This is a genomic window from Paenibacillus sp. oral taxon 786 str. D14 (assembly GCF_000159955.1).
In the GTDB taxonomy this organism is placed as follows: Bacteria; Bacillota; Bacilli; order Paenibacillales; family Paenibacillaceae; genus Fontibacillus; species Fontibacillus phoenicis.
On record NZ_GG695976.1, the window covers coordinates 107,386 to 165,056 of the forward strand.

Consider the following 57,671-nt stretch of genomic DNA (forward strand, 5'->3'; position numbering starts at 1 on the left):
CCTTTGGTCGGCACGATTTTTGAAAGAACCCATCTGCCCCTTGTGAAGTGGTTTCGAGCCATCGAGTTGTTCCTGCTTCCCGACGGCATCTCGGCGCTGCGGTTGAGTCAGGTGATTCAAGTTACCTACAAGACCGCTTGGCTCATGCTGCACAAAATCCGTCATGCCCTTGGCGAATGCGATGCTCGGGAACTGCTCTCTGGAGACGTGAAGGTAACTGCGATCAGTATGCGTATGATTCGTCGCGTTATCATCCGGCTGCTCAGCCTTATGCCACCGCGGTTGTAGCCGGCTGCACGGTCACGGAGTATGGCGAGCCGGAGCGGGTGAAGATCCAGCTGATTTCGCATAAAAGAGGACAACGGGCCGACCGGCATGATCTCGCCGCGTTCATCCATGATCATATCGATGTCCATACCTCCACCGTTCAGTCGTTCCATTTGGCTTATCGGCTGTATTTGCCTTTGCGGAAAGAAGTAAGAGCGGCATGGAATTCTCTAAAGCGTACATATGTCGCCTTAGGAATAAAGCATCTTCAGGCATATTTGAATGAGTGCACCGTCCGCCGCCATCTGCGTATGTCCGGTTCCGAGGAAGAAATGCACCAGAACATGCTGCAGATGTGCATATCCATTCCAGCTATCCCTTACCGCGAGTTGATCAACCATCACCAGAATCAGTCCATTGCGATTGCGGCTGCTGCTTAATCGAAGTGCTAGAACGGTCGGGAAATGGCAGGATGAGGTGCTATAGCTTGGGGTTATTGGAGTGTATGTAATCAGGTAGGTGGGTGGTTTGTTTCACAATGGGTGCCATTTGTACTCAATCAGCCTAAACAAGGCTCCCTTCTTTTCTCAAACAATTCGTTATCTCTGAACTCGTTCCAAGACGGCTTTTATCCATACCCTTCGGCTTGATCGTGATATCCTTACCAATCAATTTTTTGCAACTTTTCTTATAGGCCCGTATCGATTAGCCTTTTTCGCAGACAATTTTACTTCCCCACTGTGCTTGGGTTTCGGTTCCTGTTGCTATTTCTGCTTCTACTTCTGTTTCACTTTCTGTTTCTGTTGCCCTATTTCTGTTCACTTTTCTGTTTCTGATTCTGTTGCACTTTCACAACGACCTGATGCAACGGGATAATCCTCAAAAGAGGCGGGCGGAGATACTATGTTGCCGGAAGGAGACACTATGTTGCCGAGGAGAGGCCGCACCGAAATGCGTGTAAAAGCTAAAAAGCCCCCGTCTCCCCATAGGAGACGAGGGCTTGCCTGACAAATTTGATTTGCTTAGTCTAGTACGATGGCCACGATGATCGACAAGATGAAGAAGCCAACCGCCAAGCCAACCGTGACTCGTTCGAGAACGAGCTCCATGCCGCGAGCTTTCGTTTTTCCGAAAAGATGTTCAGCACCCCCGGAGATGGCTCCGGAAAGACCCGCGCTCTTCCCTTTCTGCAGCAACACAACTGCGATCAAGCCGATCGAGAAAATAACGAGCAATACCTTAAGCAAAATATCCATTCAATCCACCTCCTAAGTGAGAAACATCTTTCATCTATTCCATAACTTTGATGTTTACGATACAAAAACAGCATTATTATTGTACCACAGCGTTCCCGAAATAACAACCGTTTCGTGCGTACAACCCCGTCCAACCATACACAAAGTCCCCTGTTTCTTACGAGCAGGGGACTTGCGTTAGTTAAGCCGTGATCTGAACGGCCGCCCTTCTTAACGATGAGCTTTCAGGTTGTAGAAGGATTTCAAGCCGTTGTATTGAGCGAGATCGGCCAATTGATCTTCGATGCGAAGCAATTGGTTGTATTTCGCGATACGGTCCGTACGGGACGGAGCACCGGTTTTGATTTGGCCAGCGTTCGTTGCCACAGCGATATCGGCGATCGTGCTGTCTTCGGATTCGCCGGAACGGTGGGATACTACCGCAGTGTAGCCAGCACGTTTTGCCATTTCGATTGCGTCGAACGTTTCGGTCAACGTACCGATTTGGTTTACTTTGATCAGGATCGAGTTACCGATGCCTTCTTTGATGCCTTTATACAAACGTTCGGTGTTGGTTACGAACAGGTCGTCACCCACGAGTTGGATTTTGCTGCCCAGTTTCTCAGTCAGCAGTTTCCAACCTTCCCAATCGTCCTCAGCGCAACCGTCTTCGATCGTGATGATCGGATATTTTTCAACCCAAGAAGCGAGCAGGTCCACAAATTCAGCGGAAGTAAAGGATTTGCCTTCGCCTTCCAGATGGTATTTACCGTCTTTGTAAAACTCGGTGGAAGCAACGTCCATACCCAGGAATACGTCTTTACCTGGAGTATAGCCAGCTTTCGTAATAGCTTCCATGATCGAGGACAATGCGTCTTCGTTGGAAGAGAAGTTTGGAGCAAAGCCGCCTTCGTCGCCTACAGCCGTGTTCAAGCCTTTGGCTTTCAGAACGGATTTCAGGTTGTGGAAGATTTCAGCACCTGTACGGAGCGCTTCTCTGAAGGAAGGAGCACCTACCGGCAGGATCATGAATTCTTGTACGTCTACATTGTTGTCCGCATGCGCACCGCCGTTCACGATGTTCATCATCGGAACTGGAAGCTGCTTCGCGTTAAATCCGCCCAGGTAAGCGTACAGTGGCAGATCCAATGCATCAGCTGCTGCGCGAGCTACTGCCATGGAAACGGCCAAGATCGCGTTAGCGCCCAGTTTGCCTTTGTTTGGCGTGCCGTCCAGCTCGATCATCAATTTGTCGATGCCGACTTGGTCCAGCGCGTCCATGCCAATCACTTCAGGAGCGATGATTTCGTTAACGTTCTTCACGGCGTTCAGTACGCCTTTGCCTAGGTAACGAGTTTTGTCGTCATCGCGAAGCTCTACAGCTTCATGCGCACCCGTGGATGCGCCGGAAGGAACGATGGCGCGGCCCATAGCACCGGATTCAAGATAAACTTCAACTTCAACCGTTGGGTTCCCGCGGGAGTCCAGTACTTCGCGAGCGTATACGTCAGAAATAATCGTCATGGTTACAGTCTCCTTTTTAAGTAGTTATTCCTTTCAAATGGTAATCTATGTTCTTACGCCTTGCGGCTGGCAATCATCGATTGACCGGTCATTTCCGGCGGCTTCGGCAAGCCCATCAGGTCGAGCAGCGTCGGAGCTACGTCGGCGAGAATGCCTTTATCGCGAAGCACCACGTTCTCGTCGGTTACGATAAACGGTACCGGGTTCGTGGTATGCGCTGTATACGGACGACCTTCATCGTCGATTTCCATATCCGCGTTCCCGTGGTCGGCAATAATGACAACCACTCCGCCTTTGGCTTGAACGGCGTCTACGACTTTGCCTACGCACTCGTCCGTCACTTCAACCGCTTTGATCGTTGGCTCCATTTTACCGGAGTGGCCGACCATGTCCGGGTTTGCGAAGTTCAGAATGATCGCGTCGTGTTCATCGGATTCGATTTCCTTCACGCAAGCTTCAGCGACTTCGTAAGCGCTCATTTCCGGTTTCAAGTCGTAAGTTGCGACTTTCGGGGAGTTAATGAGCACGCGCTTTTCGCCTGGAAGCTCAACATCGCGTCCGCCGCTGAAGAAGAATGTCACGTGCGGGTATTTTTCCGTTTCGGCGATCCGCAGTTGTTTCTTCCCGTGTTGAGCTAACACTTCACCAAACGTATTGTCGAGATCCTTCGGCTTGTACGCAACGTACCCGTTCACCGTTTCTGCAAACAACGTCAAGCAGACGAAATGCAGATCTTTCGGGAATTTAGGGCCGCGATCGAAGCCTTGGAAGTCTTTATTCGTGAATACGTTGGACAGCTGAATCGCACGGTCTGGACGGAAGTTCAAGAACACGACGGAATCGCCGCTCTCAACTTGTGCGATTGGCTCGCCTTTGTCGTCCACGATTACGGTTGGCATCACGAATTCGTCATAGACCGATTTCTCGTACGATTCCGTGACTGCTTTAATCGGGTCGGTATATTTGGGACCTTCCGCATAAACCATGGCCCGGTACGATTTCTCGACGCGGTCCCAACGTTTGTCGCGGTCCATCGCATAGTAACGGCCTTGGACGGTGGCAATCTTGCCCACGCCAAGCTCGTTCATCTTAGCGATTAATTGCTCAAGGAAGCCTTTCGCGCTGTCCGGAGCTACATCGCGTCCGTCCAGGAATGCATGCACATAAATTTCATGCATATCTTCCTTCTTCGCCAGTTCGAGCATCGCAAACATATGATCGATGTGGCTGTGAACGCCGCCGTCGGACAGAAGGCCGTACAGATGCAGCTTTTTACCCTTCGATTTCGCGCTACGTACCGCATCCACCAGCGTCTCGTTCGTGAAGAATTCCCCTTCGCGAATCGATTTGGAGATCCGAGTCAAGTCTTGGTAAACGATCCGGCCGGCGCCGATATTCAAGTGGCCGACTTCGGAGTTCCCCATTTGCCCTTCTGGCAAACCAACGGCTTCCCCGCTGGCCGTCAGCGTAGTGTTCGGGTATTGTTTCAAATAACGGTCATAGTTCGGCTTCTTCGCTTGGGCAACCGCGTTGCCTTCCACTTTGTCGCGAAGCCCGAACCCGTCCATGATAATCAGAGCTACTGGTCTTGGAGCCGTCATTTATTTCGCCCCCTCAACGAGCTTGATGTACGATTCTGGCTGCAGGCTGGCACCGCCGACAAGCGCACCGTCGATGTCGCTTTGGCCCATATACTCCTTCACGTTTTCTGGTTTTACGCTGCCGCCATATTGAATGCGGATTTTCGCCGCTACGTCGTCACCGTAAAGCCCCTGAACCAGGCTGCGGATGTAGGAAATTACTTCGTTCGCATCTTGTGCGGTCGAGGATTTGCCCGTACCAATTGCCCAAATTGGTTCGTACGCAATCACCACTTGCGCTGCTTGCTCTGCAGTCAGACCTTTCAAAGCCGCTTCGGTTTGAACCTTCACGACTTCTTTCGTTTGGCCAGCTTCACGCTCTTCGAGCTTCTCGCCAACGCAAGGGATCGGGGTCAAGCCATGTTTGAAGGCAGCCAGGATCTTCTTGTTGACGATTTCGTCGGTTTCGCCGAAATACGCCCGGCGCTCGGAATGGCCGATGATCACATAGTCCACGCCAAGCTCTTTCAGCATGCGACCGCTGATTTCGCCAGTGAAAGCTCCTTCGTCTTCAAAATGCATGTTTTGTGCGCCGATTTTGAGCGACGTGCCTTTCGCAGCTTCTACCAAAGCCGGCAGGTTGGTGAACGGCGCGCAAATGACGCTCTCTACGCCGGCAACCTCCGCTTTCCCTTTCACGGCTTCGAAGAAGGCTTTGGCTTCGGAAACGGTTTTGAACATTTTCCAGTTTCCGGCGATAATAGGTGTTCTCACAGAGCCCACTCCTTTTATTTCATAGAGGTAGCTCAAAAAACGAACTTCATTACTTCATCCAACCTTCTGAGGTGCTGGAAGCCCGTTTTTTGAGCCTTGATCTAGCTACTTTTTCTTACTTGTCGTTCAATGCTACGACGCCAGGAAGCGCCTTGCCTTCCATGAATTCCAGGGAAGCGCCGCCGCCTGTGGAGATGTGGTCCATTTTGGAAGCCAGATTGAACTTCTCGGCTGCTGCTGCGGAATCCCCGCCGCCGATAATGGTGTAGCCTTCCGTCGTTGCGCAGGCTTCCGCCACTTCTCTTGTCCCGTTGGAGAAAATATCAATTTCGAACACGCCCATCGGTCCGTTCCATACAACCAGCTTGGAGTTCTTGATAATTTCAGCATACTTCGCGCGAGTCTTCGGCCCGATGTCCACGCCTTCCCAATCTGCAGGAATGCTGTCGATATCCACAGCTTTGTGGTTTGCGGTTGGGCTGAAGTCATCCGCTACGATGCAGTCGACAGGGAGAAGGAAGTTTTTACCCAGCTTCTTCGCTTTCTCGATGAAGCCAAGGGCAACATCGAGTTTGGTTTCATCCAGAAGCGATTTGCCGATTTCGTAACCTTGGGCTTTGAAGAAGGTATAAGCCAAACCGCCGCCAATCAACACGTTGTCCGCGATGTTCAACAGGTTGTCGATAACGTCGATTTTGTCTTTTACCTTCGAACCGCCGATAATTGCGGTGAAAGGACGGTCCGGGTTCGTCAAGGCCTTACCGAGAACGGACAATTCTTTCTCCATCAGCAAGCCGGATACGGCTGGCAGATAATGAGCGATCCCTTCGGTCGAAGCGTGCGCGCGGTGTGCAGCGCCAAATGCGTCGTTGACGAACAGGTCAGCCAGCTCAGCGAATTGTTTTGCGAGTTCTGGATCGTTCTTTTCTTCGCCTGGGTAGAAACGTACGTTTTCAAGTACCAGGACGTCGCCATTGTTCATCGCATTGACTTTCGCTTTAACTGCTTCCCCAACAGCTTCATCGACTTTTGCTACTTCTTTGCCAAGCAGCTCGCTCAAGCGTTTTGCCGGCAGCGTAAGCCGCATATCTTCATTGACTTGGCCTTTCGGACGGCCCAAGTGGCTCGCAAGAATCACCTTCGCGCCTTGTTCAACCAAGTATTTGATCGTTGGCAGCGTTTCGCGAATCCGGGTGTCGTCGGTAATTTGACCATCTTGCATTGGTACATTGAAATCTACGCGAACAAACACGCGTTTGCCGGTGACTTCCACATCACGTACACTTTTCTTGTTCATCTCCACGTTCCTCCTAAACGGTATGCGCGGGTCTCTCAGACCAAAAAATGCGCGTCTACGGCTTTGTCTTGGTTCCTCTCCTAAATAAAACGCAATGAAACGAATCTCTATCTATTTATTTGGGGTGTGTGTGAATGCCGTATTACATGCAAGAACCAAAGAGGAGTCCTGAACAGGTTGCTCCTCTTTGGGATGAATCTCTAATATGGGTAACTGGATTATTTTACTTTTTTCGCGAAGTATTCCAGCGTACGAACCAATTGAGCAGTGTAGGACATTTCGTTGTCATACCAAGCTACAGTTTTCACCAGTTGTTGGTCGCCGACAGTCAATACTTTCGTTTGCGTAGCGTCGAACAGGGAACCGAAAGTCATCCCTTTGATATCCGAAGATACGATTTCGTCTTCCGTGTAACCGAAAGTTTCTGGGTCAGCAGCAGCTTTCATTGCAGCGTTAACTTCGTCAGCAGTTACTTTCGTTTTCAGAACGGATACCAGCTCAGTCAAGGAACCAGTTGGAACAGGTACGCGTTGTGCAGCGCCGTCCAATTTGCCTTGCAGTTCAGGGATAACCAAGCCGATTGCTTTTGCAGCACCAGTGGTGTTAGGAACGATGTTTTCAGCAGCTGCGCGAGCACGACGGAAGTCACCTTTCGCATGCGGAGCATCCAGCGTGTTTTGGTCGCCAGTATAAGCGTGGATGGTTGTCATCAAGCCTTGAACGATACCGAATTTGTCATTCAGCGCTTTAGCCATTGGAGCCAAGCAGTTCGTCGTACAAGAAGCACCGGAGATTACCGTTTCAGTACCGTCGAGGATTTCATGGTTTACGTTGTAAACGATGGTTTTCATGTCGCCGGTAGCTGGAGCGGAGATAACAACTTTCTTCGCGCCGCCTTTCAGGTGAAGCTCAGCTTTTTCTTTCGTTGTGAAGAAGCCTGTGCACTCCAGAACGATGTCAACGCCAAGCTCGCCCCAAGGCAATTCTTCAGGGTTGCGGTTAGCCAGAACTTTAACTTCTTTGCCGTTTACTTTGAAGAATCCATCATGTACTTCGATGTCGCCTTCGAAGCGGCCTTGAGTTGTATCATATTTCAACAAATGAGCCAACATTTTTGCATCTGTCAGGTCATTGATTGCTACGACTTCGATCCCTTCAACGTTTTGAATGCGGCGGAAAGCCAGGCGTCCAATACGTCCAAAACCGTTAATCCCTACTTTTACACTCATTGATAGTTCCTCCCAGTGTTTGATTTTTTATTATTCAAGACAGGCCCGATAAAACCCGTCATGAGTAAACCTATTTATTCCCGGAGCCGTTGATCAACTCATTTACGATCTCTTGTGCCGCCGCTTCGTCGGTCACTAGGATATCCTCTTGGCCAAACCGCAATACGGCATGGATCGCTCTTGCTTTGCTCTTGCCGCCCGCGATGCCGATCACCGTCTCGGTTCGCATGATATCCTCGAGACGCAGGCCCAGGGTCAGCATTTTGTGCACGACGACGCCGTCTTCATTAAAGTAATATCCAAATGATTCCGCGAGCGCGCCTTCTCTTCGGATTTCTTCGACCATGCTTGGCTCCAGCTTGCGCCGGCGCGCCATCTCCATAGCGTCTCCGACCCCGTGCACTACGATACGCGCCTGACGGATCATGTCCACGATATCCTGGATATTCGGATCGTGTACCAACGACTCGTAAGCTTCCTTCCCCAACAGATCGGGGACATGCAGCAAACGATAACCCGCCCCCACACGCTTCGCCATACCGGAAGCAATCGTGTTCGCTTGGATTTCCAGGCTCTCGCCAAGACCCCCGCGTGCCGGTACGAACCAGCTCTGCTTCATCGTGACGTTAGGCGGCGGATTCAGCTGATCCGCGACTTCCGCCAGCGTAGTGCCGCCGGTGACCGCGACCACCTCATCCCCGCGCATGACACTAAGCAGCGCTTTGGCACCTGCGCGCCCCAGTTCCCGCTTCACCAGCGGGGAGGCCTCGCAATCTCCAGGTACAATCACTACTTTGCGCAGCCCATATTGCTGACGGATCGTCTCCTCCAAGTTGGAGAGGCCAAACAATTCTTTGACGACCGGCTCCAAATCCTCAAGCAATCGCCGTCCCGCGTCGCTGATACTCATGCCTATATTCTCGATTTCGATCAGGCCCTGGGCCTTCAGGAGATCTGTTTCGGCACGCAACACACGCTCCGTCATGTCCAGCGAATTCGCCAAGGTTCTACGGCCTATGACATCAGACAACATGATCTGGTGAAGTATGGTGTACCTTTTCTTGAGAATGTCCATGAGATCAGGAAGAAGCTGCTTTTGAATCTCTATAATGTTTCGCATGCTTTCCACTCCTGCAAGCTTCGTCTTCTCTCTCCATCTCCTGGCCTTAAAATGTCCCGGGATAACTTTTTAAGTCCCGCTGCTATTTTACTCAATAATCTCCTTAGTTGCAAGCCTGACGTCCGTATCATTTACTTTCTTCCGAGCAGTTATACCCCTAGGCGCAAAGAATCCCGTAAGATCCTGACATTTGGATCAGAGAGTTGTCGAAAATAGGCCTGCTGTGTCTCAGCAAAATTGCGGATGGCGGCAAAGCAGATCGGTTGTTTTCATAGAAAAAAAGACCCTCCCGCATAGGGAGAGCCTCGTCTACTTATTCCTCGTTTCTCAATTTCTCAATTGGTCAGTCGGATCGACAAAGCGCTTTTTGATTCCATCCGGAAACTCGGCAGCTCGGTTCCCCGGAGACGCAAGCGAACATCAGAGGCCTGCTCGCCGTCATTAAACAATACGACCCCAATCGAATCGTCCGTATTGCGGAACGCGACGGAACGTATCGAAGGCTGTCCCGACTCGGCAGCGATTCTTATGGCCTTCGGACGGATCACTTTGCTGAAATGGGCCAGTGCATAGTAGTCCAGCGTATACTCGAGCTCGCGGGTCTGCTGGTTCACTGTCACGATCCCGCGGCAGGTGCTGCGGCCAAAGCCTGGTACAGTCGGACCATTTTGCTCATCCAAAGCCATATTCCAGAGCACCAATGATTGGCTGTGATTTCGCAATATCTCGATTCCCGTCCGCATGACATTGGAGAACGCCGGTTCAAACGCCGGAATCCATTCCCCGCCAGAGCCTTCGGTAAAATGAACCTCTTTGCCCGGGAAGGCCTCCTTCACTTGGCTTTGCGCCGAGGCTACCCCTCCATACCAGTGCCATGCTACTCCGTCGACCGCTTCGGCCGCTTCCTTCAGCACAGTCAGCGGATAATCCGGCCGATCCCAGTTATGGTCATACGCCAAAATCTTCGTGGACAAGCCATGCTTCACAAAAGCCGGCTTCAGATAATTTTTCACGAAATCGGTCTGCATCTCAGCCGTCATCAGCATCCCCGGATAATGTCCCGGCACATAAAGCGGTTCGTTCTGCGGCGTCACCGCATATATGGATAAACCGTGCTTGGCGTAAGACTCGATATAACGGACAAAGTAGTTCGCGTACGCTTCGTAATACTCCTTCTTCAGTTCCCCGCCGATCATTGAACCGCTGGTTTTCATCCATCCCGGTGCGCTCCAGGGGGAGCCAAACAGCTTGATGGACGGATTTAAGGCCAGCGCTTCTTTTAAGAGCGGAATGACATCGACTTCGTCGTGACGAATCGAGAACCGCTGCATTTCCGGATCGGACTCACCTTCGGGCAAATCGTTGTAGCTATAGAAGAACCGGGCATAATCCGAGGCCCCCATCGGGTTGCGCAGCACGGATAAGCCAATTCCCTCCTCCGGGTCAAACAGCATCTTCATCAAGGAAGAACGCTGCTCTTCAGGAAGCACCTGATGAATCAGATAGGCGGCCGAATCGGTAAAAGACGCTCCAAACCCATCCATCGTCTGATAGTTGACGCTTTCGTCTAATCGGACCTCGACATCCCCGGCATCGGAATCCGCCGGCCTCAGCTGTTCCTCCGTTGTACGGACGAAGAGTGATTTTTCTCCAGTGGAATAATAAATGTCAAGCTCACGCATGCTGTTTCCCTCCACTTCGATTAATGGCCACGGTTTACTGGAGGCCGAGTTTTTCTTTATTGGCTTTCATTTTCTCCGTACGGATTTGCACGATTTTATCCCAACCGTTGTCCTCAAGGAACTTCTTGTAATTGTTGAGCGTGCTCTCGAATTCTTCGTCGCTCTTGGCGCGGATCAAGCTGACCATCGTCGTGTTCCAAGTGGTGTTAATCGCCGTCAAAGAGCGAGCTTCCGGAGATCCGGCATCCGGGTTGATATTTTCAAGGACGAAGTGAGGGTACAGCTTTCCTTTGCCCCACTCTTGCATTTGCTTGATGGAATCCGGGAAAGCATCGGCGCTGAGCGCTTTGTGACGGTCATGGCCAAAGAACATGAATTCGCCCATGCGGTATTCCTTCTTGAATTTATCGGCATCCTTTTGCTGCAGCTCTTTCACTTCTGGTGTGAATTGCACCGTTCCGTCCGCATTCTTCGTGTAGGTCTCGCCTTCGATGCCGTAGTTCATCAGCATTTGGCCTTCTTCATCCAACAGGTACGTGAAAATTTGGATCGCCTTCGCCGGGTCCTTGCATTGCTTCGTGATAAAGCTGATCATCCAGCCGGTAATCCCGGATTGGTTCAGCTTTGGCGTGTTGCCCACCGTGCTTTGCGGTCCGTCGATCGCCAGGTAGGCTTGATTCGGATGAGCGGTGGCGAAGATTTGCAAGTTGCCGCCTTGCTGCGGCGTTCCGTCCAGCAATATCGTGGCGTATTTGCCGGCTTTCACTTTCTCTTCAAAAGCAGGGCCGTCATCGGCAAAGCTGTCGTCGCTGATATTGCCAACTCTATGCACTTCATTTAACGTCTTGAGCCAGGTCAGATAATCCTCGTCCAAATTACGGTTGTAGAACTCGCCGTTCTCCGTTTCCAGCGGAACGCCCAGGAAGTCTTGGAACACATCCCCCAAGGAGCCCGTCCCCTCGCCAATTGAGTTAAATCCAAACGGAATCAGATCCGGGAATTGGGTTTTAATCTGCTGCATCACATTTTTGAATTCCTCAGGCGTACCGATCTTAGGCTGACCCAGCGCTTCGTACACGTCTTTGCGGATCACAAAAGCCGTCTTCGCTGGAATGTTACCGCTGTCATAATCGGCCTGCGTGTTGGAGTAGTTCGGGTAACCGTACGTGTTGCCGTCCGCTTGCTTAAACCAGTTGAGCGTATCTTGCGCGGCGACTTTGTTGAAATAAGGGTCGTATTTCTCCGCCAGCTCGTTCAGCGGCAAGGCCCAGGAAGAAGCCTTCTGCACAACGGCCGAATTGGAATCGAACACGGTAATCAAGTCCGGCATGTCGCTTCCGGCAAAAAACGTATTCAGCTTGGTATCGTCGCCGGTAATAAATTTGATATCAATATTCAAATCTTCCTTGATCTTCTTCGTGACCACATCGTTGCCGAAATCGGTATTCCACCAATCGGCGTTCACGTACCAGGTCAGCTGGGTTGGCTCTTCTTTCTTGTCCAGCTTCCATGCCGGCGTGTTCGGGTCCAAGGTATACCGATCTTCCAAGGATACCTCTGTTGCGGCCTTCGAACCGCCGCCGGAGCCGCCGCAGCCGGTAACGATCAGCGCAGCGGTGAGCAGTGCAGCGCATGCGGTCATCCCTTTTCTTGCAAGACTTTTGTTCAACTTAAGCATTCGTTGTACCCTCCTTTTTTTGTAAGAAGCACAGCTAGTCCAACTCGCACATCAAGCCTAGCGTTTCATGCGGATGCGTTACTCCTTCACCGCCCCCAGCATCATGCCCGAGATGAAGTATCTTTGTAACAATGGATAAATCACAACAATCGGCAAAGTCGTAATCACAATTGTTGCGAGTTGAACTCCTTTGGTTGTCGTTTCAATGACGACGGAACCCGCGATGTTCTGCATCGATTGGGTCTGGGACTGTACGATGATTTCGTACAGCTTCATTTGCAGCGGGTACAGGTATTCATCTGTGATGTACAACTTGGTTGTCATAAAGTCATTCCACTGACTTACCCCGTTGAACAAAGCGATGGTAGCCAAGGCCGGCATCGATAACGGGATAAAGATCTTCAAGAAGATTCTCCAGTCGCCGGCACCGTCAATCTTGGCCGATTCCTCCAGGGAATCCGGCACATTGCGGAAGAAATTCATCAAGATCACGACATCGTAATAACTGAACAAAGCCGGAATGATATACACCCAGAAGCTGTTCAGCAGCCCCAGGGATTTAATCAGTAAGTACGTCGGGATCATACCGCCCGAGAAGAACATCGTAATGACGCCCATCGTCACGTACAGCTTGCGGCCGCGTACATTGTTCTTGCTGAGACCGTAGCCAATCATCGCGCAGAAGAAGACGTGGGTCACAACGCCGATGACTGTCTTGAGGACGGAGATCAGGAACGACTGCCAAATCGTATCGTCCCGAAACACCGCCTGGTAGTTCTCCAGAGAAAACTCTTTAGGCCAGAAGACAAACCCTCCTTCGGCAAGAGCTCGTCCCGAACTGAAGGAAGAAACGATGACATTCCAGAGTGGAATCACAATAATGATCGTAAATAAGATCAGGATCACAGCATTCGCCGTATCAAAGATTCTGCTGTCGAGATCCTGTTTGAGCACCTTTCGATTCATGGCTGCTGCTCCTTCCTTACAGGACAGATTGATTATCGTTGAGTTTGCTGGTCACCTTATTCGCCAGCACCAACAAAATGACCGATACAACCGAAACCCCAAGTCCGACGGCAGTCGCGTAGGAGAAGTCCCCTTGCGTCATCCCCATCCGGTATACGTAGGAGTTGATGACCTCGGCCTTTTCGCGGTTCTGAGAATTCATCAGCACCAAGGTCTGGTCCAGGTTGGAACCCAGCAGGCCGCTGATGGTCAGAATCAGGTTCAAGCTAATAATCATCCGCATGTTGGGCAGCGTGATGTTCCAAATTTGCCGGAGCCGGCTCGCCCCGTCGATCTTCGCGGCTTCATAATAAGTCGGGTCGATCTTGGCCATGATGGCGAGGTACAGGATCGTTCCCCAGCCCGCCTCTTTCCAAACATCCGACAGCACCGCGATCCACCAATACTTGCCCGGATCAAGCAGAATGTTCTGAGGCTTCGAGATCAAGCCCAAGTCCAGCAGCATCTGGTTGAACATCCCGGTGGTCGAGAACCAGGTGATGAGCATCCCGCCGAGCACGATCCAGGACAAAAAGTGCGGCAGGTACGAGATCGTCTGCACGATTTTTTTAAACCGGCCCATCCCGACCTCATAGATCATAATCGCGAGAATAATCGGGATCACAAAACCGATGGCCAGCTTCAGGAAGCTGATCCCCAGCGTATTCACCACGGATTCCCAGAAGTATTTGTCGGTGGCGATAATTTTGAAGTTGTCCAAACCTACCCATGGAGCGGAGCTTAACGTATCGATGACCGTATAATTTTTGAAAGCGATCGTAAGTCCGTAGATGGGAATGTAGCAAAAAATAATCATAAAAATGATGCCCGGCCAGATCATCGACTGGATTTCCCACTGCCTGCCGAAATCGATAAAGAACTGCTTCATTCTTAATCCCATCGGCTTTTTGGCTGACGCAGCTGACTTCGCCATTTTGCGCTCCTCTCTTTATCCCGTATGGATAAAAACGTTTTTATTTTCGTCAACAGAACCCCTGTAGTTAACCGCTTACATTTTCCGCTGAGCTCAAGATCAGCTTCGTCTCCGCTTCTCTTAGCTTAAACGAACATGACTTGAGCCTCGCACGATCAGTTCCCCGTCCAGCTTCTGCACCTTCCCCTGCTCCTGCTTCTTAATCATGTTCACCAGATGATTGACCGCCAAGATCCCTTGTCTGGCGATCGGATTGCGAACCGTGGTCAGGGGCGGCGTAAAATACTGGGCAATATCAATATCGTCAAACCCTACGACGCTGATGTCCCTTGGAACCTCGAGGCCGTACGAACGTAACGCTTTAATACAACCAATGGCGCTCAAATCGTTGCCGGCCAGAATCGCGTCCGGCACTTTGCCCGGATGCTTATGAATAAACGCCCGAATCGCATTGTAGGTACTCTCTTCCTCAAAATACCCCTGCACAATAAAATCCTCATCAATCGGCAGCTGATGCTCCCGCAAGGCCGCGAGATATCCCTCTTTCCGCTGTACGCTGTCGTACATCGTATCAACGCCGGAAATGTAGGCGATTTTCTTATGGCCCAGGCTGATCAGGTATTTGGTCGCTTCATAAGCGGACGCATACGAATTAAAAATCACGGTCCCCATCGTTTCCTTCTGAATCACCCGATCCAGAAATACCGCCTTGATCTTGTCCTTCTCCATCATCGCGATATCTTGGTCATCGACCCGCAATTCTTCGTAGATGATCACGCCATCCACCCGGCGGCCCATGATATTGCTGATAATCGTTTGCTTATCGGCGGTAACCATGACATGCAAACCGTATCCCAGCCGCTCGCTCTCGCGCGCCATCGACTCCACCAAAATGTAAAAATAAGGTCCGGATACACTCGTCGTAAAAAAACCAAGCATATTCGTCTTCTTCGACTTGAGCTGCTTCCCGTTTAAGTTCGGTACGTAATTGAGCTGCTTGGCGACCTTCAGCACATGGGATTTGGTCTCCGGATTCAACACATCCACATCGTTGAGCGCGTTGGATACCGTAGAGATGGAAACCCCTGCTGCTTTGGCTACATCCTTAATGGTGACTTTCCCCATCCCTGATTACACCCTTGTCTATAAAAACGTTTTTATATATTCCTCAAGTTATCATAGAAACTCTTTCATGACAATCCCTATTTTATTTGGATCTACACCTTGCGTTTTGAGACAAAATGTCATATAATCTATTTTGTTCGCTAAATTTGCGCCCGTGGTCCAATGGATATGACGTAGGCCTCCGGAGCCTGAGATCGAGGTTCGATTCCTCGCGGGCGCGCCATATATTGCACATTCAAAGTCCTGTGACACAAGTCTTCTGGACTTTTTTATTACCTTGAGTTTGACTTTCTTTGACTTTCTCAAATAAATTGTTTATGATGAGATTAATCCCCATCATTTCCGTCAATTCTTAGATTGATGGAAACGATGAATCCCAAACCATTCCATTCGACGGGGCGTTCCAGTTGAACAGCCTAAATTTAAGGAGGTTTTATCGGTGAGTTATATTCCTATGGTCGTAGAACAAAGCAACCGCGGCGAACGCGCTTATGACATTTATTCCCGTCTGCTCAAAGACCGGATTATTTTCCTGGGCTCCCAGGTAAACGATGTTGTTGCCAACTCCATCATTGCCCAGATGCTGTTTCTGGACGCGGAAGATCCAACCAAGGACATCCACCTATACATTAACAGCCCTGGCGGTTCCATTACGGCCGGCATGGCGATTTATGATACGATGCAATTTATCAAGGCGGACGTCTCCACGATTTGCGTTGGGCTGGCCGCTTCGATGGGCGCCTTCCTGTTGAACGCAGGTGCGCCGGGGAAACGTTATGCGTTGCCAAACAGCGAAATCATGATCCATCAACCGCTCGGCGGAGCGGAAGGTCAAGCGACGGACATCGAGATCCGCGCCCGCCGTATCCTCAAGATGCGCGATAAACTGAACCGAATCCTCTCGGAACGCACCGGCCAACCGCTGGAACGGATCGAGAAGGACACCGACCGCGACTACTTCATGAGCGCGGCAGAAGCGAAGGAATACGGCTTGATCGACCAAGTCATCGAGAAAGTGAATCCGGCCAAAGCTTAAGGCTATACAGAAAAGGCTGCTCTTCGAACAGAAAGTGCTGTTCGAGGAGCGGCCTTTCTTGTTATATTTATCTTTAAATAACTTAACGAGAGAGTTCAAAAGGTCAGAATAGCAAGCTACAGGCACACACCTCGAGATAGCCCTTCTGCTCTAACGCTGATGAGAAGCGCTATGTTGGCAAAATTGGCGTGCCCGCGGCTCTAACGACGCTGAGAAGCACTATTTCGACGCAAGTGCTTATTTTCAGGCGGATATTTGGTAAATAAGCATTCTGGCAAGCGTTATACTTTCAACATCGTGATTTTGGCGGGTATAAGGTCGGTGGTAAGCGTTAGAAGGATGACTTTTTGAACGACTTTTTTAAAGGAGCGAACCGGGAGATGGAACAAAGAAAAAAATTGTATGAAGTAAGCCGTACGTTGGCGGATGTCGCCATGGGCAAAGCCAAAGCCGATTTGGTGGTTAAGGGCGGCACCTTAGTCAACGTCTATACCGGAGAGCTGCTGCCGAATACGGACGTCGCGGTTGCCGAAGGGCGGATCGCCTTCGTGGGGGACGCCGCGCACACGATCGGCGAGAACACCGTTGTGATCGATGCGGCAGGCCGCCACATCGTTCCCGGGCTCCTGGACGGGCATATGCACGTGGAGAGCACCATGCTGTCGGTGGCTGAGTTCGCCAAGGCTGCGCTTCCCAAAGGAACGACCGGTATTTTTATGGACCCGCATGAAATCGCCAACGTGTTTGGAGCGGAGGGCGTGCGCTGGATGCATGAGGAGGGCCAAGGCTTGCCGCTTAAGGTGTATACTACATTCCCTTCCTGTGTACCGGCCACCGATCATTTGGAGGATGCCGGAGCGTCGCTGGATACCCGCGATATCGCCGACGGGATGACCTGGGACGGCGTCGAGGGGCTGGGCGAGGTCATGAACTTCCCCGGCGTCGTATACGGAGACCCGAAAATGCTCGGCGAAATCCAAGCCACAATGGAAGCAGGCAAAACCGTCACCGGACATTTTCCGAGTGACGACGAGCGCATGCTTCAGGCCTACCTGGCCTCGGGTGTGACTTCCTGTCATGAGACCGTAACCCGGGAGCAAGGGCTCGCCAAGCTGCGCCTCGGGATGCACCTGATGATCCGCGAGGGCTCAGCATGGCATGACGTCAAGGAAGTGATCAAGGTGGTCACCGAAGATAAGGTGAATACCTCAAACATTATGCTCGTCACCGACGATGTGTATCCGCAAACCTTGATTGAGCAAGGCCACATGAACCATGTCGTGCGCCGGGCGATTGAAGAGGGCGTCGATCCGGTTACCGCGATCCAGATGGGAACCATCAATACGGCGCGGTACTTCAAGGTCGACGGCGACGTGGGCGGCATTGCGCCGGGCAAATGCGCGGACCTGCTGCTGATCGGCGACCTGCGGCGGATGGAGCCGTCGACCGTGATCGCCGACGGCAAGGTCGCCTACGACGCCGGGCAGCTCCGCGTCCCGTTCCCGGCGTACCCGTACCCGGCGCAGGCGCGCGCTTCGGTGAAATTGGCGCGTCCGCTGACCGCCGACGATTTCCTCTACCGCAGCGCCAGCGGCAAGACGGAAACGACGATCCACGTCGTCGACGTGATCGAGAACAGCGCCCGCACGGCGAAGGGAACGGCAACCGTTCCGGTTGACGGAAAGGGAGTCGTGCGTCCGGCCGTCGAGCAGGACATCGCCACACTGGCCTGCATCGACCGCCACCGCGGTTCCGGCGAGCTGTCCCTCGCCTTCGCGCGCGGCTTTGGACTCAAGCAGGGGGCTGTAGCCTCTACCGTTGCGCATGACAGTCACAATCTCATCGTCATGGGTACGAATCCCGAGGACATGGCGTTTGCTGCGAATGAGCTGGCGAAGCTGGGCGGCGGCATGATCGCCGTACTGAACGGCCAAGTGCTCGCCGCCGTGCCGATGGCCATCGCCGGCCTGATGTCCGATCAGCCGCTGGAGACGGTGGTCGCCCAGGTGAAAGAGCTCGAAGCCGCCTGGAAGCAGCTCGGCTGCCAACTGAACGCGCCGTTCATGACGTTTTCGCTGATTGCCTTGCCGGTCATTCCGGAGCTGCGTATCACCAACCGCGGTCTAGCGGACGTGAACGAGTTCAAGCTCGTGCCCGTGGAAGTCGGTTAAGCCGCATGCATGTAAATAACCCGCCGAGAAAGTGAACCCTTTCTGGCGGGTTTTGTTTTACTCCATACCGGAGTCGCTCGCACCGACAAATGAGGGTGCAGCTCTTCCACCGACTCACGCCGAACCAGCTTCGTATCCAGCAGAACTAGCTCCCCGCCGGCCGGCGGCCCCTCGATCAGCTCGAGGATTTTGCGCGTGCCCATCCGGCTGAGCTGCTCAATCGGCCGCTTCACCGTCGTCAGCGGCGGATTCGTGTAATGTGAGAAGCCGATGTCGTCAAAGCCAACGACCGAGACATCCGCTGGAATCCGCATTCCCGTCTCTGTCGCTGCCTTCATCGCACCGATGGCCATGTCGTCGTTGCAGCAAAACACCGCAGTTGGCCGCTCCGGCAACGCCAGCAACTTGTGCATCGCCAGATAACCGCTCTCCACGTCGTAGCGGCCCTCGACAAGCCATTCCTCCCGTACGGCCAAGCCCGCATCCTTCATCGCCCGCAAATACCCTTCCTTGCGCTCCTGCGTCGACTTATAGCCGGCGATTCCCTCTACCAGGCCAATGCGCGTATGCCCGCAGCCCGCCAAGTATCGCGTTAACTCGTAAGCCCCTGCCCGGTCATTGGACACGAAATTGACGATGGTCGGATCGTCTGCATTCCGATTCAGCACGACCAGAGGAATTCCTTGCTCCCGCACATGACGAATAAATGTGTCGTCACGCTCACTTTGGCTCATGAGCAGGATGCCGTCGAACCGCCGCCGATGGATTGAGCTAAAGTCCTCAAAATCGTCGATCCCCCGCAGAAACAAGTTGTACTGGACGCCAACCTCCTGACTCACACCGCGGATCGCCTCGGCCAAGAAGCTGGAGGAAGTCCCTTGAACCATACTCGTAAAAAACAATCCAATCGTATGCGAACGCTGCAGCACTAAACTTTTGGCATTATAATTCGGCATGTAGTTCAGCTGCTCAGCAATCTCCATAATCTTGCGTTTGGTCTCCTCTTTAATCAGCGGGCTGTTGTTCAACGCCCGGGAAACCGTCATATGCGAGACATTCGCCAGCTTGGCGATGTCTTTGATCGTAGCGGACATACAACAGCGTCAATCCTTTCTATGCTTCGGGAAAAGCAAAATACCGCTTAGCATTGCCGTAGCAAATATCCGTGACGATCCGGCCCAGCAGAGCATAGTCCTCCGGCGCCTCGCCGCGCTCCACCCAATCGCCAAGCACGTCGCATAAGAGGCGGCGGAAGTATTCATGCCGCGTATAGGACAGGAAGCTGCGGGAGTCCGTCAGCATCCCGATGAACTGCGACAACACGCCAAAGTTGGCCAGCGTGTGCATCTGCTGAATCATACCGTCCTTGTTGTCGTTGAACCACCAAGCGGTGCCAAATTGGATTTTACCAGGAACGCCCCCGCCTTGGAAGCTGCCCATAATGCTGGCTAACGCCCAGTAATCATTGGGGTTCAGCGAATACAGGATCGTCTTCGGCAGCCCGCCCTCCTGCTCGATGGCGTCCAGCAATTGGGCCAGCGCTTCAGCCAAAGGACCGTCGTTAATCGCATCATAGCCCGTATCCGGACCCAGCCGCCGGAGCATCGCCGTGTTCGTGTTCCGCAACGCATGGATATGCAGCTGCATCGCCCAGCCCCGAGCGGCGTACTCCTTGCCGAGGAACACCATCGTATACGATTTGTATTTCCGTTCCTCCTCCGGCGTCACCGAACCCTGACTCAGCGCCTTAGCAAAGATCGCTTCCACTTCCTCCAGCGTCGCTTCCTCGTATTCCAGCGTATCCAGCGCGTGGTCTGATACGCGCCCGCCGGCCTCATGGAAGAAGTCGATCCGTTCCCGTAACACATCCAACAGCGTTCCATATCCCTGAATCGACTTACCCGCCGCCGCCTCCAGCTTCGCCAGCCAAGGTTTAAAGGTATCGCGATTAATTTCCAGGAACTTGTCTGGTCGGAAGCTCGGCAGCACCAACGTATCGAAGCCTTCCAGCTCCTTGATCTTCAAATGGTACTCCAGCGAATCCGCCGGGTCATCGGTTGTGCAGACCACTGTCACCTTCGATTTCGTAATCAAGTCCCGCGCGCCAAAGCCTTCACTTTGCAGCTGGGCATTCGCTTGTTCCCAGATGACCGGCGCAGTCTCCTCATTCAGCAGCTTGTCAATCCCAAAAAACCGCTGCAGCTCCAAGTGCGTCCAATGGTACAGCGGATTCCCCAGCAGCTGCGGCACTACCTTCGCCCAGGCGAGAAACTTGTCGTAATCGTCCGCCCCACCGGTGATCAGTTCCTCGTCGATGCCGCAGGCCCGCATCACCCGCCATTTGTAATGGTCGCCGCCCAGCCAAGCCTCGGTTAAGTTGCGGAACGTCTTATTTTCGTAGATCTCCTGCGGGCTTAAATGGCAGTGATAATCGATGATCGGCAGTTCCTTCGCGTATTGATGATACAACTTCTCCGCCGTCTCGCTGTTCAGCAGAAAGTTTTCCCCTAAAAATTTCTTCGCCATTTCCCATTCTCCCTTCATTTAGTTCAACTCATTGTTAACGTTAACATTAGTATGCTGCTTAATATTGTAAACGTTTTATCGGAAAACGCAAGAGAGAATATGGGCCCTTGACCGATTAAAAAAGCCCCCTCAGCCACGAATGCAGCCGAGAGGGCGTTTAACATTGATTCGATAAAGCTTCAGCGTGTTTTGAAATCAAACGGATTCGTTCCCGGCGGCAGCAGCTGGCTAAACGGGAAATAAAATTCCGGGAAACCAAACACATAAGGCAAGTATTCGTACAGTTGGAAAAAGATCGTCACGCCCTCATCCTTCACATAATATGACGGATTCGAGCCGATCGTTTTGAAGTTACCGAAGTAACCTTCCGTTTCCTGCAGCTTCTTGGCGATTTCCGGATCGACGATGCTGCGGTAATTCGGGTTTGCCCGGAGCAGCTCGTCCAGCGTCAGCAGCTTTCCGTTATCCAGCCAAAATGTTAAGCCGTCGCGTACGGTAATCCCATGCGCACCGCCGGTGTAGGAGTACCAGTCCTGATAGAGGCTGAGCCCCCCGTCGCGGTTGTACGTCACTTTGTAAGTACCGACATACTCATAGGGGTTCCCACTTTGTGTCGACGGTTGTCCCGCCTTCGCTTCCTTCAACGCATTGGCCACAAATTTCTCGGCTTTTACCTTAAACAGCTTATTGATCTTCTTCTGCACCGACTTGTGCTTTAATCCGCTCAGCTGTGGATAGTCGACTTTAATCGACGCTTCCGGAATCTTCTTCTCAATCGTATGGTTCGTGATTTTGACGCCTTGCCGCTCCTGCACAAGCGCCGAGCCTGCCTCATTCGCCTTCCCGCTGATCTCGACTGGAGACTGCGGCGCAGCTTCGGCCGGAACAACGGCTAAGCCGGATATCATCAAGCCTGCGGTCATCAGCAAAGTGATCATTTCTACCGTGTTACGCTTCACTTGTTATCGCCACCCTCTATCGGTTAATACCTAAATTATGACCCGGGTGGCAAAAATTCATGTACGCAAAAACGCCAGCACGCCTTCCCTCAAGGAAAGCGCCTGACGCTATTGTAAAATGTAAGCCGATATTACTCACGGCCGCTCTTCAATTCAGTCCAGTACCGGTCGTACAGCTGCAGCTTATCGCCTACGTCACTCAGCCATTCGGTACGGGACAACTCATCCTCTGACAGGTTAATCATCTTGTCGTTCCGGTATTCTTCGCTGTGGAACTCCGCTGCTTTCACATTCGGATCGCTGTATCCGATCGCTTCGTAGTTCTTCGCGCTAATTTCCGGATCGAGCATGAAGTTGATAAACTTCTCGGCCAGCTCTTTATGCTTCGAATCCTTCGGAATCGCATAGTTATCCGACCAGATCGTGCCGCCTTCCTTAGGTACTACATAAGCGACATCCGGATTGTCTTGGGCAATGTAGGAAGCGTCACCCGACCATACGGTGGCGATCCAGCCTTCTTCTTGAATCATTTTTTGCTTGATGTTGTCGGTATCGAAAGCCAGCACACTTGGCAGCAGCTTCTTCAAATCCTCCACAGCCGTCGTGATTTCACCTTCGTCGGTGGAGCTGTTGGAATAGCCGTTCTTTTTCAAGGCCATACCAATTACTTCGCGGTTATCGTCCAGCAAAATGACCTTGCCCTTGTATTCCGGATTCCACAGGTCCTCCCAGCTGTCGATCTCGTCTTTCACGTATTTCTTGTTATACGCAATCCCCGTAACCCCCGAAGTGTATACGATCGAGTATTTGTTCCCCGGATCGTAGGAAGGGTTTTTATACGCGTCAGACACGTTCGCAAAGTTCGGAATGTTGTTCATATCCAGCGGTGCCAGCAGATCCTGCTTGATCATCGTAGCCACCATGTAATCGGACGGTTGAATCAAATCGTAACCGCCGCCGCCCGCCTTAATTTTAGCCAGCAGATCCTCATTGTTGGCAAACACGTCATAATTGATTTTTACGTCAAACTCTTTCTCGAACTGCTCCAGCACTTCCTCGTCAAAGTTATCCGCCCAGCTGTAAATGTTGAGCGTCTCTTTCGACGATCCGCAACCCGACAATAGTCCGGCAACCAACATCCCTGCCAGTACGAGACCGGCCCATCTCTTTTTGTTCAATTCCCAATCTCCCTTCGGTTTCGTCTTATGGAATATCAAAATTCGCCTAAAACGGCAGCAATGATTGTTTCTTCTGGCCCTTGCCGCGATTCAGCACAAATTGCGCCAGGAAGATCAAAGCGACCGTCACCAGGATCAAAATCGTACACAGCGCGTTAATTTCCGGGGAAATACCCCGTTTGACCTGCCCATAGATATAAATCGGCAATGTGGTCGAATTTGGCCCGCTAACAAAGAAGCTGACCATGAAATCGTCCAGCGACAGCGTAAACGCGATCAAGGCCCCGGAGATAATGCCCGGAGCAATCTGCGGCAACGTCACGTATCGGAAGGTTTGCCACGAGCTCGCCCCCAAATCCTGCGCTGCCTCCTCCAGTTGTCCCCCCATGCCGGAAAGACGCGTAGTCACGACAACGTAGACGTAGGACAAACTAAAGGTGATATGGGCAATAATAATCGTTATTTTACCCAGCGGCATATGGAGCTGATTAAACAGTACCAGCAACGACAAGCCCATGATGATATCGGGAATGATGATCGGCAAATACAACAAGCCGCCCATGCCCGGCTTCAAGCGGCGTCCGATCTTCCGCATCGCCAGCGCCGCCAGCGTGCCAAGCACCGTCGAGATTACCGTTGAGACGATCGCCACGGTTAAGCTGTTGGCCAAGGCCTCCATGACATGGCGGTTATCAAACAGCGAGATGTACCAGTCGAACGTAAAGCCGCTCCAATCGGCCGCTAGCCTGGAACTGTTAAACGAATACGCAACGATAAACAGGATCGGCACATAGATGAAAATCATCATGATCAGCGAATGAACGCCGAGCAGCGGATGGCTTTTGGTTTTCATGAACGCACCTCCCGCACCCTTTGATACCGGGACGTCATCGCCCGATTAAACAGCGCAATCAGAATCAGCGAGGTGATCACGAAGATCACGGACAACGCCGAGCCAAACGGCCAGTTGCGGGCCCCAAGGAACTGACTCTGAATGATGTTGCTGATCATTGCCGATTTCGCCCCGCCGAGAATGTCCGTCACGACAAACATGCCGGTTGTCGAAACGTACACCAGCACGGAGCCGGTCATGATCCCCGACTTCGTTTGCGGCAGCGTAATGTGCCAGAACGCTTTCCAGCTCGACGCACCCAAATCGCTGGCCGCCTCCAGCAGTCGCTTGTCCATCTGCTCCAACGCCACAAATATCGGCAACACCATAAACGGAATAAACGTATACACCATGCCGAGCAACACAGCGCCCTTCGTATACAGCATCTGCAGCGGTTCGGAGATCAGTCCGATGCTGAGCAAGAACTCATTGACGATCCCTTGCGTCCGCAGCAGCAGCACCCAGGCATAAGTGCGGATCAGAAAGTTGATCCAAAACGGCACGGTAATAAGCACCAGGCCCCAGGTTTGCATTCTCGGACCGGCGTTCGCAATATAATAGGCCAACGGGTAACTGAGCAATAGACATAATGCGGTCGTCATCACGGATAACACAATCGTATCCCAATAAATGCCCAAATATAACGGGTCAAAAAATAACGCATAGGCATCCAAATTAAAGTCCAGCACCACATTGCCAAGCTCGTCACGACCCATAAAAGAGATGCCTATGACGATCAGCATCGGCACAACCAGGAACAGGCATAACCACAGGAACACCGGCAGCATGCTTAAGCCAGATTTTTTCATGATCCGATGACCACCTCATCCTCCGGCTTCCAATCCACCCCAACCGTCTCCCCGATTTGCCACGTACGCTCATCGTTGACATCCAGCACGATGGATACGGTCATCGGTTCGTTATCCAGCTGCACGATCAGCTTATGCACGCCGCCGAGGTACAGCACGTCCATCAGCTCGCCGCTGCGCTTCGTTTCGACGCCTTCGCCGCTCCGCACGGCCTTGAGCTTCTCCGGACGCACGGCGAACAGCTGCCCGTCCCGGGAGAAAATATTGTTCTCGCCAACGAAGGTGGCCGAAAACAACGTAGCCGGCTGTGCGTAAATTTCCCGCGGTGTGCCGATCTGCTCCACTCGGCCGCTGTTCATCACGACGATGCGGTCAGACATCATCATCGCTTCTTCCTGGTCATGCGTCACGTAGACGAACGTGATGCCCAGACTGCGCTGCAGCTGCTTGAGCTCGGCCTGCAGGCTTTTGCGCAGCTGCAGGTCCAGCGCGCCCAGCGGCTCATCGAGCAGCAGCACCCGCGGCTTGTTGGCGATCGCCCGCGCGATGGCCACCCGTTGCTGCTGCCCGCCGGACAGCTGGTGCGGATACCGCTTCGTGAGCGCGGTCAGCTGCGTCATCTCAACCGCCTCCCGCACACGTTCCTGCTGCTGCTTGATCGGCATCTTTTTCATCTTCAGTCCAAAGGCGACATTCTCTTCCACCGTCATATGAGGAAATAAAGCATAATGTTGAAAGACAAGGTTCAAATCCCGGCGATTCGGCGGCAAATTCGTCAGGTCCTTTCCGTCCAGCAGGATTTTCCCGGAGGTCGGTTGCTCGAACCCGGCGATCATGCGCAAAATCGTCGTCTTGCCGCAGCCGCTTGGGCCCAGCAAGGTGAGGAATTCCCCTTCCTTAATCGTGAGCGATAGCGGATGCAAGGCGACCTGTCCCGCAAAGTGCTTCTCCACCGCGGCCAGTTCTATCATCTTTGCATCAACTCCTTCAATGTAGGCTTGTCTTCCTAAGAAAAAAAAGCCATATCCATTGGTATGGCTTTATCGGGTACTTCGATTCATTTTTTCGCATATTCACTATACCTTGTTTTGGCGCGGGTTACAATAGTTTTGCTATAATTCCCTTGGGTTTTCAAGGAACCTCTGAGTAACTTTACTCACTGTCTCCGAGCCTCATCATTTGATCTATAACTTCAGAAATCCCCCTATTAACAGAAATCATGGTGTCTCTATATTGGGGTTGCGTAATGAATTCCCTGGGATAGCTTGTAATATTATACAAGGTTAAATCCTCCGTGGATGAAGATGCTAATAAAGGTCTTATTTTCATCAGTGAGCCTTTTACTTCCGCCCAATTTTCAGGGAATTCTGAATTATTTTGTTGACTAAATAAATATTTATTTAGAACATAGACCATCCTTTGCAAGTTCTTATTCGTTTCAACAATGTTAGTAAGTTCATAATTGTATTCTTTCCCATCCATTTTTTCCAATAATAAATCCAGTTTTGTATAATAATCAGAGCTAATTCCCATTAAAAAACCCTCTGAGAATAAGTACGCTTCCTTTGGTGTTCGATCATCATCTTCTAATTCAATTAAAAATCTATAGGTACTTAGAACGCGATCAGAATAAGTAGTAAATATATCATAAATATTTTGAGTTTCAGATTTCTTTTCTACCTTGGTTTGATCGAATATGATGTATTGGATTAAATTCGATAACAATACAACTATAGCTGTGATTAAAATCCACTTGAAATTAACATCTTTTTTCACTATTGGGAACACTTCCCTTTATTAGGAATAATAATCCAAAAAAATAAAGTAAACGGGAACAAAATCACTTCCCATTTACTTTATTATACATAAAATGTACTATTTTGAAAGTGTAACAGAGGCAGTTGCGGCCTTTGTCCAATTTTTTTCGACATCTGTTGTTGTTACTGTGTAGTTCACACCTATCTCAAGAGGACTACCCCATGTCCAGCTTGCTGTACCTGAATATTGTTCTGATTTTTGAGTTGTATCATAAGTATGAGTATACTTGGCAGCTGTTGTAGTTTGTCCTGTTGTTTTTGCAGATAATTTTGCATATGCACTTACTGTCCATGCATCTCCACCGCCCTCAAGGTTATCATAGATGTTGAAAAGTATTGTTCCTGAGTTTCTATTATCGGCATCGGCTAACCACATATTCGCAGAATTACTTGTCCCACTCGACACGTAATCAAACTTTTTAGAATCCCAGTTAATAGAAACAACGTCGTATGAAGCTGGATACAATTCATAGGTAGCATCTGCAGGAAGTGATGCTTTTTTCTCAACCTGTACCCAAGCGTAGTACCTGTCACTATCCTTCGTAATATAGTTTGTAAGTACTCTTAATTGGGGACTGAGTGCCATTGGAGTCATGCTATTAGATTCATTTCCTTTAGCATCAAAAATAACAGTATCACTTGCTAGTACTTCAATACCCTTTGATTCCAGAAATTGTATGACATCTTGTTTTGTAGCACCGTTAGTTTTCATTCGGTCAACTTGCTGTACTATTTTGCCGAAATCTTCTTCACTGCGCCCTATATCTGCACTTGCAACTCCTGAAAAACTACTGAGAATAAAAGATAAAACCAATAAAAATAAACTTAATCTTTTCATTTTTCTTTCCTCCTTAATTTTGGTATTTTATACCTGTTTCTATCTTATTTTCCCATGTTAAATTTGTAAATATTTACTTATGTAAATTCCTTTTTCTATCTTAATTTATGGCACACTTCTATATGGCGCCTGCCCCGTTGTCATTCAATGCCGATACCTACTAATGCAGCAAAGGACAATTTTCGATATAAACTCCACCGCCACTCTTAGGTTGAATATAAATAGCGTCGACTGTAGACAGGGTTTCAAGAATCTTCAATTGATCTGGGCTAACTATCAAATTAAATGTGTTATATCCCACTTTCTCAACAGTCATTTTATCTCCAAAGGCTTTAAAGTTAGTAAAATACAAAAATGAGCTATCACACAAACCTATGCGGTAGCTCATTAAGTAACTGATATAGATTCCCTATATGCCCTATTTCAGCTCATACATCACTGTTAACGTGGTTTGCAGGTCGATTTCGCCTGGTTCCACCGGTGTACTCACCGCAGAATCCGCTGCCGCCATTTCCATCATTTTCACGTTCTGCGTGAAGATCGGCGTGCTTGTGCTGCCTTGGCTGATGCTAAGCACAATACCCAGCTGGCGGTTGGCGGCTTTCGCGATCGAGGCGGCTTTCTTGTTCGCATCATTCATCGCTTTTTGAATCACTTGGTCTTGGTACTGATCCGGATTTTCTGTGCTGAAGCGAATATTATTGATCCGGTTGGCTCCAGCCGCAGATGCCGCATCCAGCAATTGTCCTACCTTCGACAAATCCCGGTAAGTGACCTCCAGCGAATGCGAAGCGCTGTATCCCTTGATCTGTTGGCCTTCCTTGTCGCTGTACGTATAGTTCGGCTGTACGTAGAATTGACCGGTTTGAATGTCCTTGTCGGCAATCTTCCACGTCTCCTTCAGCAGCTTCGTCAGCGCAGCCACTTTAGTCGCATTAGCGCTTTGAGCCTCTTTCGCTGTCTTGGCCTCCGTCACTACCCCAATGGACAGATACGCTACGTCCGGCTTCACGGAGAGCTCACCGCTGCCCACCACCGTCACCACATTCTTTTGCATTTCGCCATCCGCATAAACCGGCACCGGCGCGTTAAGGGCACCGCTTACAAACATACCTCCGGTAATCAATGTTCCCGCAACCAGCAAGGAAGCTGCAGGCTTCAACCATGTTTTCATGTTCATGACCTCCGTTCATTTTTTGGGATAAGTATTGGTAATTTTACCTTCTAAACGTAAACCGTGGACAAATGTTGCAGTAAAAAGCAAAAAAGGATGATCCCGTGATCCTTTCACGGAAACATCCCCTTGTTTCGTAAGGCGAAACCAGCGTTTACTGGTTCTCCAGCTCCTCTTTGCTGACTAAATTGATTAAAGCGTTTGCAGCCTGCTCAGCGTCCGCACCTTCCGCACTAATGTAAATCTCGGTACCGGTACTGATTGCAAGGCTCATAATCCCCATGATGCTCTTGGCATTCACTTTTTTATCGTCTTTTTCAACGAAAATCTCTGAAGAATATTTATTCGCTTCCTGAACGAAAAGCGCAGCCGGCCGAGCATGCAGCCCCGTTTTCAAACGAACGGTAACCGGGTGTTTGACCATGAAAACTTACCCCCTATACGAATTCAATCCATTTCGTCACATTCGTTGACATTATAATTTCTATCATTATAGCATACGGAGTACAAAACACACTAGCAGCAAAACCAGTTTAGCCCCCGCGAATTTTTTCGGCAAGCTCATCGATCTTGCGCAACCGGTGATTTACCCCCGATTTGCTGACCGTTCCTTTCAGCAGTTCGCCCACTTCCTTCAGATTCATATCCGGGTGAGCCAAGCGAACCTCAGCGACCTCCCGCAGCTTCTCCGGCAAGTTCTCCAGACCGACTTCCTTCTGGAGCAGCTTGATGTTGTCGATCTGCCGGACAGCGGCACCAATCGTTTTGTTCAAGTTCGCCGTCTCGCAGTTCACGATGCGATTCACGGAATTACGCATGTCGCGCATAATCCGCACGTCCTCGAATTTGAACAACGCCTGATGCGCGCCGATGATGCTGAGGAGCTCGATGATTTTTTCGCCTTCTTTGATGTACAAAATAAAACCTTTCTTCCGCTCGATGCAACGTGCGTTCAGATGAAACTCGTTCGCCAGATCGACCAGCGCCTTGCAATGCTCTTCGTACATCGAGGCGATCTCCAAATGGTAAGACGAACCCTCCGGATTGTTGACCGACCCGCCGGCCATAAACGCCCCGCGCAGATAAGCCCGCTTACAACAGTTTTTCCGAGTGAGCTCCGGATTAATCCCGGGATTAAAAATAAATCCCTCGGAGACGATTTTCAGCTCCTTCAGAATCTCCTCAACCCGGGCCGGAATGCGAACGATGTAGACGTTGTTTTTCTTGAGGCGCATCTTTTTGCGGACCAGCAGCTCCGTGTGAATGTGGAAATGCTTCTTCAACAGGGAGTAGATCCGCCTTGCGATCGCGGCGTTTTCGGTGGAGATATCCAAAACGATCTTTTTGTTCGAAACCTGTACCGATCCGTTCATCCGGATCAAAGCGGATAGTTCGGCCTGCTCGCAGCAGTCCGAGGCTTCGACCATCGTCAGCTCTTTTTTGGTTTGCGCCGCAAAGGACAAGAGACTCACCTCTTTCGTAAAATCCAGTTTTCAACCAGCTGGTAAATATGATGGCTTAATTTATCGGCGTCATGCCGCAAATACCTGCGGAACAACACCAGCGTATCGGCAATGACCTTATAGCCTTGACCCGTCACGTTATCCCAGTCCACTTGGACCGGCTTGGCGCCTTTCTCGGCGTAAAAATCCTGAACCTGCGGCGGAATTTCGCCGTCGTTCACGATGACGTAGTCAAACAGATGCTTGCCGACGTGATTATACACGGCCTGTAAGTGGTCACTGACCGTATAATCGTCCGTCTCGCCCGGCTGGGTCATGACATTGCATATGAATATTTTGATCGCGGAGGTATTTTCCAATACAGCCTCTGCCAGCTTCGGTACAAGCAAATTCGGAATAATGCTGGTGTACAAGCTGCCCGGTCCGATCAGAATGGCGTCCGCCTCGCGAATCGCCTCTACGGCTTCCGGCAAAGGCTCCACCTCCTCCGGTTCAAGGAAAATGCGCTTGATCTTACCTCGAACCTCCGGAATCTTCGATTCCCCGGTCACGATCGTACCGTCTTCCATCTCCGCATGCAGCACGACGGCCTGACCCGCAGCCGGCAACACGCGCCCGCGTACGGCAAAGACGCGGCTCAGCTCGCGCACCGCGGTCACGAAATCGCCGGAAATATCGGTAATCGCCGCCAAGATCAGATTGCCCAAGCTATGCCCAGCCAATCCCGAACCCGATGCAAACCGGTAGTTCAGCATATCCGACAGCAGCGGTTCGACGTCGGCCAGCGCGGTAAGTACGTTGCGTATATCCCCGGGTGGCGGCATTTGTAATTCATTGCGCAAGATCCCGGAGCTGCCCCCATCGTCGGCTACAGTTACGATAGCCGTGATATCGAGCGGTCTCTCTTTCAACCCGCGGAGCATGACAGACAAGCCGGTACCGCCGCCCATCACGACGATCCGCGGAACTCTTATATCCTTAGCCCGATGTATCACTTGGTTCACCTCTTAATGAGGGTTCAAAAAGGGAACAGGTTATCCTTTTGAATGTCCTCTATACTTGCAGGGGGCTTGGTTAGCGGTCCCGGCCTTCGTCGCGATGACTTACGCGGACCGTTTCCGTTTCGCTGACGCCAAGCATCTTACCCAGGTATTCCGCAATCGCGACCGAACGGTGTTTGCCGCCGGTGCAGCCGATGCCGATGATGACCTGGCTCTTCCCCTCTTTATGGTATTGCGGCAGCAGGAAATGCAGCATATCCAGCAATTTGGCCAGGAATGTCTGCGTCTCCGGCCACTTCATAACATATTCATATACCTCGCTGTTTTGTCCCGTGAGCGGCCGCAGCTGCTCGATGTAATGGGGATTCGGCAGGAAGCGCACGTCGAACACCAGGTCGGCATCGATCGGAATCCCGTATTTGAATCCAAACGATGTAATGTTCACCGATAAGTTGCTGCTCTCCAAATGCGAGAATCGGGAAATGATCTTCTCCTTGAGCTGTGCCGGCTTCATATTGCTGGTATCGATGACTTGAGTTGCCGACATCCGCAAATCATCCAGCATTTTGCGTTCCAGCCGGATGCCGTCCAGCGGCATCCCGTCCGGGGCCATCGGATGGCGGCGGCGGCTTTCCTTATACCGCTGCACAAGGACCGAATCGGTGGCATCGAGGAACAGGATTTCACACTTGATGGTGAAATGCTCCTTAATAAAGCTAAGCGACTCCGAAAGCGCCGTGAAGAACTCCCGGCCGCGCAGGTCGATGACCAGCGCAACCTTGGCGATTTTCCCTTTGGATTGTTCAATCAATTCTGCGAATTTGGGAATCAGCACCGGAGGCAAATTATCTACGCAAAAAAATCCGAGATCCTCCAAACTGCGCACGGCCAGCGACTTCCCTGCCCCCGACATGCCCGTGATAATGATCAGATTGGCGACCGAACTTGTTTCCTTCTCCGGCATGATTATTCCCTCCTCGCGTAATTCTCCTTGTCCATTCTAAAAGGATGATGTAACGGACTGTAATGACCTTATTTGCTTATTTCCCGACCATTTCCCACTGTAACGGACCCCAGAGACCTTATCTGGCTCTGATGACGACCCTTGAGCTGCAATTGACCGAAATAAGATCTCCTAGGTCCGTTAGAAACTGTAATCTTTCCAAGACTGCCAAATAACGCTTCTAGAGTCCGTTAGATGCGACACCAGCAGCGACACCAGCGGTACCAACGGCCCCCAGCTAGCTGCAAGCAGTTCCGCTTAGCACCTTTTCGTTAGGAACGGAGGAAGAGGCCAGCGGCACCGACCATTCCCGCGTCATTGCCCAAGGTTGCAGGAACGATTTGCATGCCGCGTTGCACCGGCTCCGGCGTCAATTTGGCGAATACGCTGCGAACTTCGTTAAACAGAATGTCACCGGCTTTGGACACGCCCCCGCCGATAATAAACAGCTCTGGATTAAGAACGACAGCGACAGCCGCCATCGATTTGCCCAGATAGAAGGCCGCCCGGTTCACGATGCGAATTGCCGCCTCGTCACCCGCTTTAGCTGCATCAAAGACGTCCTTCGCCATAATGTTCTCCACATGAGCCAGCGAAGTCCGGTCACCGCGCGCTACGGCATCTTTCGCCATGCGAATAATCCCCGTAGCCGAGGATACGGTTTCCAAGCAGCCCATTTGGCCGCAGCCGCAGCCGATCGCTTCCAGATCCGGAACTACAGACATATGTCCAAGCTCTCCGGCCATTCCGGAGAAGCCTTGATAAATCTTCCCGTTAATGATGATCCCGCCGCCAACGCCGGTTCCCAGCGTGTAGCATACGCAATTGTCGATGCCTTTGCCTGCACCGCCCCAAGCTTCACCAAGTGCGGCCACATTGGCATCATTGTCTATTTTGATTGGCTTGCCAAGTCGCTCCTCCAAAATGGCGCGAATCGGGAAATCCTTCAAACCTACATTCGGCGCCAAAATGATGATCCCTTCGCGGACATTCGTAAACCCGGCGACCCCGGCGCCTACCCCAGCCACCTGTTCCCAGGCGAACGGCGATTCTTCCACGACACGCCGGACGTACTTCTCGATATTCGCCACGACCGTATCCGCGCCCTTATCGACTTCGGTCGGTCCTTCGTACGTATGAAGAAGCTGCCCTTCTTCATTGCAAATGCCGACTTTGACTGCCGTACCTCCCAGGTCAACGCCAATGTAGATTTTTTCAGACATTTTCACAAGCCACCTTTTTCATAAATATATAGATCATTTACATACCTATACGTGCAAAAAGGCCATTCTCGATCCATCGCCGCTTTAGTCCGCGCCATGACTGAAAACGCCTTCGCAAGTAGTTTTCTCCTACGTACCAACTATAAGCGAACCCATCGGTTCGGTCAAGAGAAGGGAAGAAACGGCAATCCCAATACCGATAAGGGATTTTGCGTAAATGACACAGATCACAGACAAGCGTATACGAACTTAATTTCCCTTGTTCCCCTTTCCTTCTCTCCCCGCTACTGCAACTAAAAAAACCGGCATTCGCTAGTGCAAACGCCGGATGTAAGCCCAATGAGGCAAGATAAACATGATAAAGCCATCCCTGCTAGGACAAAATACGTTTTTGTCCTTGCAGTTCGCGGATAGGGGCGATGTTCTGCGTGAACTCCAGCGTCCCCAGATAACGTCCATCCTCGCTGCGTACAGCGAAATAGCGGATGTACACAAATTTGTCCTTCACCGGAATCCAGAAGTCCTCGACATCCTTCCGCCCCGCCTTAAAATCCTCCAACAGCTGGTTGACGACATGAACGCTTTGCGGCGGGTGGCAATTTTGTACGGTCCGGCCGATGACGGCCTTCGTCCGGGCAAAGATCCGTTCCTTGCCGTGGGAGAAATATCGGACGACATCGTTCTCGTCGATAAACGTCAGGTCCACCGGAAGATGGTTCATCACCGCCTCCAGCTGCTCCATCGAGAGAACGCCGGTCTCGAATTTGATGTAGCCTTGCGGAACCCCCGCTTCCGTGCCTGCCTGTGCGGTCCCTTTCACTTCTTCGCCCGAGGGCTGCAGCGGCACGCGCTCCGGAATCCATTCACGCTCCGGTGCGGTCAAGCAGAAGCCGATCTGGTCGCTTTCCCGGGCAATGCTCACCCATTCGTCTTCCGTTAACTTTTCAAGGGCCATCGGGAGCAAAATATTTTCTTCCTTAAAAATCATCTCGTTGACTTCCTTAATAATCCGTTCCAGATCCATCACCATCGTCTCCGGATCCGCGCTGCCGTCCGCCAGCTTGCCCTTCGTTTCCTTGATCATCATGCGGATGCCGTCGTCCACGCCCCACATCACCTTGGTTGGGCCGTAGATGCCGTACTTCTCCAGATACGGGAACAGCAGGTTTTCCTTGCGGCTGTAGTGCTTGTCGAGGTCCATCAGCAGGTTTAAATCCTCCAGCAGCTTGAATACGATCTCGCTGCCGGGATCCTTCCGGTACTTGTCCAGGTGAAGCTGCAGCTTGAAGTTCACCAGCCGTTCGATCTCGCGATTTTCCAGCTTGAAGGTATGAACCGGGTGACCCGGCTGCTCCTCCGGCTTGGACGAACGGTGAATGTCCTCGATCGAGCCCTTGAAAATCGCCGTATGCACCGAGCACAGCCGCTGAACCTCCTCGACCGCAATGCCCTCCTCTTCCATCAACGCATGCTCCATCGCGGAAATTTCCGCGACCGTCACGTCACCGACAGCCTCTTCGAACCGTGCCTTTACTTCATCCACGCTCTTCCCCTGATGCAGCTCCTTGATAATCTCCTTTAACAGCTGCTGGCGGCGGCTTTGTTCCGGTGCGCCATACTCCCGATTATTGATCAGTTCGCTCATCGCCCAACCCCTCCTTATTGAATTTCAGCCGAATTTCTGTTTCGATATGTCCCGATGACTTCATTGATAACCATTCTCAATAACAAGGTAGCACAGGGAAAATGTCTGACTTGTGATTTCAATCACAAATAATTCATCGATCCTTCCGTTTCTTTTTGCTCCGTCTTTTGCCAAAATAGAATCAGGAGGAATGCCATTATGCCTATTACGCATTTGCTATATATTGAAGACGATCCCGAAATCGGTGAATGGGTCAGCTCCAACCTGGAAGCGCGCGGATACGCGGTCACTTGGCTGAAGCACGGGGATCAGGCCGTGGAGAAAGCCGCCGATTGCCATCTCGTGATCCTTGACGTGATGCTTCCAGGGCTGGACGGCTTCACGATTGGGGGGCGGTTAAAGCAGAAGTATCCGGAGCTGCCGGTATTGATGCTGTCGGCCCGAACTTCGATTGACGACAAGCTGCAGGGACTGAAGTTCGCCGACGACTATTTAACGAAGCCGTTCCATCCGGACGAGCTGGCCGCCCGGATTGAGGTGCTGCTCCGCCGCAGCGGGGGGATCGCCGACCCAGCGCCGCTGCGTATTAAACATTTACTTGTGTATGAGAAAGAAAACCGGATCATCAATCAGGATACCAACGAGGTAATCGTGCTGACCGGCAAGCAGTTTCATATTTTCTCCTATCTGCTGCGCCATCTTAGTCAAATCCTGACTAAGGAGCAGATCTACGAAGCCGTATGGAACGAGCCCTACCTCGACGGGGACAAAACCTTGATGGTCCATATCCGCCACCTGCGTGAGAAGCTGGAACGGGATCCCGCAAATCCTGAAGTGATCGAGACCATCTCCTAAACCCTGGCCATTATGTGCACGAGAGCCGTCCTTACGGTACCGGACAGGAGATTGAGACCGCTTGGCATCAAGCTGCTGCTGAGTTGAAGGGAGCTCAAGCCGATGCCATCGATGCGAAGCTCAGAGAGATGAAGCTGCTGTATCCTGATGCCGCGCTGTATTGGGTTGACACGGCTGGCCAAACCCGCCTGCAGCTGCCGGAGCAAGAGTCGGTGCCCCAGCAGTGGTCCTTGGAGGATACTATCGCCTTCATGAAGCAACGTGTGGACGCCGACCCTTTTACGGTTGTCGCTTTTATTGGCGGGGACGAACAAGCCAAGCAAGGCTTCATGGTGTTGGAGCTTCCGCGTAAATTTATGGTGATTCAAAAAGGGGAACAGCTTAGTGACATTCGTTTTTACGGGGTGTTTCTAGCGATTCTGCTGGGGGCCTTCGTCCTGCTCTCCTATCTGTTCTTTAGCGATATCCGCAAGCGGCTGCTGCGCCTGGAAGCCGGCATGACCCGCCCGGGTCCCGACGGGCTGCCGTCTCCCATCGAAGAAGGACGCCCGGACGAAATTGGCCGATTGGAGCTTGCTTTTAACCATATGGTGTTCGCACTGAAGGACAGCCGCCAGCGGGAGCGCGAGGAAGAGGAGCTGCGCAAGAGCCTGATCAGCCACCTATCCCATGACCTGCGGACGCCGTTAACCGTGCTGGGCAGCCATCTGTATTCGCTCCGTCAGGAACCCCTATCCGAACAGGGACGACAGTCCCTGGCTTTGATGGAGACGAAAATCAGCGATTTATCCGGACTGATGGATCATCTATTATCGTATAACCTGCTCTCCAGCGGACGGTATGCCATGTCTTTGGAGCGGCTGGATATCCTGCGGATCGTGCGGGAAAGCGCGGCCGCCTGGTACCCCGTCTGGGAGAAGAACGGGATTACGGCCGATATTGAGCTGCCGGAGCAGCCGATCTACTGGAACGTTGACGCCCAAGGGTTCCGCCGCGTACTCGATAACTTGTTCCAGAACCTGGTCCGCCATGCTGGATCGGGCCGTTATGCCGGGATTGCGGTAGAGCAATACGAAGGCACCACGGCTCTCACGATCAGCGACCACGGCCCTGGAATGGAGTCGGTTTCCGCTAGCGGAGGCGCGGGGCTTGGCCTGCAAATCGTCGACCTGCTGCTGCGGGAAATGGGTCTCGCACGGGCCACCGTATCGAGCGAAGCTGGAACGAAAGTTTATATTTATCCAATGGCGCTATTGTAATTGAGATGAGGCGAGGGACTGTTTACAGTCCCTTTTTTCATGCCCCAAAATTAAACGAATCTTAAACTTCTCCTGTCTTTGCCTTTAACCTCCGGGCGATATGATCATGACGAGGTGATAATTCGTGAGTGAAATGATCATTCAAACGGAAGGTTTAACGAAAACATACCGCGGCCGCTACGCAGTGGACCACTTAAACCTGGAGATCGCGAAGGGGGACATCTACGGGTTCCTCGGACCTAATGGTGCAGGGAAGACGACGACGATCCGCATGCTGCTGGGCTTAATCCAGCCGACTTCGGGTACGATTCGCATCTTCGGCCGCGAGCTGCACCGCGATAAGCTGGCAATCCTGCGCCGCATCGGCTCGCTGGTCGAATCCCCGTCTTATTACGGACATTTGAGCGCCATCGACAACTTAGAGGCCATCCGCCGCATCTTGCAGGTGCCGAAATCGCGCATCGACGAGGTGCTGGACATCGTCTCGCTGACCAGCGACGCACGCCGGCCGGTGAAGGGCTTCTCCCTCGGGATGAAGCAGCGTCTGGGCATCGCCGCGTCGTTGCTCGGCAACCCCGAACTGCTCATCCTGGACGAACCAACCAACGGGCTGGACCCGTCCGGGATCCACGAGATCCGCGAATTAATTAAGAGCATGCCGAAGCGTTACGGCATCACCGTGCTCGTATCCAGCCACCTGCTCGGGGAGATGGAGTTGATGGCCAGCAAAGTGGGCATTATCCGCGAAGGCCGGATGGTGTTCCAGGATACGATCGACAATCTGCGGCTCCGCGCAGCTCACGATATGGAGCTCGTTGTTTCGGAGCCGGATGAAGCGCTTTGGATTGCCCGTGATCTGGGCGCCATCGGCAAGCTGCAAAGCGGAGTTCTCTCGTTCCCAGGGATGGCTGACGCCCAGGTCGCCCGCCTGGTCAAACAGCTGGTGGAAAACGGACATGCCATTTATCGCGTCGAGCAGAAGAAGAAATCGCTGGAGGACATCTTTATGCAGGTAATCGGGGAGGGGGCCGCGGTATGATGTTACGCTCCCTCTCGGCCGACTTCCTGAAGATCCGGCGCAAAGGCATCTGGTTCCTGATCTTTCTTGCTCCGCTCGGGTTGGTCGCCATGCAGGCGCTCAATTACGGGCTGCGCTTCGACTGGATGATCAAGCAATATGCCGATAACCCGTGGGGAGGCCTGCTGCAGAACATTTCCTTCTTCGTGCCGATGGCCATATATCTGGGATGCACCCTAGTAAGCTCGCTAGTGGCGAACGTCGAGCATCAGCTTAGTTCCTGGAAACAACTGCTGGCGCTGCCGATCTCACGGACCGCCGTGTATTGTGCTAAATTTCTGTTGTGCTTCCTGCTGCTGTCCGTTTCCTGCGTGCTGCTATCGGTCGCGACCGTAATTCTTGGTATAGCTCTCGGTTTTGAGGCCGGGTCCATCCCTTACGTGGATTTGGCGCGCCTTGGATTTTATCCGTTTTTTGCCGCGTTGCCGCTGCTGGCCCTCCAGCTCTGGCTTTCGCTCACCTATCGGAACCAGTCGTTGCCGGTATCCCTTGGCGTCACGATTTCGATCCTTTCGCCGTTTACATTGAACCTGTCCGAGTGGTTTCCGCTGAACTGGCCGGTGTTCGGGTTCGAAGGCCCGCACCGCGAATGGTTTGTCGCAGCCGGGCTTGCCTGCGGCGCAGGAATCCTGCTGACCGGACTTGTTCATTTCAACCGAAAGGACGTGGATTAATATGAAGACGTTCCTGAACGTCTTGGCCGCAGAACGGCTAAAAATGGCGCGCTCGCGCCTCTGGCTCATCCTGCTGGTCAGCCCGGCCCTGTCTGCCTTGATCGGCGCCTTGGTCAATCTGCCGAAAGGAGCCAATGCGGAAGTCTGGCCGCTCCTGATCAGCACCATGTCGATGCTGCACGCGCTATTGTTTCTGCCGATCATGTCCGGCTTATTTCCGTCGTTCCTCTGCCGTTACGAGCACACCGGCGGCGGTTGGAAGCAGCTGTTGGTGCTTCCCGTCTCACGGAGCGCCGTTTATCTGGCCAAGTTCACTGTCGTTGCCGTCTTGTTGGCGGCATCCCAGCTGCTCTTTCTAGCCGCGCTGCTGATTGTAGACCAAGTCCAAGGGATCGCTGGCCCCTTGCCATGGGGGATGATCGCAACGAGCCTCATCGGAGGCTGGATTGCCTGTATGCCGCTGGTTGCCTTACAGCTGGGCGTCTCCCTGGTGTGGTCCAGTTTTGCAGCTCCGCTTGCGGTGAACGTATCGCTGACGATTCCGAACCTGCTGATCATCAATTCGGCCAAGATCGGCCCTTTCTATCCTTGGGCACAGCCGCTGCTGGCCATGATGCCGCGCGGACAAGCGAACTACGGTGCCTTTAATCTGCCGTACGAGAGCCTGTTCATCACGGTCCTCGGCAGCTTCCTGTTGTTCCTGATCGCCGGCATGCTGTACTTCCGCCGCAAAGCGGTCTAATACAATCGCCCCGCAGCCGTTCTGCCCCTGTAAATGACGAAAGGCCTGTAGATGAGCTGGATGAGCATGTTGCCCATCCTAACCCTCTACAGGCCTTCTTATTTTATGGGGAGGTTATTCATCATTCATTTGGCTTTCAAGCAAGGCAAGTGAAATGCCCGATTATTCTTTGACGCCGCCCAACGCTACGCCGGCAATAATATACCGGGACAGCAAGAAGTAGACGATAAACAGAGGCAACGCCGTCAAAGCCAGACCCATGTAAATTGAACCGAATTCCGTCTTGTAAATATCGCCGCGCAGCAAGCTGACCATAATCGGCATCGTATATTTACTCTTATCTGTCAACAAAATGAGCGGCATAAACAGGTTATTCCAGTTCGCGACAAAGGCAAAAATCGCTTGCGTCGCAATCGCCGGCATCATCAGCGGCAGAATGATCCGGTTAAACGTCTTAAATTCGCCGGAGCCGTCGACACGCGCCGCTTCAACAATCTCAAGCGAGAGAGTACCCAGCAGGTACTGGCGCATGAAGAACACAACCGCTGGAGCCGCGATGGCTGGCAAAATCAAAGGCAACAGGTTGTTGGTCCAATGAATTTTGTACATAAATTGATAGAAACCAATCGAGCTGGCTTGAGCCGGAATCAGCATCACCGCCATAATAAAGGTAAAGAACGGCTGCCGCAACTTCCAGTTATAAGCGACCAGACCATAGGCCGTCAGGGACGAGAAATAAACCGTCAACAAGGTAGCCGATCCCGAGATAATAAACGAGTTTATGAACCCTCGAACCGGATCAAAGCTCTTGTCCAGCAGCACCTTCAGGTTGCTCATCATATGAGTGGATGGAAGCAACGAGAGGCCCGCTTGAATTTCCGCCGTCGAACGCGTAGCGTTCACGAACATGATCCAGAATGGAAGGATACTGAGGAGTGCCAGCAAAATACATACGACATATACAATCGTCCGATTAATTCGGAGGGCGACCGCACTGCCTTCTTTAATTTTTTCCATGGCTTACACCTCCCCTTTCATTGCTGCACGCTCTGCTTTTCTTTGTTCTTTGATCGCTTTATTTAATTTCGCCGCATCCCGGTCACGCATCAGATAGAACAGGATGGCGGACAACACGGCAGCAATAACGAACAGAATCATACTTGCGGCTGCCGCACGGTTATACATATAACTTCCTTTAAACGCTTGCCCGTAGATAAACATCGAGGTGGTCAGCGTTGCGTCGTCCGGTCCGCCTTGAAGGAACAGCTGCGGAATATCGAACATCGTCAGACCGCCGATCATCGACGTAATTAATGTATATAACATGATGGTGCGCAGACTTGGCAGTGTAATCTTGAAGAAGGTCTGCCAGCCGTTGGCTCCGTCAATCGCAGCGGACTCGAAGATCGACGGATTGATCCCCATTACACCTGCAATCAAAATAATCATGGTGTTCCCGTACCACATCCAGAATTGAATGAAGGAAACGATCCCACGTGCGGTCGTCTTATCCTGCAGGAAGAAGATCGGAGCATCGGACCAACCAAGCAGCTGGAACAAGCTGTTCACCGGCCCCATCGGATATGCAAACAGAGAGCTAAAAAGCACTGCAATCGTACTTGCAGTGATAATATTCGGCATATAGAGCAGGATCTTAAACGCGCCCTGGCCTTTAATGTTCAGACGTTTATTCGTAAACCAGGCCGTCAGCAACAGCGCAAGACCTATCTGCGGAATAAAGTTAACGATCCAGAGGATAAACGTATTCGCGAGAGATTTCTTGAAAGAAGCATTTTCTAGAATCAGATCTTTAAAGTTCTGAAACGGGTTATCGAGAATTTCCAATGGTTTGGGGATGATCCCCTGTAAATTAGTGAAACCGATAACGGCGGTATATAGAATCGGATACAGTGAAAAAACCAAAAAAGCCAACACAAATGGCAACGTAAAATAGTAACCGTATCTCGAATAATTGACACCTTTGCGGCGCATGCTTTCACCTCTTTCATGGATATGAAGGGGCGGGTTATACTCCCCGCCCCTTCGCATCTACTGCGTATTCTTATTCGCTGTCGATGCCAAGTTGGTCTTTCACTTGTTGTTTGAAGGTTTTGATCGCATCGTCACGGGATTTGTTACCTGCCGTGTATTCACGAACTTGATCGCGCCACAGTTTGTTGATCGTTTCGTCGTATTGCGTCAAGTTCTTACCGGAAGCATTTTCGTTCGCTGGAACGAAGATGTCAAACATGTTTTGACCGCCCAGCATTGCAACTTCACCGTTCGATTTCGCCATCACCACGGAGGAAGCTACGCTATCCTTCGTACCTGCTTCGCCCTCTTTCATCGTACCGTTTGCCCAATAATATTGGAGGCCGGTTTCGGAGGTATCCAGCGTTACCCAGTGAATGAAATCAGCAACCGCTTTCTTCTTCGCTTCGTCTTTCGTTACGTCTTTGTTAGCCAAGAGCCAAGTACCGCCCCAGAAGAACCCTGTTGGAGATTCAGTTACAGCCCAATCACCGTTTGTATCTTTAACTTGACCGTTCATGACATAGTTGATCAACCAAGCCGGACCAAAGAACCCGAAGATCGGTTGAGCGCCGGAGCCAGACATGTCAGCATACCAAGCTTCCGTCCAGTCTTGCGTATCGTTGTGGTAACCGTTGTCTTTCAACTTCTTGGAGAGATCCAAGAACTCTTCACGCTTCGGATCGATGTACAGTTTGCCGTCAACGATCCATCCTTTGTCGGAGCTGTTCTCGATCGCGTGCCAGATATCACCGTCACCGGATACGATACCATAGCCTTTCGCTTTCAGCTTCGCAGCTGCATCGAAGAACTTATCCCAACCAGGACCAACTTCATTTTTGATAGCAGCTGGGTCATCTGTCCCGAATACGTCTTTCGCAATCGAACGACGATAGATGAAAGCGCCGCCAGTTGCTTGGTAGCCAAGAGCTTTCAGCTCGCCATCTTTACTACCGATATCTACGGAGTATTGAGCGATGCCAGCATCTTTAACCATTTGGTCAGTCAAGCCCAGGTCAGCGTAGTTCGCTGCATACCCGGAAGCGTCGCCTTGCGTATATTTCAGAACGAACGCTGCTTCAGCAGCATAAATGTCCGGGGCGTCTTTGCCGCCGCCAGCCAAAGCTTGGTCAAGCGCAGGTTGGTAAGCGCCATCCGTTGTAGCGATAACCGTTGTTTTGAATTCAACATTAGCGTCTGGATGCGTTTCCAAATATTTTGTAGTCATATTTGGAATTTCATCCGTGAAGCTCCACAGATTGATGGTAACCTTTTCGCCGCTGGAACCTTTACCTGCGGAAGAATTCGTTTCCGTAGGTGTTGTATTGTTCGAGGACGACTCATTCTTGGAATTGCCGCCGCAAGCCGTGAGAGCTGTTGTCATCACCAGCAAGGCGGAGATCCCGATCAACAGGTGTTTCATACGTTTCATGCGTTTCATGCTTTGCCTCCCCTTTTGTTTACTCTTCTCGGTATTTTGTAACCGCATTCACATTTTAATACATCTTTTTGTTCTCCATAAGTAAGCGCTTATTGGGAAAAGTTCAACTATTTTTGGGTCTTGAGATCGAGGGGGCTTCTTCAGACTCAAATCAGAATGACAATTGTCATCTCAATGTCATGACAGTCCTTACTAACGGGGGGATCGCCGTTCCTCTATGCTTAAATTAGCGGAGGGAGAACTTACCAAGGCGAAACCTTAAATAGGAGGCGAAGTGTTTCGTGGAACCTATTATTGAAATGAAGGACGTCAGCAAGAGCTTCAAAGATAAAAAAGCGGTAGATCATCTATCATTTACCATTTCCAAAGGCACCATCACCGCCATTCTTGGGCCTAACGGAGCCGGGAAGACAACGGCAGTCTCCATGCTGCTCGGCTTGCTGGAGCCAACAACCGGAACGATCAAGCTGTTCGGGAAGCCGCCCAAAGACCGCTCAGTCCGTGAGCGGACCGGTGCGATGCTGCAAGAGGTAAGCGTGATGGATCGGCTAAAGGTACGCGAAATCCTGGAGCTGATTCGCAGCTACTACCCCAACCCGATGGCGATGGACGAATTGGTTCGTCTGACGGGGTTGTCCGATAGCGATTTAAACCGCTATGCCGAGAAGCTGTCCGGCGGGCAAAAGCGCAGCCTTAGCTTTGCCCTTGCTTTGGCGGGGAACCCTGAACTGGTCTTCTTTGATGAGCCCACAGTGGGGCTGGACATCACGGCGCGCCGCCGCTTCTGGGACAGCATCCGCAAGTTGGCCGCGCAAGGGAAGACGATCGTCTTCACGACGCATTACCTGCAGGAAGCCGACGATATCGCTGATCGGATCCTGCTATTTAACCGGGGATCCTTGGTCGCCGACGGCACGCCCGAAGCGATCAAATCGCGTATTGTCAAACGTTCGATTTCCTTCCTTGCCGACGGCGACGGCCCAGAACTGCGGAGCCGGCTGCTGGCGCTCTCCCCTGTCGCGGAATGCTACAACAAAGACGGACGTATCCATGTGACAACGGAGGATACCGACGCAGCATTGGCAGCATTGTTTACCGCCGGTCTGCCCGTGCACGACATCCAGATCGAGCAAGGACGGTTGGATGAAGCGTTCGAACAGCTAACGACAAACCATGAAGAGGAGGCAATCTAACGATGCGTACCATTACGATGCAATGTAAAGCGGAAATGCTTCGGGTGATCCGCAACCCCTATTATGTATTTTGGTCGTTGTTGATGCCGGTCTTGTTCTACTTTATCTTCACGCGGGTCGTTAATACCGGGGCCGACAATCCGAGTGAATGGCGGGCGTATTACCTGATGTCCATGACGACCTTCAGCGTAATGGGGTCGGCGATTATGACGCTTGGCATCCGCCTGGTGCAGGAGCGTACCCAAGGCTGGGCGACCTTCATGCGAATCACGCCGCTGCCCGGTTCGATTTATTTCTTCGGCAAAATGTTCGGCCAAACCATGATGCACCTGTTTTCCGTAGTGTTTATTTTTATCGCGGGGTATTTAATTAACGGGGTAACACTGCCTTGGTATCTGTGGATTTCCAGCGGGTTGTGGATCATTGCAGCTTCGCTTCCTTTTCTCGCGTTGGGGACGCTGGTGGGGCTGATGAAACGCGTGGATACGGCGAGCGGCGTCAGCAACGTTTTGTATCTGCTTCTAGCCGTCTCGGGCGGCATGTGGATGCCATTCGAAGTGCTGCCCAAGGTGATGCAGGCCATCGGCAAATGGCTGCCCTCCTACCAGTTCGGAAGCGGTGCCTGGTCCATCGTTCAGGGGGATGCGCCGAGTTGGCAAAGCGTGCTGATTTTGCTGGGCTACCTCTTTCTGTTTATGGTACTATCCACATATATCCGAAAAAAACAGGAAGCGGTGTAATTTCAAATGCGGTTCGGCAAGTTCGAGTTCGAATGGTTTCCGAAAAAATACGGCTGGTTCCCCTACATCTGGCCGATCTACTTGGTTCTTCCTTTCTTCAACATTCGGGGAGAGCATGGAATCAAGCTGTGGATCGGCTGCGCGATGATCGTCTTGTTTGCCGTGACCTACCGCCAGTTATATTGGGTTACCGGCAAAGTATTTAACCTCTGGCTTGCGCTGCAAATGGCACTCATCCTCGCGCTCTGCATGTTCTATAGCCCGTATAACTTCTATTTGGGCTTCTTCACCTCGAACTTTATCGGTTGGTACACCGATCACAAGAAGTTCCATGTCGCCATTTCCTGCTTTGCTGCGGTGGAGGTGCTGTCGCTCCTGTTCGGCGCCCGGGATCTGGTGGCCGGCGACCTGCCGTTCATGATGCCCTTCCTCGTGATCATGCTGGTGATGCCTTACGGCATCCGTTCGATGGCGAGACGGCAGCAATTGGAGCAGGAGCTCGACCGGGCGAACGAGCAGATTAAGGAGCTGATCAAGCGGGAGGAACGCATGCGAATCGCCCGCGATTTGCACGATACGCTTGGGCATACCTTATCCCTGATCACGCTCAAAAGCCAGCTCGTCGAGAAGCTCGCCGCCAAAGACGCCGAACGGGCCCAAGCCGAGGCGCGGGAGATCCAGCGCACCTCCCGGGCCGCGCTGCGGCAAGTGCGGGAGCTCGTCTCCGACATGCGGGCGATCACCGTCGCTGAGGCGCTGGCGGAAGCCGGCGAGATCCTGCGTGCGGCCGACATCGCCTTTGACGTAGAAGGCGATCCGCGGCTGACCGGCGTGTCGGACTTGACGCAGAACATCGTCAGCCTCTGCATTAAAGAGGCGGTGACGAACATCGTCAAGCATAGCCGGGCCACGCGCTGCGCCGTCACGATCGAGACCGCACCGGCGGAGGTGCGGCTGCAGATCGAGGACAACGGGATCGGGTTGTCCTCGCGGAAAGTGGGCAGCGACGGGGTGTCCTCGCTGCCGGGCAACAGCGCCGCGGGCAACGGCCTGAAGGGCATGGCCGAGCGGTTGTCGCTGATCGACGGCACATTAACCGTCGGAGCGGGGAGCCTGGAAGGCTCGGACGGTTCCGAGGCCGGCTCCGGCCGGGGCACTCGGCTGCAGATCACCATCCCGCTGATCGTGAAAGAAGCTGCCAAAGAAGGTGAAACCGCATGATTCGCATCGTCATTGCCGAGGATCAACGTATGCTGCGGGGAGCGCTGGCCTCCCTGCTCGATCTGGAGGACGACCTCGAGGTTGTCGGTCAGGCAGGGGATGGCGCGGAGGCGCTGGCGCTCATCGAGAAGCTGCGCCCCGATGTCTGCCTAATGGACATCGAGATGCCGCTGATGAGCGGACTGGAGGTGGCCGAGCGGCTGCAGGCCCAGGGATCGCCGTGCCGCGTTATCATCCTGACGACGTTCGCGCGGCCGGGCTACTTCGAGCGGGCGGTGAAAACCGGCGTCCAAGGCTACCTGCTCAAGGATGAATCCAGCGATCGGCTGGCGGAAGCGATCCGGCGGGTGAAGGCCGGCCACCGCGAGGCTTCGCCGGAGCTGGTCTTCGGCAGTCTCCGCCGGGACAATCCCTTGACCGCCCGCGAGCAGGAGATTCTGAGGCTGGCCGCCAAAGGCTGCACCGCCAGCGAGATTGCGGCTTCCCTGCACTTGTCCTACGGCACCGTCCGCAATTATATTTCCGAAATTTTGAACAAGCTGGAGGTCAAAAGCCGCATCGAAGCGGTCCGCCTCGCCGAAGAGAACGGTTGGATTTAAGCACACACGTGAGACGTGCAAAAGGACGCCGAGGTCGGCGTCCTTATGAGTTATTTTCGGGATGCAATCTATTCGATTTTTCGCATACATCCACGCGTTTGACGATCAAAAATCCGAATTGTATTCGATTTTTCATATAGATTCTTGGAGTTTGGGGTGGGATCGGCAAAATCTGTATGAAATTTCATATACAATCCTTTGAAATCGCCGAAATCCCCAAAATATACTTGATTTTTCGCATACATTTAGGACGGCAAAGTGACATCCCCTGACTTCCCCCGTGATTCCTTCCCCAACTTTAACTCCCGGTCGGGCCGCTCCAATCATGCACCATGCTGCCCTCCAGGAACTTCTCGCAGTCCATGGCCGCCATGCAGCCGGACCCCGCCGCGGTGATCGCTTGGCGGTAACGCGTATCCTGTACGTCGCCGCAAGCAAATACCCCTGGCACGTTCGTCTCCGTGGTTCCCGGCTTCACAACGATATAGCCGTGTTCGTCGGTCTCCACTGCGCCGCCGAGAAACTTCGTGTTTGGCGTATGACCAATCGCCACGAACACCCCGTCGGCCTCCAGCAGCTCCTCCTGACCATCGGCATTGTTCCGCACCTTCAGGCCCTTCACTTTGACGCCGCCCTCATCCGTCACCACTTCCAACGGTGTACGGTTCAGCGCCCAGCGGATTTTCTCGTTGGCTTTGGCGCGATCCTGCATGATTTTGGAGGCGCGCAGCTCCTCCCGCCGATGCACGATCGTTACCTCGGTCGCGAATCGCGTCAGGAAGTTCGCCTCCTCCATAGCGGAGTCACCGCCTCCGACGACGAGGAGTTTTTTGCCGCGGAAAAAGAACCCGTCGCAGGTCGCGCAGGTACTAACCCCTCGGCCCACGTTCTCTTGCTCGCCTGGGATACCCAGATATTTCGCCGATGCCCCGGTCGATATAATTACCGATTCGGACTCTAGCACCTGACCGCCTTCCAGCGTCACTTGAAACGGCCGCTTGGAGAAATCCACCTTCTCCACCCAGCCGCTCCGAAATTCTGCACCAAACCGTTCCGCTTGCTTGCGCATGTTATCCATCAGCTCAGGGCCCATAATTCCTTCCGGAAAGCCAGGAAAATTTTCCACTTCCGTCGTCGTGGTCAACTGGCCGCCCGGCTCCAATCCCTCGATCACCACCGGGCTCAGATTCGCCCGCGCCAAATAAATCGCCGCCGTTAATCCGGCCGGCCCCGTTCCAATCACCAATACTTTGTGCATACGCTCGTACCTCCTTGGTTCCTAGGAAATAGCTCGACCCGTCGATTCCTATGTAAATGGAATACTCCATCAAATTTTCCCCAAGTTGGACCTGCTTTACCCATCAAACTATTGGACCGAAGGAAAAATCTCCGCGAGCTTCTCCTTCACGCCGCATACTTCATCCACCCGTTGAACATAACGGCGTGCCGTAGAGGCGGAAATATTGTATTTCTGCGCCACCTGCTCGTAAGTGACGGATTGTCCGTGCATTTTGGCCGTCAAGTATTCAAGTGCCGCGGCCCAGCCCTCCAAATGGGAGACCGTTGGCGTATCCGGATATAACCGGGTGAGAAAATCCGCCCACAACGTCTCCATATCATGCTGCTGCTGAAGATCAAAGCTCCGCTTCATCCGCTCCAGAGCCAAATCCACAACCGCTTGCCACTCGCTCCGCCATACCGGCAGCTGCGTGGTCACCCGGCTTGGATCGACCAGCGTTGTCGTCGCACCGGAACGAACCGGCAGCGGCTGGTTCACGCCGAGATTGCGGAGCACGAACAAAGCCATTTCCTTCAAATACGCATCTTCCTCCGGCTCCAGCAAGAAGGCTTGCAGCGCCTCCTCAACCTCCCGGTCAGCAATCAGGCCCATCGCCTGAATGACTTGAAGCTTGGTTTTGTTGTCCCCGTGGCGCAGCGCCCAGAAGAATGAGGAACGAATCAGCGGGTTCTCTTTCATCTCGGCCGGGATTCCTTCTTCTGAAGCCTCCCACCGCTTCATTTGCTCCTCGAACGGAAGCAGGTACTGATAATTGACAGGAACCGGTTCCGCCTCGGGATGCTCACGCTCCTGGGACAGAATATTCAAATAATAGCCCGGCACGCTCGATTTCGGATCCAGCCTTTTCGCCGTATTCCATAGCTGCTCGGCTTCAGCCTTCCGTCCCGTATGGTAGGCAGCCACCGCGGCATAGTGATACAGGCTGGCATCCAAGTTCGTCTCATTCCCGCGCATCAGCCGCATAAAATGGCCAAAGGCCGCTTCGTGCCGCCCCAAGATGCCCATGGTTGTCGCCAGCTTGAACACGTGCTCTTGGTGGAAAGGAACGATATTTTCCAATCGGCCGGCCAACTCTTCCAGCGCCTCGCGGTTTCCAGCATGCTGATAAAAAATCGCCAGATTACATAAGGCGTGCAAATTTCCGGGATCCTTCACCAGCACCTCTTCCACGGTTTCCACCGCCTTGTGGAACAATCCCAGGTAGTAATACCCTAATGCGAGATTGTTACGGGCCGCCAGGAAATCGGGAAGGCTCTGCACCAGCTCCTCCAGCATTTTGACGGCTTGAGCGAACTTACCTTCTTCTAGCAACGCACGCGCCTGATCGTGCTCATAGACGCCATGCCGCGATTTGATGCTCTTTAATTTCGTTGGGCGGTCCAGCTCGTATTGCAGCAGGTCGATCATCTCCTCGGCCTCGCTCAGGAACTGCCCCTGTTCATCCTCCTCCAAATAGCGGATGAGCGCTTCTTCGGCCGCTTCAAACATATCCATATTGGCGTAATTGTTCGCCATATAGAAATAACATTCCGTCATGGACGGGTCGATCTCCTCCAGCACGGTCTGGAGCACCTCATTGGATGCCGCATAGTCCCCCATCTCCGATAGAATCCCGGCCATATTGCAGTGGTTCACCGGGTTGTTCGGCTCGTATTCTACGGCTTTGCGGAAATATTTTAATGCCTTGTCGTAGCGATAACGGTCCAACGAAGAAACGGCTCTCTCGAAGAAAAATCCCGCATCCATCGAGATCGGCAGCACTTTCCCCCGCTGGGTTTTAGCCGGTCGCTTTCTTTCCTTCAAGCAAGGCACCTCCTTTGATTTCATTCTTCCAAGTCTACTTTCCGTAAGTTTCAGGTAAACTCTCCATTCCACAGTATAACATAGGAGAAGCTGTCCTCCCACGGGGAATCCAATCGGAAAATAACGGATACGCCGCTACTGGAAGGAAATCCGCTCTCCGCAGGCGAATAATTTGAGATATTTGCAGAGAAAGGAGCTATTTCCATTATGGAGTTCGTTTGGGAAAACACGGTTGTTGCCTTATTGATATTCGCACTGGTGATTTACATCCTCTGGTCCATTTTTTTCAGAAAAAAACGGCACTCAGGACAGATTGCAGCAAATCCGTAAGCTGGTTCAGGAGGTTGCGCCTAACGCAATCGAGCGGATCAGCTATCAAATGCCGACCTTTGAAACCGATGGCAGAATCCTGGTGCATTTCGCAGCGTTTAAGAAACATATCGGTTTTTACCCAACCCCCAACGGTACTAAGGAATTTGCGGAGGAACTGTCCCATTACAAAGGCGGGAAAGGGTCAGTACAGTTTCCCTTGGACCAGCCGCTGCCGTTGGATCTGATTCGCCGCATCGTTCTCTTCCGCGCGGCGGAAAACCGCCTGGCCGCCGAAGCCAAAGCTGCTAAGAAGCGTAGGAACCAATAACTCGTGAACAAAAAAGCCGCTTCTTCAGCGGCTTGGCTTTTTACTTGAATGATGTTGGACTTCTAAATGCCTCGATCTTTGAACAAAGCGGCAATCGACCCGCCCTCCAGAATGAACTGCGTCGCCCGGGCTAGCATGGGCGCTACTGAGAGCACCTGCACATGGGGAGAATGCAGCTCCGGCTGCGCGATCGAATCGGTGACGACCACTTGCCGGATATTGGGATGCTTCAGCTTCTCCAGGGCATTGTCCGAGAAGAGCCCGTGCGTTGCGCACACATAGGCGTCCTCCGCGCCCCGTTCCTTTAACCCTTCGACAACGTTTACAATGGTGGAGCCAGTGTCGATCAAATCCTCGATAATAATCGGCGTATGCCCGGCCACGTCGCCGATCACATGCGTGATCACCGACTGGTTGTGCGCGGGACGCTTCTTAATCATGATGGCAAACGGCGAGTCCAGTCCGTTGGCCAGCTTCTCCGCCATCGAGGCCCGTCCCGCATCCGGCGAGACGATCACGGGATTCGGAATCTGCTGGGCCCGCAGGTAATCGGTCATCAAGTCTAACGCGGTCAGATGATCGACCGGAATGTTGAAGAAGCCCTGAATCGCCGGCGCGTGCAAATCGATCGTCACGACCCGACTCGCCCCAGCCGTCGTCAGCACATCAGCGAGCAGCTTAGCCGAAATCGGTTCCCGCGGCGCGGATTTACGCTCCTGCCGGGCGTAGCCGTAATAAGGCATGATGACGTTCACCGTGCGGGCGGAAGCCCGCTTGGCCGCATCGATCATCACCAGGAGCTCGACGAACATCTCATTAATCGGATGGGATAGCGACTGTACGAGAAATACGTCATAATTACGGATACTTTCCTCATAATGCACATAAATTTCTCCGCTTTTGAAGCGCGACAATTTCACCTTCCCGGGTTCGATCCCGAGTCGACTGCAGATATCCGATACCAGCTTCGGATTGGACGAACCGGAAAACATGCGCATTTTGGCTTCCATAACATCCTCCCGAATCCTTATTTATGACATTTAAGACTTGGACATCCCTACACTATTATCGTACATGGATTCGATCGGGGCGTCCAGCAATTTCCAGCCATGGCTTTGGGGCTCTTACTTATCTGCTTCCAAAGGAATCATCGTCCGCCGACGTCCCTTGAACGTCGCCAACTCCCGCACTCCCAGTTTATACAGCAGCGTTCGCGCTTGATCCAAATGTTCGCTCAGCTTCTGGGGATCATGGGCATCCGACCCCACCGTCAGCGGGATCCCCATCTCGATGGCCGCCTGCAAGATCCGCTCGCTAGGGAACATCTCCGCACAAGGCTTCGACAGTCCCGAGGCATTAAGCTCGATCGCGATCCCGGCTTCTTTCACGGCAGCCAAGGCCCGCCGCTCCAGCTCAATCGTCTCTTGCTCCAGCTCCGGCCCAGGCTTGTACCCAAACCGCTTAATGACGTCGAGGTGGCCAAGGAAATCGTAAAACCCGGTTTGCGCCGCTTTGGTCACGGCATCATAGTATTGCGCATATACCGCGAACACATCCTTGCCTTCCCAGTTGTGGACCTGGCGGAAATCCGATACATCCCATTCCCCGAGAAAATGCACCGAACCGATCACATAATCCCACGGATATGCTGTGATGATGCGTTCGATTTGCTCCTCCCAGCCTTCGATATAATCGCCTTCCAGGCCGACGCGTACATCGATCTGCCCGCGGTATTTTTCCTTCAGGCGAAAAGCCTCCTCCACGTACCGCGGCAGCTCCTCCATCGGCATTGCCATTTCCGGATAATAGGCAGCCGGATCCACATGCAGCAGCGGCATATGGTCAGAGACGCCCAGCTGGGACAACCCGATCTCGATCCCTCGGCGGATGTAATCCTCCAGTGCGCCAGCGGCATGACCACAGCGTTCATGATGGGTATGGTAGTCGATCAGCATCTTTTCACCCCTCCGCTTTAGTCACGCCGCGGCCGCTCATGACGCCGCTCCAGCTCCTGCATAATTTCATCCAGCGGCAAATTGCGCTCACGCAGCAACACCAGCAGATGGTAGATCAGGTCGCTGACTTCGTAACGCAGCTCATCGTTATCGCCGTTTTTGGCTGCGATAATTGACTCGGCGGTTTCTTCGCCGACCTTTTTGAGGATTTTATCGAGACCTTTTTCAAACAAATACGTGGTGTACGCCCCTTCGGGACGCTCGGTATAACGCTCCGCAATCAACTGCTCCAGCTCAGCCAGCACCTTGAACCGTTCATCGGCACCGCTCCCCGATCCCGTAGAGGCAGCAGCAGCCGTGCGATAGAAGCACGTAGGCTCTCCCGTGTGGCAAGCCGGCCCGTTCGCAATGACCTCAACGAGCAGCGTATCGCCGTCACAATCATACTTCAAGGCCGTGATCTGCTGCGTGTTGCCGGAGGTCGCCCCTTTGTTCCACAGCTCCGCGCGCGACCGGCTCCAGAACCACGTCTGGCCGGTTTCCACCGATTTGCGCAGCGACTCGCGGTTCATGTAGGCCAGCATTAGCACTTCCTTGCTGCGCGCATCCTGGACAATGGCCGGCACAAGACCGGCTGCATCCCACTTCACCGTCTGCTCCAACGCTTCGATCGGAAGCGAGAGTTGCAGGGTCTGTTGATTTTCTGCGGTCATCGTATCTCCACCCCTTTGGCTTTTAACTCCTGTTTTAAATCCGGTATGGCAATTTCTTTATAGTGAAAAATCGTCGCCGCCAACGCCGCATCCGCAAGTCCTTCGGTAAATACCTCGTAAAAATCTTCCGTCTTCCCCGCCCCGCCCGAGGCGATGACCGGAATCCCTACCGCCCGGCTGACCGCACTGGTCAGCGGCAGATCAAACCCGTCCTTGGTGCCGTCGGCGTCCATGCTCGTCAGCAGTATTTCCCCGGCGCCCCGTTTCTCGGCTTCCCGTACCCACTCCAGCGCACGGATGCCCGTCGGTTTGCGTCCTCCGTGGGTGTACACTTCCCATTCGCCCCACTCGGCGTTATATTTGGCATCTACAGCCACAACGATGCATTGGGAGCCAAAACGGCGTGCCCCGTCCGAGATCAGCTCTGGATTAACGACCGCCGCCGTATTGATGCCGATCTTATCGGCCCCGGCCCGAAGAAGGCGCTTCATATCCTCCACCTGGGAGATCCCGCCGCCCACCGTAAACGGGATGGCGATTTCGCCGGCCGTTTGCTTCACCACCTCGATCATGGTTGCCCGGCCTTCATGCGATGCGGAAATGTCCAGAAAGACGAGCTCATCCGCCCCCTCGCGATCATACAACGCGGCCAGCTCCACCGGATCACCGGCATCGCGCAGTTTCACAAAATTCACGCCTTTGACGACCCGCCCGTCCTTCACGTCCAGACAGGGAATAATTCGCTTTGCGAGCATGCTGGTTCGACTTCCTTTCCGTAATTCGTCTATTCGTTGATTTCGAGATCAACGATTCAAAGCTCCAATCGCCTCGATCGCCTGAGCCAAATCAATATTCCCCGTGTACAGCGCCTTGCCAACGATAGCTCCGCCGATGCCTTGATCTCTGTGGGCAGCGAGGCGCAGCAAATCGTCCTGCACCGTGACGCCGCCGGAGGCAATTACCGTCTTGCCGGACGCCTGGGCCAGAGACAAAATCGCCTCAACGTTAGGCCCTTGCATCATCCCGTCACGGGAGATATCGGTGAAGATAAACGTCTCCGCCCCTTTGGCCGCGAGTTCCTTCGCTAACACTTCCGCCTGAACCTCGGAGGTTTCCAGCCAACCGCGCGTCGCGACGAAGCCGTTTCGGGCATCGATGCCGATCGCGACTTTATCGCCGTAGGTGCCCAGCACCGCCTCAGTGAACACCCGGTCCTCAATCGCCGCCGTACCTAGAATGACCCGGCTCACGCCAAGCGACAACAGCCGCTTAACGTCATCCAGCGTCCGCAGGCCGCCGCCAACCTGGACCGGCACCTGTACGGTGCGAGCGATCTCTCCGATCAGCTCATCATTGACCGGATGCCCCGCCTTCGCGCCGTCTAAATCGACCAAATGGATAAACGACCCGCCTTGGGCTTCCCAAGAACGGGCCACCTCAACCGGGTTCGCGTTATACACCGTTTCACGATCATAATCGCCTTGGACCAGCCGCACACACTTTCCGCCGCGAATGTCGATAGCCGGATAAATAATAAAAGATGACATGATGTTCCTACCTCCCGCCGTTCATGGTTAAAGACTACGTTAAATGAATGTTTGAATGCTCCGCACTGCCCCGTTATATTCCGTAATGGTGCGTAATGCTCCGTGTCAAAGCTACATATCCCGTTTCAAAATAGCGGTAATTTATGGCGTTATTTCAACGCAATCATGCCACTCAGTGAAAATAACGGTATTTCAAGGCGCTATTTCAGCCAAAACCCCAGCACTCGAGCGATTTGCTCCATAATAACGCCACTTTTTACCGCTAATCCTCCGCTAAGCCTGTCTACCCGCAAAAATAAGGCCATAAATTACCGCTAACCTCGGATGGCTCCATGCGAAGCCGCGTTCGCCGCTGGCAGTTGCGTCGGGGGGCGCTTCGTGTGCAACCAGTACGCCATTCGCCCCCAACCATCAAACGCTCCAAGCACACCGGACGCTTCATCGCATCTAGCTGGCGCTTACTGCATCATGCGTGTCGATCTCGCGGCATTACCCCTGCCGCTCCACCAGCGTCAGGAAATTGCGCAGCAACGCCATGCCGAGCTCGCCGCTCTTCTCGGGATGGAACTGCATCCCGAAGACGTTGCCGCGGCCGACGATGGCGGTCACCGGATGGCCGTAGTCGGTCACGGCCAGCACATCCCCCGGCTGCTCCGCCAACACGTGATAAGAGTGGACGAAGTACACATGTCCCTCTTCCAGCCCGGCGAGCAGCGGGTTCTCCGGCTGCAGGAACGACAGCCGGTTCCAGCCCATATGCGGCACCTTGTACCCGTCGGTGCCCGCAAACCGCACCGCTCGGCCCGGCAGCAAGCCCAGCCCCTCGTTCCGCCCATGCTCTTCGCTCTCGCCGAAGAGCAGCTGCATCCCGAGGCAGATGCCGAGCAGCGGTGTCCCCCCAGCGGCCGCCTGCCGCACCACGGCGTCCAAGCCCGACGCGCGCAGATGCTTCATCGCGTCGCCAAAAGCCCCGACGCCCGGCAACAGCACGCCGTCCGCCGCCAGAATCTGCGCCTCGTCTCCGGTAATCGTACCCTCGTAGCCGAGGCGCTCCACCGCCTTGCTCACGCTGTGCAGGTTGCCCATCCCGTAATCGACGATGGCAATCTTCATCGGCTACAGCACTCCCTTCGTCGACGGCACCCCGCTGACGCGCGGGTCAATGCTCGTCGCCTCGTCAAGCGCCCGTCCGAGCGCTTTGAACACCGCCTCGATCATGTGATGCGTGTTCTGGCCATAGTGCACGATCACGTGTAGCGTAATCCGCGCCTCCAGCGCCAGCTTCCACAGAAACTCATGGACAAGCTGAACGTCAAAGCTGCCCACCCGGTCCGAAGGATACTCCGCCCGGTATTCGAAATGCGGACGGTTGCTGACGTCAATCACCACTTGCGCCAACGCCTCGTCCATCGGAATAAACACGCTGGAATAACGTTTGATCCCTTTTTTATCGCCTAGCGCCTCCCGGATCACCTGACCCAGACAGATACCGATATCCTCCACCGTGTGGTGGTCGTCGATTTCGATATCGCCGCGCGCCTGAACCGAGAGATCAAAATGTCCGTGCTTCGTGAACAAATCCAGCATATGGTTCAAAAAAGGCACGTCCGTCTCCAACTGCGCGTTCCCGCTCCCATCCACCGCAAAGGTCAGTTGAATATCCGTTTCGTTCGTTGTGCGGCTGATGCTCGCTTGGCGTGGCGCCGCTCCCCCGTTATTGTTGCCTGCCATCTTCGTTCCCCGCCTTTCCTTCTTGCTGCAGCCGGATTTCGATCGCCCGGGCATGGCCTTCCAGCCCTTCCCGCCGCGCCAGCTCCATAATGGTTGCTCCGTTCTCCAGCAGCGCTTCCTTGCTATAGTAAATCAGACTTGATTTCTTAATAAAATCGTCCACATCCACCGGTGACGAGAATCTCGCCGTGCCGTTGGTCGGAATGATATGGTTCGGACCGGCAAAATAATCCCCCACCGGCTCCGAGCTGTACGGTCCGAGGAAAATCGCCCCGGCATTTTCCACCTGCCCCAGATAGCTCATCGGATTGTCCACGATCAGCTCAAAATGCTCCGGCGCCAGCTGATTAATCACGTCGATCCCGGCTTCCACCGTATCGACGAGAATGATCGCGCCGTAGCGCTCGATCGAAGCTCCGGCGATCGCCTTGCGCGGCAGCGCGGCCAGCTGCCGCTCCATCTCGGCCTGGCACGCCTTCGCAAACGCCTCCGACGGCGTCACGAGGATCGCCGACGCCATCTCGTCGTGTTCGGCCTGGGACAACAGATCCGCCGCCACATAGGCGGGATCGGCGCTGTCATCGGCCAGCACGGCGATTTCACTAGGACCGGCGATACTGTCGATATCGACGACACCGTATACTTCGCGTTTAGCCAGCGCGACGTAAATGTTCCCCGGCCCGCAGATCTTATCAACGGGCCGGATCGCGTCCGTGCCATAAGCGAGCGCCGCAATCGCTTGGGCCCCGCCGACCCGATAGATCTCGTGTACGCCGGCTTCCGCTGCGGCCACGAGGATGTACGGGTCGATCCCGGCTTTGCCGCCCGTCGCCGGCGGCGTCACCATCACGATCTCCGGCACGCCGGCCACCTGTGCGGGAATCACGTTCATGAGCACGGAAGACGGGTAGGCCGCCTTCCCGCCGGGAACGTACACGCCGACCCGCTTTAACGGTCGGATGAT

Annotated in this window: 53 protein-coding genes, 1 tRNA gene and 1 pseudogene (1 of these 55 running past the window's edge); 14 read left to right on the plus strand and 41 right to left on the minus strand. The window is 52.9% G+C overall.

Going from position 1 to position 57,671, the window contains the following annotated elements:
• Positions 1-707 (plus strand): annotated as a pseudogene (locus POTG_RS25360) (transposase); the annotation flags it as partial.
• 582 nt (positions 708-1,289) lie between these two features.
• Here the strand turns inward: POTG_RS25360 and secG are convergent.
• From secG to POTG_RS11395, 12 genes are all read right to left on the minus strand, one after another.
• Positions 1,290-1,523 (minus strand): preprotein translocase subunit SecG, encoded by a 234-nt coding sequence (gene secG, locus POTG_RS11340; RefSeq protein ID WP_009224969.1) that lies wholly within the window; start codon positions 1,521-1,523, stop codon positions 1,290-1,292.
• 210 nt (positions 1,524-1,733) lie between these two features.
• Positions 1,734-3,026, minus strand: a complete 1,293-nt coding sequence (gene eno / locus POTG_RS11345; protein WP_009224970.1) for a phosphopyruvate hydratase — start codon at positions 3,024-3,026, stop codon at positions 1,734-1,736.
• A 53-nt stretch (positions 3,027-3,079) separates the two neighbouring features.
• Positions 3,080-4,627, minus strand: coding sequence for a 2,3-bisphosphoglycerate-independent phosphoglycerate mutase (gpmI, locus tag POTG_RS11350; protein ID WP_009224971.1), 1,548 nt, complete (start codon positions 4,625-4,627; stop codon positions 3,080-3,082).
• Positions 4,628-5,380, minus strand: coding sequence for a triose-phosphate isomerase (tpiA, locus tag POTG_RS11355; RefSeq protein ID WP_009224972.1), 753 nt, complete (start codon positions 5,378-5,380; stop codon positions 4,628-4,630). It abuts the gene before it with no gap.
• Positions 5,381-5,495: 115 nt separating this feature from the next.
• Positions 5,496-6,677, minus strand: a complete 1,182-nt coding sequence (locus POTG_RS11360; RefSeq protein WP_009224973.1) for a phosphoglycerate kinase — start codon at positions 6,675-6,677, stop codon at positions 5,496-5,498.
• Between the two features lie 218 nt (positions 6,678-6,895).
• Positions 6,896-7,906 carry a type I glyceraldehyde-3-phosphate dehydrogenase gene (gap, locus tag POTG_RS11365; protein ID WP_009224974.1) on the minus strand — a complete coding sequence of 337 codons (1,011 nt, stop codon included), beginning with the start codon at positions 7,904-7,906 and terminating at the stop codon, positions 6,896-6,898.
• A 70-nt stretch (positions 7,907-7,976) separates the two neighbouring features.
• Positions 7,977-9,026 (minus strand): sugar-binding transcriptional regulator, encoded by a 1,050-nt coding sequence (locus POTG_RS11370; protein ID WP_009224975.1) that lies wholly within the window; start codon positions 9,024-9,026, stop codon positions 7,977-7,979.
• A gap of 335 nt (positions 9,027-9,361) precedes the next feature.
• Positions 9,362-10,708, minus strand: a complete 1,347-nt coding sequence (locus POTG_RS11375; protein ID WP_036645074.1) for a glycoside hydrolase family 30 protein — start codon at positions 10,706-10,708, stop codon at positions 9,362-9,364.
• Positions 10,709-10,742: 34 nt separating this feature from the next.
• Positions 10,743-12,386: a sugar ABC transporter substrate-binding protein gene (locus POTG_RS11380; RefSeq protein ID WP_009224977.1), complete on the minus strand. Its 1,644-nt coding sequence runs from the start codon at positions 12,384-12,386 to the stop codon at positions 10,743-10,745.
• Between the two features lie 78 nt (positions 12,387-12,464).
• Positions 12,465-13,352, minus strand: coding sequence for a carbohydrate ABC transporter permease (locus POTG_RS11385; RefSeq protein WP_009224978.1), 888 nt, complete (start codon positions 13,350-13,352; stop codon positions 12,465-12,467).
• A 16-nt stretch (positions 13,353-13,368) separates the two neighbouring features.
• Complete coding sequence (locus POTG_RS11390) at positions 13,369-14,325, minus strand: ABC transporter permease (RefSeq protein ID WP_009224979.1); 957 nt, start codon at positions 14,323-14,325, stop codon at positions 13,369-13,371.
• 120 nt (positions 14,326-14,445) lie between these two features.
• Positions 14,446-15,450 carry a LacI family DNA-binding transcriptional regulator gene (locus POTG_RS11395; RefSeq protein ID WP_009224980.1) on the minus strand — a complete coding sequence of 335 codons (1,005 nt, stop codon included), beginning with the start codon at positions 15,448-15,450 and terminating at the stop codon, positions 14,446-14,448.
• A 148-nt stretch (positions 15,451-15,598) separates the two neighbouring features.
• Between POTG_RS11395 and POTG_RS11400 the strand changes: the two genes are divergently transcribed.
• The 3 genes from POTG_RS11400 to ade all read left to right on the plus strand — a co-directional run bounded on the left by POTG_RS11400 (position 15,599) and on the right by ade (position 18,657).
• Positions 15,599-15,673, plus strand: a tRNA-Arg gene (locus POTG_RS11400).
• Positions 15,674-15,889: 216 nt separating this feature from the next.
• A complete protein-coding gene (clpP, locus tag POTG_RS11405) occupies positions 15,890-16,486 on the plus strand; it encodes an ATP-dependent Clp endopeptidase proteolytic subunit ClpP (protein WP_009224981.1) in 597 nt (198 codons plus the stop codon).
• A 380-nt stretch (positions 16,487-16,866) separates the two neighbouring features.
• Entirely contained in the window at positions 16,867-18,657 is a 1,791-nt protein-coding gene (gene ade, locus POTG_RS11410; RefSeq protein WP_009224982.1) for an adenine deaminase, read from the plus strand.
• On the opposite strand, the gene POTG_RS11415 is transcribed toward ade, so the two are convergent.
• The 16 genes from POTG_RS11415 to POTG_RS11490 form a co-directional block, all read right to left on the minus strand.
• Positions 18,654-19,751 carry a LacI family DNA-binding transcriptional regulator gene (locus POTG_RS11415; protein ID WP_009224983.1) on the minus strand — a complete coding sequence of 366 codons (1,098 nt, stop codon included), beginning with the start codon at positions 19,749-19,751 and terminating at the stop codon, positions 18,654-18,656. The two genes, ade and POTG_RS11415, sit on opposite strands and share 4 nt — an antisense overlap.
• A 19-nt stretch (positions 19,752-19,770) precedes the next feature.
• On the minus strand, positions 19,771-21,183 hold the full coding sequence (uxaC, locus tag POTG_RS11420) for a glucuronate isomerase (protein WP_036645075.1): 1,413 nt from the start codon (positions 21,181-21,183) through the stop codon (positions 19,771-19,773).
• Between the two features lie 179 nt (positions 21,184-21,362).
• On the minus strand, positions 21,363-22,142 hold the full coding sequence (locus tag POTG_RS11425; protein ID WP_009224985.1) for a DUF3298 and DUF4163 domain-containing protein: 780 nt from the start codon (positions 22,140-22,142) through the stop codon (positions 21,363-21,365).
• A gap of 131 nt (positions 22,143-22,273) precedes the next feature.
• Positions 22,274-23,320, minus strand: a complete 1,047-nt coding sequence (locus POTG_RS11430; RefSeq protein WP_036645077.1) for an ABC transporter substrate-binding protein — start codon at positions 23,318-23,320, stop codon at positions 22,274-22,276.
• 46 nt (positions 23,321-23,366) lie between these two features.
• A complete protein-coding gene (locus POTG_RS11435; RefSeq protein WP_009224987.1) occupies positions 23,367-24,173 on the minus strand; it encodes an ABC transporter permease in 807 nt (268 codons plus the stop codon).
• Positions 24,170-25,021 carry an ABC transporter permease gene (locus POTG_RS11440; RefSeq protein ID WP_009224988.1) on the minus strand — a complete coding sequence of 284 codons (852 nt, stop codon included), beginning with the start codon at positions 25,019-25,021 and terminating at the stop codon, positions 24,170-24,172. Before POTG_RS11440 ends, POTG_RS11435 begins: the two co-directional genes overlap by 4 nt.
• Complete coding sequence (locus POTG_RS11445) at positions 25,018-25,992, minus strand: ABC transporter ATP-binding protein (RefSeq protein ID WP_009224989.1); 975 nt, start codon at positions 25,990-25,992, stop codon at positions 25,018-25,020. Before POTG_RS11445 ends, POTG_RS11440 begins: the two co-directional genes overlap by 4 nt.
• Positions 25,993-26,173: 181 nt before the next feature.
• On the minus strand, positions 26,174-26,797 hold the full coding sequence (locus POTG_RS11450) for a hypothetical protein (RefSeq protein ID WP_157273412.1): 624 nt from the start codon (positions 26,795-26,797) through the stop codon (positions 26,174-26,176).
• A 99-nt stretch (positions 26,798-26,896) separates the two neighbouring features.
• Positions 26,897-27,676 carry a hypothetical protein gene (locus POTG_RS11455; RefSeq protein ID WP_009224991.1) on the minus strand — a complete coding sequence of 260 codons (780 nt, stop codon included), beginning with the start codon at positions 27,674-27,676 and terminating at the stop codon, positions 26,897-26,899.
• Between the two features lie 418 nt (positions 27,677-28,094).
• The gene (locus POTG_RS11460) at positions 28,095-28,850 is read right to left on the minus strand and encodes an SIMPL domain-containing protein (protein WP_009224993.1); all 756 of its coding nucleotides are present in this window, start codon (positions 28,848-28,850) and stop codon (positions 28,095-28,097) included.
• Positions 28,851-29,004: 154 nt separating this feature from the next.
• Positions 29,005-29,274 (minus strand): HPr family phosphocarrier protein, encoded by a 270-nt coding sequence (locus POTG_RS11465; RefSeq protein WP_009224994.1) that lies wholly within the window; start codon positions 29,272-29,274, stop codon positions 29,005-29,007.
• 109 nt (positions 29,275-29,383) lie between these two features.
• Positions 29,384-30,313 carry a DNA-binding protein WhiA gene (whiA, locus tag POTG_RS11470; RefSeq protein WP_036645079.1) on the minus strand — a complete coding sequence of 310 codons (930 nt, stop codon included), beginning with the start codon at positions 30,311-30,313 and terminating at the stop codon, positions 29,384-29,386.
• Between the two features lie 5 nt (positions 30,314-30,318).
• Positions 30,319-31,263 (minus strand): gluconeogenesis factor YvcK family protein, encoded by a 945-nt coding sequence (locus POTG_RS11475; RefSeq protein WP_009224996.1) that lies wholly within the window; start codon positions 31,261-31,263, stop codon positions 30,319-30,321.
• A gap of 124 nt (positions 31,264-31,387) precedes the next feature.
• Positions 31,388-32,278, minus strand: coding sequence for an RNase adapter RapZ (rapZ, locus tag POTG_RS11480; protein WP_009224997.1), 891 nt, complete (start codon positions 32,276-32,278; stop codon positions 31,388-31,390).
• A 311-nt stretch (positions 32,279-32,589) separates the two neighbouring features.
• Positions 32,590-33,540, minus strand: coding sequence for an ROK family glucokinase (locus tag POTG_RS11485; protein WP_009224998.1), 951 nt, complete (start codon positions 33,538-33,540; stop codon positions 32,590-32,592).
• Positions 33,541-33,913: 373 nt separating this feature from the next.
• Positions 33,914-35,185, minus strand: coding sequence for a DUF438 domain-containing protein (locus tag POTG_RS11490; protein WP_009224999.1), 1,272 nt, complete (start codon positions 35,183-35,185; stop codon positions 33,914-33,916).
• Positions 35,186-35,383: 198 nt separating this feature from the next.
• Here POTG_RS11490 and POTG_RS11495 point away from each other — a divergent pair, with 198 nt between their 5' ends.
• The 5 genes from POTG_RS11495 (at position 35,384) to POTG_RS11515 (ending at position 39,793) form a co-directional block, all read left to right on the plus strand.
• Positions 35,384-36,040, plus strand: a complete 657-nt coding sequence (locus POTG_RS11495; protein WP_009225000.1) for a response regulator transcription factor — start codon at positions 35,384-35,386, stop codon at positions 36,038-36,040.
• Positions 36,041-36,054: 14 nt separating this feature from the next.
• Positions 36,055-37,299 carry a HAMP domain-containing sensor histidine kinase gene (locus POTG_RS11500; RefSeq protein WP_009225001.1) on the plus strand — a complete coding sequence of 415 codons (1,245 nt, stop codon included), beginning with the start codon at positions 36,055-36,057 and terminating at the stop codon, positions 37,297-37,299.
• A 124-nt stretch (positions 37,300-37,423) separates the two neighbouring features.
• A complete protein-coding gene (locus POTG_RS11505) occupies positions 37,424-38,338 on the plus strand; it encodes an ABC transporter ATP-binding protein (protein ID WP_009225002.1) in 915 nt (304 codons plus the stop codon).
• Positions 38,335-39,051, plus strand: a complete 717-nt coding sequence (locus tag POTG_RS11510; protein WP_009225003.1) for an ABC transporter permease — start codon at positions 38,335-38,337, stop codon at positions 39,049-39,051. The genes POTG_RS11505 and POTG_RS11510 overlap by 4 nt, the downstream gene beginning before the upstream one ends.
• A gap of 1 nt (position 39,052) precedes the next feature.
• Positions 39,053-39,793 (plus strand): ABC transporter permease, encoded by a 741-nt coding sequence (locus POTG_RS11515; protein WP_009225004.1) that lies wholly within the window; start codon positions 39,053-39,055, stop codon positions 39,791-39,793.
• A 162-nt stretch (positions 39,794-39,955) separates the two neighbouring features.
• Here POTG_RS11515 and POTG_RS11520 read toward each other — a convergent pair whose 3' ends face one another.
• The 3 genes from POTG_RS11520 to POTG_RS11530 form a co-directional block, all read right to left on the minus strand.
• Complete coding sequence (locus POTG_RS11520; protein WP_009225005.1) at positions 39,956-40,810, minus strand: carbohydrate ABC transporter permease; 855 nt, start codon at positions 40,808-40,810, stop codon at positions 39,956-39,958.
• Positions 40,811-40,813: 3 nt separating this feature from the next.
• Positions 40,814-41,785: a carbohydrate ABC transporter permease gene (locus POTG_RS11525; RefSeq protein ID WP_009225006.1), complete on the minus strand. Its 972-nt coding sequence runs from the start codon at positions 41,783-41,785 to the stop codon at positions 40,814-40,816.
• A 70-nt stretch (positions 41,786-41,855) separates the two neighbouring features.
• A complete protein-coding gene (locus POTG_RS11530; RefSeq protein WP_009225007.1) occupies positions 41,856-43,265 on the minus strand; it encodes an ABC transporter substrate-binding protein in 1,410 nt (469 codons plus the stop codon).
• A gap of 281 nt (positions 43,266-43,546) precedes the next feature.
• On the opposite strand from POTG_RS11530, the gene POTG_RS11535 reads away from it, so the two are divergent.
• The 4 genes from POTG_RS11535 to POTG_RS11550 are packed head-to-tail and all read left to right on the plus strand — an operon-like array spanning position 43,547 to position 47,018.
• On the plus strand, positions 43,547-44,458 hold the full coding sequence (locus POTG_RS11535) for an ABC transporter ATP-binding protein (protein ID WP_009225008.1): 912 nt from the start codon (positions 43,547-43,549) through the stop codon (positions 44,456-44,458).
• 2 nt (positions 44,459-44,460) lie between these two features.
• Positions 44,461-45,198 carry an ABC transporter permease gene (locus POTG_RS11540; protein ID WP_009225009.1) on the plus strand — a complete coding sequence of 246 codons (738 nt, stop codon included), beginning with the start codon at positions 44,461-44,463 and terminating at the stop codon, positions 45,196-45,198.
• A gap of 6 nt (positions 45,199-45,204) precedes the next feature.
• Positions 45,205-46,419 carry a sensor histidine kinase gene (locus tag POTG_RS11545; protein ID WP_009225010.1) on the plus strand — a complete coding sequence of 405 codons (1,215 nt, stop codon included), beginning with the start codon at positions 45,205-45,207 and terminating at the stop codon, positions 46,417-46,419.
• Complete coding sequence (locus POTG_RS11550; RefSeq protein WP_009225011.1) at positions 46,416-47,018, plus strand: response regulator transcription factor; 603 nt, start codon at positions 46,416-46,418, stop codon at positions 47,016-47,018. Before POTG_RS11545 ends, POTG_RS11550 begins: the two co-directional genes overlap by 4 nt.
• A 298-nt stretch (positions 47,019-47,316) precedes the next feature.
• Here the strand turns inward: POTG_RS11550 and trxB are convergent, their stop codons facing one another.
• Positions 47,317-48,276 (minus strand): thioredoxin-disulfide reductase, encoded by a 960-nt coding sequence (gene trxB, locus POTG_RS11555; RefSeq protein WP_009225012.1) that lies wholly within the window; start codon positions 48,274-48,276, stop codon positions 47,317-47,319.
• Positions 48,277-48,384: 108 nt separating this feature from the next.
• Positions 48,385-50,121: a tetratricopeptide repeat protein gene (locus POTG_RS11560; RefSeq protein ID WP_009225013.1), complete on the minus strand. Its 1,737-nt coding sequence runs from the start codon at positions 50,119-50,121 to the stop codon at positions 48,385-48,387.
• Positions 50,122-50,434: 313 nt separating this feature from the next.
• On the opposite strand from POTG_RS11560, the gene POTG_RS11565 reads away from it, so the two are divergent.
• Positions 50,435-50,761, plus strand: coding sequence for an iron chaperone (locus tag POTG_RS11565; protein ID WP_009225014.1), 327 nt, complete (start codon positions 50,435-50,437; stop codon positions 50,759-50,761).
• 62 nt (positions 50,762-50,823) lie between these two features.
• Here POTG_RS11565 and POTG_RS11570 read toward each other — a convergent pair whose 3' ends face one another.
• The 8 genes from POTG_RS11570 to hisD all read right to left on the minus strand — a co-directional run.
• Complete coding sequence (locus POTG_RS11570; protein ID WP_009225015.1) at positions 50,824-51,771, minus strand: ribose-phosphate diphosphokinase; 948 nt, start codon at positions 51,769-51,771, stop codon at positions 50,824-50,826.
• A 114-nt stretch (positions 51,772-51,885) separates the two neighbouring features.
• A complete protein-coding gene (gene hisJ / locus POTG_RS11575; RefSeq protein WP_009225016.1) occupies positions 51,886-52,716 on the minus strand; it encodes a histidinol-phosphatase HisJ in 831 nt (276 codons plus the stop codon).
• 17 nt (positions 52,717-52,733) lie between these two features.
• A complete protein-coding gene (gene hisIE, locus POTG_RS11580) occupies positions 52,734-53,429 on the minus strand; it encodes a bifunctional phosphoribosyl-AMP cyclohydrolase/phosphoribosyl-ATP diphosphatase HisIE (RefSeq protein WP_009225017.1) in 696 nt (231 codons plus the stop codon).
• Positions 53,426-54,184, minus strand: coding sequence for an imidazole glycerol phosphate synthase subunit HisF (gene hisF / locus POTG_RS11585; protein WP_009225018.1), 759 nt, complete (start codon positions 54,182-54,184; stop codon positions 53,426-53,428). Before hisF ends, hisIE begins: the two co-directional genes overlap by 4 nt.
• A gap of 48 nt (positions 54,185-54,232) precedes the next feature.
• Complete coding sequence (gene hisA / locus POTG_RS11590) at positions 54,233-54,976, minus strand: 1-(5-phosphoribosyl)-5-[(5-phosphoribosylamino)methylideneamino]imidazole-4-carboxamide isomerase (RefSeq protein ID WP_009225019.1); 744 nt, start codon at positions 54,974-54,976, stop codon at positions 54,233-54,235.
• Positions 54,977-55,465: 489 nt separating this feature from the next.
• The gene (gene hisH, locus POTG_RS11595; RefSeq protein ID WP_009225020.1) at positions 55,466-56,089 is read right to left on the minus strand and encodes an imidazole glycerol phosphate synthase subunit HisH; all 624 of its coding nucleotides are present in this window, start codon (positions 56,087-56,089) and stop codon (positions 55,466-55,468) included.
• Between the two features lie 3 nt (positions 56,090-56,092).
• A complete protein-coding gene (hisB, locus tag POTG_RS11600) occupies positions 56,093-56,707 on the minus strand; it encodes an imidazoleglycerol-phosphate dehydratase HisB (protein WP_009225021.1) in 615 nt (204 codons plus the stop codon).
• A protein-coding gene (gene hisD / locus POTG_RS11605; RefSeq protein ID WP_036645116.1) for a histidinol dehydrogenase crosses the window boundary here: on the minus strand, positions 56,691-57,671 show its 3' portion. It continues 333 nt past the right edge of the window; 981 of the gene's 1,314 nt are visible here — the last part of the coding sequence; its start codon lies beyond the right edge, outside the window; the stop codon is at positions 56,691-56,693. Before hisD ends, hisB begins: the two co-directional genes overlap by 17 nt.

Coding starts and splice junctions, on each gene's coding strand:
- POTG_RS11370 (WP_009224975.1), bottom strand. CDS start 9,026: ATGCGAAACATTATAGAGATTCAAAAGCAGCTTCTTCCTGATCTCATG.
- uxaC (WP_036645075.1), bottom strand. CDS start 21,183: ATGGCGAAGAAATTTTTAGGGGAAAACTTTCTGCTGAACAGCGAGACG.
- secG (WP_009224969.1), bottom strand. CDS start 1,523: ATGGATATTTTGCTTAAGGTATTGCTCGTTATTTTCTCGATCGGCTTG.
- POTG_RS11440 (WP_009224988.1), bottom strand. CDS start 25,021: ATGAAAAAATCTGGCTTAAGCATGCTGCCGGTGTTCCTGTGGTTATGC.
- POTG_RS11415 (WP_009224983.1), bottom strand. CDS start 19,751: ATGTCCGCTACGATCAAAGACATCGCCAAGCTGGCGAATGTCTCGCAT.
- POTG_RS11475 (WP_009224996.1), bottom strand. CDS start 31,263: ATGGGCGGCGGTACCGGCTTGTCTGTCATGCTCCGCGGGTTGAAAGAG.
- POTG_RS11525 (WP_009225006.1), bottom strand. CDS start 41,785: ATGCGCCGCAAAGGTGTCAATTATTCGAGATACGGTTACTATTTTACG.
- POTG_RS11380 (WP_009224977.1), bottom strand. CDS start 12,386: ATGCTTAAGTTGAACAAAAGTCTTGCAAGAAAAGGGATGACCGCATGC.
- POTG_RS11490 (WP_009224999.1), bottom strand. CDS start 35,185: ATGAGCGAACTGATCAATAATCGGGAGTATGGCGCACCGGAACAAAGC.
- POTG_RS11540 (WP_009225009.1), top strand. CDS start 44,461: ATGCGTACCATTACGATGCAATGTAAAGCGGAAATGCTTCGGGTGATC.
- POTG_RS11570 (WP_009225015.1), bottom strand. CDS start 51,771: ATGGAAGCCAAAATGCGCATGTTTTCCGGTTCGTCCAATCCGAAGCTG.
- eno (WP_009224970.1), bottom strand. CDS start 3,026: ATGACGATTATTTCTGACGTATACGCTCGCGAAGTACTGGACTCCCGC.
- rapZ (WP_009224997.1), bottom strand. CDS start 32,278: ATGCCGGAGAAGGAAACAAGTTCGGTCGCCAATCTGATCATTATCACG.
- POTG_RS11455 (WP_009224991.1), bottom strand. CDS start 27,676: ATGAAAAGATTAAGTTTATTTTTATTGGTTTTATCTTTTATTCTCAGT.
- hisA (WP_009225019.1), bottom strand. CDS start 54,976: ATGTCATCTTTTATTATTTATCCGGCTATCGACATTCGCGGCGGAAAG.
- hisJ (WP_009225016.1), bottom strand. CDS start 52,716: ATGCTGATCGACTACCATACCCATCATGAACGCTGTGGTCATGCCGCT.
- hisF (WP_009225018.1), bottom strand. CDS start 54,184: ATGCTCGCAAAGCGAATTATTCCCTGTCTGGACGTGAAGGACGGGCGG.
- hisH (WP_009225020.1), bottom strand. CDS start 56,089: ATGAAGATTGCCATCGTCGATTACGGGATGGGCAACCTGCACAGCGTG.
- POTG_RS11445 (WP_009224989.1), bottom strand. CDS start 25,992: ATGATAGAACTGGCCGCGGTGGAGAAGCACTTTGCGGGACAGGTCGCC.
- POTG_RS11360 (WP_009224973.1), bottom strand. CDS start 6,677: ATGAACAAGAAAAGTGTACGTGATGTGGAAGTCACCGGCAAACGCGTG.
- POTG_RS11515 (WP_009225004.1), top strand. CDS start 39,053: ATGAAGACGTTCCTGAACGTCTTGGCCGCAGAACGGCTAAAAATGGCG.
- POTG_RS11375 (WP_036645074.1), bottom strand. CDS start 10,708: ATGCGTGAGCTTGACATTTATTATTCCACTGGAGAAAAATCACTCTTC.
- hisB (WP_009225021.1), bottom strand. CDS start 56,707: ATGGCAGGCAACAATAACGGGGGAGCGGCGCCACGCCAAGCGAGCATC.
- POTG_RS11485 (WP_009224998.1), bottom strand. CDS start 33,540: ATGTCTGAAAAAATCTACATTGGCGTTGACCTGGGAGGTACGGCAGTC.
- gpmI (WP_009224971.1), bottom strand. CDS start 4,627: ATGACGGCTCCAAGACCAGTAGCTCTGATTATCATGGACGGGTTCGGG.
- POTG_RS11390 (WP_009224979.1), bottom strand. CDS start 14,325: ATGGCGAAGTCAGCTGCGTCAGCCAAAAAGCCGATGGGATTAAGAATG.
- POTG_RS11435 (WP_009224987.1), bottom strand. CDS start 24,173: ATGAAAACCAAAAGCCATCCGCTGCTCGGCGTTCATTCGCTGATCATG.
- POTG_RS11520 (WP_009225005.1), bottom strand. CDS start 40,810: ATGGAAAAAATTAAAGAAGGCAGTGCGGTCGCCCTCCGAATTAATCGG.
- POTG_RS11530 (WP_009225007.1), bottom strand. CDS start 43,265: ATGAAACGCATGAAACGTATGAAACACCTGTTGATCGGGATCTCCGCC.
- POTG_RS11460 (WP_009224993.1), bottom strand. CDS start 28,850: ATGAAAACATGGTTGAAGCCTGCAGCTTCCTTGCTGGTTGCGGGAACA.
- POTG_RS11550 (WP_009225011.1), top strand. CDS start 46,416: ATGATTCGCATCGTCATTGCCGAGGATCAACGTATGCTGCGGGGAGCG.
- gap (WP_009224974.1), bottom strand. CDS start 7,906: ATGAGTGTAAAAGTAGGGATTAACGGTTTTGGACGTATTGGACGCCTG.
- trxB (WP_009225012.1), bottom strand. CDS start 48,276: ATGCACAAAGTATTGGTGATTGGAACGGGGCCGGCCGGATTAACGGCG.
- ade (WP_009224982.1), top strand. CDS start 16,867: ATGGAACAAAGAAAAAAATTGTATGAAGTAAGCCGTACGTTGGCGGAT.
- POTG_RS11510 (WP_009225003.1), top strand. CDS start 38,335: ATGATGTTACGCTCCCTCTCGGCCGACTTCCTGAAGATCCGGCGCAAA.
- POTG_RS11465 (WP_009224994.1), bottom strand. CDS start 29,274: ATGGTCAAACACCCGGTTACCGTTCGTTTGAAAACGGGGCTGCATGCT.
- POTG_RS11545 (WP_009225010.1), top strand. CDS start 45,205: ATGCGGTTCGGCAAGTTCGAGTTCGAATGGTTTCCGAAAAAATACGGC.
- POTG_RS11385 (WP_009224978.1), bottom strand. CDS start 13,352: ATGAATCGAAAGGTGCTCAAACAGGATCTCGACAGCAGAATCTTTGAT.
- POTG_RS11395 (WP_009224980.1), bottom strand. CDS start 15,450: ATGGGGAAAGTCACCATTAAGGATGTAGCCAAAGCAGCAGGGGTTTCC.
- POTG_RS11495 (WP_009225000.1), top strand. CDS start 35,384: ATGCCTATTACGCATTTGCTATATATTGAAGACGATCCCGAAATCGGT.
- hisIE (WP_009225017.1), bottom strand. CDS start 53,429: ATGACCGCAGAAAATCAACAGACCCTGCAACTCTCGCTTCCGATCGAA.